The sequence below is a fragment of the Nonomuraea bangladeshensis genome, assembly GCF_039529455.1.
In the GTDB taxonomy this organism is placed as follows: Bacteria; Actinomycetota; Actinomycetes; order Streptosporangiales; family Streptosporangiaceae; genus Nonomuraea; species Nonomuraea bangladeshensis.
Genome location: NZ_BAAAMV010000023.1, coordinates 1 through 57,671 on the forward strand (window position 1 = coordinate 1; position 57,671 = coordinate 57,671).

45 protein-coding genes and 1 pseudogene (1 of these 46 running past the window's edge) are annotated in these 57,671 nt (G+C 67.1%); 19 read left to right on the forward strand and 27 right to left on the reverse strand.

Features of this window, described 5'->3' with window-relative positions:
• The first annotated feature begins 189 nt into the window (after nt 1–189).
• Nucleotides 190–579: a hypothetical protein gene (locus tag ABD292_RS46750; protein WP_344219539.1), complete on the forward strand. Its 390-nt coding sequence runs from the start codon at nt 190–192 to the stop codon at nt 577–579.
• A 116-nt stretch (nt 580–695) separates the two neighbouring features.
• Here the strand turns inward: ABD292_RS46750 and ABD292_RS46755 are convergent, their stop codons facing one another.
• Genes ABD292_RS46755 through ABD292_RS46765 form a run of 3 tightly spaced genes read right to left on the reverse strand, consistent with a single transcriptional unit; the run spans nt 696 to nt 6,926 of the window.
• Nucleotides 696–3,617 carry a DEAD/DEAH box helicase gene (locus tag ABD292_RS46755; RefSeq protein WP_344219541.1) on the reverse strand — a complete coding sequence of 974 codons (2,922 nt, stop codon included), beginning with the start codon at nt 3,615–3,617 and terminating at the stop codon, nt 696–698.
• Nucleotides 3,589–4,908 (reverse strand): ATP-binding protein, encoded by a 1,320-nt coding sequence (locus ABD292_RS46760; protein WP_344219543.1) that lies wholly within the window; start codon nt 4,906–4,908, stop codon nt 3,589–3,591. Before ABD292_RS46760 ends, ABD292_RS46755 begins: the two co-directional genes overlap by 29 nt.
• A complete protein-coding gene (locus tag ABD292_RS46765; protein ID WP_344219545.1) occupies nt 4,905–6,926 on the reverse strand; it encodes a TerB N-terminal domain-containing protein in 2,022 nt (673 codons plus the stop codon). Before ABD292_RS46765 ends, ABD292_RS46760 begins: the two co-directional genes overlap by 4 nt.
• 744 nt (nt 6,927–7,670) lie before the next feature.
• On the opposite strand from ABD292_RS46765, the gene ABD292_RS46770 reads away from it, so the two are divergent.
• The 6 genes from ABD292_RS46770 to ABD292_RS46795 all read left to right on the forward strand — a co-directional run bounded on the left by ABD292_RS46770 (nt 7,671) and on the right by ABD292_RS46795 (nt 16,651).
• Complete coding sequence (locus ABD292_RS46770) at nt 7,671–9,683, forward strand: KAP family P-loop NTPase fold protein (protein ID WP_344219547.1); 2,013 nt, start codon at nt 7,671–7,673, stop codon at nt 9,681–9,683.
• Nucleotides 9,684–9,988: 305 nt separating this feature from the next.
• Nucleotides 9,989–10,420, forward strand: a complete 432-nt coding sequence (locus ABD292_RS46775; RefSeq protein WP_344219549.1) for a hypothetical protein — start codon at nt 9,989–9,991, stop codon at nt 10,418–10,420.
• Nucleotides 10,417–11,787 carry a Qat anti-phage system QueC-like protein QatC gene (qatC, locus tag ABD292_RS46780; protein WP_344219551.1) on the forward strand — a complete coding sequence of 457 codons (1,371 nt, stop codon included), beginning with the start codon at nt 10,417–10,419 and terminating at the stop codon, nt 11,785–11,787. The genes ABD292_RS46775 and qatC overlap by 4 nt, the downstream gene beginning before the upstream one ends.
• Nucleotides 11,784–12,542 carry a TatD family hydrolase gene (locus ABD292_RS46785; RefSeq protein ID WP_228011238.1) on the forward strand — a complete coding sequence of 253 codons (759 nt, stop codon included), beginning with the start codon at nt 11,784–11,786 and terminating at the stop codon, nt 12,540–12,542. The genes qatC and ABD292_RS46785 overlap by 4 nt, the downstream gene beginning before the upstream one ends.
• Before the next feature lie 535 nt (nt 12,543–13,077).
• Nucleotides 13,078–15,957, forward strand: a complete 2,880-nt coding sequence (locus ABD292_RS46790) for a TrlF family AAA-like ATPase (protein WP_344219578.1) — start codon at nt 13,078–13,080, stop codon at nt 15,955–15,957.
• A gap of 160 nt (nt 15,958–16,117) precedes the next feature.
• Nucleotides 16,118–16,651 carry a hypothetical protein gene (locus tag ABD292_RS46795; RefSeq protein ID WP_344219580.1) on the forward strand — a complete coding sequence of 178 codons (534 nt, stop codon included), beginning with the start codon at nt 16,118–16,120 and terminating at the stop codon, nt 16,649–16,651.
• Nucleotides 16,652–16,878: 227 nt separating this feature from the next.
• Here ABD292_RS46795 and ABD292_RS46800 read toward each other — a convergent pair whose 3' ends face one another.
• Nucleotides 16,879–20,211 (reverse strand): type ISP restriction/modification enzyme, encoded by a 3,333-nt coding sequence (locus ABD292_RS46800; RefSeq protein ID WP_344219582.1) that lies wholly within the window; start codon nt 20,209–20,211, stop codon nt 16,879–16,881.
• Nucleotides 20,212–20,701: 490 nt separating this feature from the next.
• On the opposite strand from ABD292_RS46800, the gene ABD292_RS46805 reads away from it, so the two are divergent.
• A complete protein-coding gene (locus ABD292_RS46805; RefSeq protein WP_228011237.1) occupies nt 20,702–20,824 on the forward strand; it encodes an undecaprenyl diphosphate synthase family protein in 123 nt (40 codons plus the stop codon).
• A 1,267-nt stretch (nt 20,825–22,091) separates the two neighbouring features.
• On the opposite strand, the gene ABD292_RS46810 is transcribed toward ABD292_RS46805, so the two are convergent.
• The 4 genes from ABD292_RS46810 to ABD292_RS46825 all read right to left on the reverse strand — a co-directional run bounded on the left by ABD292_RS46810 (nt 22,092) and on the right by ABD292_RS46825 (nt 26,130).
• On the reverse strand, nt 22,092–22,742 hold the full coding sequence (locus ABD292_RS46810; protein ID WP_344219584.1) for a DivIVA domain-containing protein: 651 nt from the start codon (nt 22,740–22,742) through the stop codon (nt 22,092–22,094).
• The gene (locus ABD292_RS46815) at nt 22,739–23,860 is read right to left on the reverse strand and encodes a globin domain-containing protein (RefSeq protein ID WP_344219586.1); all 1,122 of its coding nucleotides are present in this window, start codon (nt 23,858–23,860) and stop codon (nt 22,739–22,741) included. Before ABD292_RS46815 ends, ABD292_RS46810 begins: the two co-directional genes overlap by 4 nt.
• Nucleotides 23,857–24,246 carry a group I truncated hemoglobin gene (locus ABD292_RS46820; protein WP_344219588.1) on the reverse strand — a complete coding sequence of 130 codons (390 nt, stop codon included), beginning with the start codon at nt 24,244–24,246 and terminating at the stop codon, nt 23,857–23,859. Before ABD292_RS46820 ends, ABD292_RS46815 begins: the two co-directional genes overlap by 4 nt.
• Nucleotides 24,247–25,095: 849 nt before the next feature.
• Nucleotides 25,096–26,130 (reverse strand): hypothetical protein, encoded by a 1,035-nt coding sequence (locus tag ABD292_RS46825; protein WP_344219590.1) that lies wholly within the window; start codon nt 26,128–26,130, stop codon nt 25,096–25,098.
• Between the two features lie 26 nt (nt 26,131–26,156).
• Between ABD292_RS46825 and ABD292_RS46830 the strand changes: the two genes are divergently transcribed.
• The gene (locus ABD292_RS46830) at nt 26,157–26,477 is read left to right on the forward strand and encodes a hypothetical protein (protein ID WP_344219592.1); all 321 of its coding nucleotides are present in this window, start codon (nt 26,157–26,159) and stop codon (nt 26,475–26,477) included.
• Nucleotides 26,478–26,694: 217 nt separating this feature from the next.
• Here ABD292_RS46830 and ABD292_RS46835 read toward each other — a convergent pair whose 3' ends face one another.
• From ABD292_RS46835 to ABD292_RS46860, 6 genes and pseudogenes are all read right to left on the reverse strand, one after another.
• On the reverse strand, nt 26,695–28,473 hold the full coding sequence (locus tag ABD292_RS46835; protein WP_344219594.1) for a pectinesterase family protein: 1,779 nt from the start codon (nt 28,471–28,473) through the stop codon (nt 26,695–26,697).
• Nucleotides 28,474–28,505: 32 nt separating this feature from the next.
• Nucleotides 28,506–28,727, reverse strand: a pseudogene (locus ABD292_RS46840) (pectate lyase family protein); the annotation flags it as partial.
• Between the two features lie 47 nt (nt 28,728–28,774).
• A complete protein-coding gene (locus ABD292_RS46845; protein WP_344219596.1) occupies nt 28,775–30,064 on the reverse strand; it encodes an ABC transporter substrate-binding protein in 1,290 nt (429 codons plus the stop codon).
• Nucleotides 30,065–30,071: 7 nt separating this feature from the next.
• Entirely contained in the window at nt 30,072–31,490 is a 1,419-nt protein-coding gene (locus tag ABD292_RS46850) for a glycoside hydrolase family 43 protein (protein WP_344219598.1), read from the reverse strand.
• Entirely contained in the window at nt 31,487–32,359 is an 873-nt protein-coding gene (locus ABD292_RS46855) for a carbohydrate ABC transporter permease (RefSeq protein WP_344219600.1), read from the reverse strand. The genes ABD292_RS46850 and ABD292_RS46855 overlap by 4 nt, the downstream gene beginning before the upstream one ends.
• On the reverse strand, nt 32,356–33,270 hold the full coding sequence (locus tag ABD292_RS46860) for a carbohydrate ABC transporter permease (protein ID WP_344219602.1): 915 nt from the start codon (nt 33,268–33,270) through the stop codon (nt 32,356–32,358). Before ABD292_RS46860 ends, ABD292_RS46855 begins: the two co-directional genes overlap by 4 nt.
• 184 nt (nt 33,271–33,454) lie before the next feature.
• Here ABD292_RS46860 and ABD292_RS46865 point away from each other — a divergent pair, with 184 nt between their 5' ends.
• From ABD292_RS46865 to ABD292_RS46885, 5 genes are all read left to right on the forward strand, one after another.
• Nucleotides 33,455–34,462, forward strand: a complete 1,008-nt coding sequence (locus tag ABD292_RS46865) for a LacI family DNA-binding transcriptional regulator (RefSeq protein ID WP_344219604.1) — start codon at nt 33,455–33,457, stop codon at nt 34,460–34,462.
• 104 nt (nt 34,463–34,566) lie between these two features.
• Nucleotides 34,567–35,982: a pectinesterase family protein gene (locus ABD292_RS46870; RefSeq protein WP_344219606.1), complete on the forward strand. Its 1,416-nt coding sequence runs from the start codon at nt 34,567–34,569 to the stop codon at nt 35,980–35,982.
• A gap of 20 nt (nt 35,983–36,002) precedes the next feature.
• Nucleotides 36,003–37,421 (forward strand): RICIN domain-containing protein, encoded by a 1,419-nt coding sequence (locus ABD292_RS46875; RefSeq protein ID WP_344219608.1) that lies wholly within the window; start codon nt 36,003–36,005, stop codon nt 37,419–37,421.
• A 249-nt stretch (nt 37,422–37,670) separates the two neighbouring features.
• Nucleotides 37,671–38,648 carry a DNA-processing protein DprA gene (locus ABD292_RS46880; RefSeq protein WP_344219610.1) on the forward strand — a complete coding sequence of 326 codons (978 nt, stop codon included), beginning with the start codon at nt 37,671–37,673 and terminating at the stop codon, nt 38,646–38,648.
• Between the two features lie 2 nt (nt 38,649–38,650).
• Nucleotides 38,651–39,463, forward strand: coding sequence for a phosphoribosyltransferase (locus ABD292_RS46885; protein ID WP_344219612.1), 813 nt, complete (start codon nt 38,651–38,653; stop codon nt 39,461–39,463).
• Nucleotides 39,464–39,500: 37 nt separating this feature from the next.
• On the opposite strand, the gene ABD292_RS46890 is transcribed toward ABD292_RS46885, so the two are convergent.
• From ABD292_RS46890 to ABD292_RS46920, 7 genes are all read right to left on the reverse strand, one after another.
• Complete coding sequence (locus ABD292_RS46890) at nt 39,501–40,736, reverse strand: iron-containing alcohol dehydrogenase (RefSeq protein WP_344219614.1); 1,236 nt, start codon at nt 40,734–40,736, stop codon at nt 39,501–39,503.
• 152 nt (nt 40,737–40,888) lie between these two features.
• The gene (locus ABD292_RS46895) at nt 40,889–42,349 is read right to left on the reverse strand and encodes an NAD-dependent succinate-semialdehyde dehydrogenase (RefSeq protein WP_344219616.1); all 1,461 of its coding nucleotides are present in this window, start codon (nt 42,347–42,349) and stop codon (nt 40,889–40,891) included.
• A gap of 41 nt (nt 42,350–42,390) precedes the next feature.
• Nucleotides 42,391–43,467 (reverse strand): ABC transporter ATP-binding protein, encoded by a 1,077-nt coding sequence (locus tag ABD292_RS46900; RefSeq protein ID WP_344219618.1) that lies wholly within the window; start codon nt 43,465–43,467, stop codon nt 42,391–42,393.
• Nucleotides 43,467–44,534 carry an ABC transporter ATP-binding protein gene (locus ABD292_RS46905; protein WP_344219620.1) on the reverse strand — a complete coding sequence of 356 codons (1,068 nt, stop codon included), beginning with the start codon at nt 44,532–44,534 and terminating at the stop codon, nt 43,467–43,469. The genes ABD292_RS46900 and ABD292_RS46905 overlap by 1 nt, the downstream gene beginning before the upstream one ends.
• A complete protein-coding gene (locus ABD292_RS46910) occupies nt 44,534–45,445 on the reverse strand; it encodes a carbohydrate ABC transporter permease (protein WP_344219622.1) in 912 nt (303 codons plus the stop codon). Before ABD292_RS46910 ends, ABD292_RS46905 begins: the two co-directional genes overlap by 1 nt.
• Nucleotides 45,445–46,395: a carbohydrate ABC transporter permease gene (locus ABD292_RS46915; RefSeq protein ID WP_344219624.1), complete on the reverse strand. Its 951-nt coding sequence runs from the start codon at nt 46,393–46,395 to the stop codon at nt 45,445–45,447. The genes ABD292_RS46910 and ABD292_RS46915 overlap by 1 nt, the downstream gene beginning before the upstream one ends.
• Nucleotides 46,392–47,738, reverse strand: coding sequence for an extracellular solute-binding protein (locus ABD292_RS46920; protein ID WP_344219626.1), 1,347 nt, complete (start codon nt 47,736–47,738; stop codon nt 46,392–46,394). The genes ABD292_RS46915 and ABD292_RS46920 overlap by 4 nt, the downstream gene beginning before the upstream one ends.
• A 459-nt stretch (nt 47,739–48,197) precedes the next feature.
• Between ABD292_RS46920 and ABD292_RS46925 the strand changes: the two genes are divergently transcribed.
• From ABD292_RS46925 to ABD292_RS46935, 3 genes are all read left to right on the forward strand, one after another.
• Nucleotides 48,198–48,941, forward strand: coding sequence for a GntR family transcriptional regulator (locus ABD292_RS46925; protein WP_344219628.1), 744 nt, complete (start codon nt 48,198–48,200; stop codon nt 48,939–48,941).
• An 87-nt stretch (nt 48,942–49,028) separates the two neighbouring features.
• A complete protein-coding gene (locus tag ABD292_RS46930) occupies nt 49,029–49,598 on the forward strand; it encodes a DJ-1/PfpI family protein (protein WP_344219630.1) in 570 nt (189 codons plus the stop codon).
• A gap of 19 nt (nt 49,599–49,617) precedes the next feature.
• Complete coding sequence (locus tag ABD292_RS46935) at nt 49,618–50,439, forward strand: alpha/beta fold hydrolase (RefSeq protein ID WP_344219632.1); 822 nt, start codon at nt 49,618–49,620, stop codon at nt 50,437–50,439.
• A 105-nt stretch (nt 50,440–50,544) separates the two neighbouring features.
• On the opposite strand, the gene ABD292_RS46940 is transcribed toward ABD292_RS46935, so the two are convergent.
• Entirely contained in the window at nt 50,545–52,137 is a 1,593-nt protein-coding gene (locus ABD292_RS46940) for a fibronectin type III domain-containing protein (RefSeq protein WP_344219634.1), read from the reverse strand.
• Nucleotides 52,138–52,688: 551 nt separating this feature from the next.
• Here ABD292_RS46940 and ABD292_RS46945 point away from each other — a divergent pair.
• On the forward strand, nt 52,689–52,877 hold the full coding sequence (locus ABD292_RS46945) for a hypothetical protein (RefSeq protein ID WP_344219636.1): 189 nt from the start codon (nt 52,689–52,691) through the stop codon (nt 52,875–52,877).
• A gap of 7 nt (nt 52,878–52,884) precedes the next feature.
• Here ABD292_RS46945 and ABD292_RS46950 read toward each other — a convergent pair whose 3' ends face one another.
• From ABD292_RS46950 to ABD292_RS46970, 5 genes are all read right to left on the reverse strand, one after another.
• Nucleotides 52,885–53,385 carry a cupin domain-containing protein gene (locus ABD292_RS46950; RefSeq protein ID WP_344219638.1) on the reverse strand — a complete coding sequence of 167 codons (501 nt, stop codon included), beginning with the start codon at nt 53,383–53,385 and terminating at the stop codon, nt 52,885–52,887.
• A 220-nt stretch (nt 53,386–53,605) separates the two neighbouring features.
• A complete protein-coding gene (locus ABD292_RS46955) occupies nt 53,606–54,556 on the reverse strand; it encodes an alpha/beta hydrolase (protein ID WP_344219640.1) in 951 nt (316 codons plus the stop codon).
• Between the two features lie 22 nt (nt 54,557–54,578).
• On the reverse strand, nt 54,579–55,523 hold the full coding sequence (locus ABD292_RS46960) for an NADP-dependent oxidoreductase (RefSeq protein ID WP_344219642.1): 945 nt from the start codon (nt 55,521–55,523) through the stop codon (nt 54,579–54,581).
• A 187-nt stretch (nt 55,524–55,710) separates the two neighbouring features.
• Nucleotides 55,711–56,565 carry a helix-turn-helix domain-containing protein gene (locus ABD292_RS46965; RefSeq protein WP_344219644.1) on the reverse strand — a complete coding sequence of 285 codons (855 nt, stop codon included), beginning with the start codon at nt 56,563–56,565 and terminating at the stop codon, nt 55,711–55,713.
• Between the two features lie 105 nt (nt 56,566–56,670).
• Nucleotides 56,671–57,126 carry a winged helix-turn-helix transcriptional regulator gene (locus ABD292_RS46970; protein WP_344219646.1) on the reverse strand — a complete coding sequence of 152 codons (456 nt, stop codon included), beginning with the start codon at nt 57,124–57,126 and terminating at the stop codon, nt 56,671–56,673.
• A 116-nt stretch (nt 57,127–57,242) separates the two neighbouring features.
• On the opposite strand from ABD292_RS46970, the gene ABD292_RS46975 reads away from it, so the two are divergent.
• Nucleotides 57,243–57,671, forward strand: the 5' portion of a protein-coding gene (locus tag ABD292_RS46975; RefSeq protein WP_344219648.1) for an LUD domain-containing protein. It continues 198 nt past the right edge of the window; the window shows 429 of its 627 coding nt (coding positions 1–429); the start codon lies at nt 57,243–57,245; the stop codon falls past the right edge of the window.

A 57,671-nucleotide genomic window follows, 5' to 3' on the forward strand; every position in this document is an offset into this window, starting at 1 on the left:
GCAAGAGATGGACCATGCGCTGGAAGGCACCGTTGAACGCCTTCCAGATCGCCTTCGAAGGCCGCCTCACCCCTGCCAACCTCTGAACACTTCAACAACCAAGATCAGCCGTTAAGTTGACACTCCCAGGAATGCACGCTGACAGAACCCTGGGAACACCTGGTCGGTTCTTGCCTGAGCGTGATGTGCATGGACAAGACGAGTACGTCATTCAGCCGAAGCGTTGCGGATATGGTCGAGAAATTCCTTGGGAGCGCGCAGCTACCTGGCTACGCGGTCTTCCGCGCCCGACTCGGGCTGACCGTGGCCACCCTCGCGAGCAGCACCGATGCCGAGGCGGCCTACCGTGTTCATTCCCAGGCGGTCGAGGAAGTGATCGAGTCCGGTGACGGGTATGCCTCGCGAGACATACTGACGGGCGTTCATCCCCTTTCCAGAATGCACCAACAGGCGTTGACCCGCCTGATGGCATCTTCTGGACTGGGAACCGGTGAATTGCCGCAACGGCTGCTGAACACGCTTGTCCAGTCGGCGAAGGTCGCAACCGAGACATTGACCGACGCGATGCGACTCCACTGATCTCCATACTGACCGCCGCAGACTTTCAGCTCGTGCGGTTTAGTACCAAGGCAGCCTTCTTTCCGCTAAGAGTGAGCCTCTTGTAGCGTCATGCCCATCCCGAATGGCGGACCCCATCACTCCGGTATCTCACGTCGTCGAGCGAGGTCAGAGATGGGCGCCGCACACCACCGCATCGCCGGGAGCTGTCCGGTCACTCCGAGTTCGCTGTACCACTGGAGTCCTTGTGCCATTGCCCGTTCGAGGTAGCGCTGAAGCAGTTTGGCGCATGTTCGGGCGTCGCATTCGGCTTGGTGTGCCGTGCCGTTGTCGATTCCTTCGGCGAGGGCGCAGTCGGTGAGGCGGTGGGAGGGCAGTGATGGTCCGAAGCGGCGTGCCAGGTTCAGGGTGCACAAGGTCATGAGGTTGTCGGGGGCGTATCCCGCGCGGGCGAATTCGGTGCTGAGGACTTCGCTGTCGTACCGGACGTTATGGGCGACGACGATCGCGCCGTCGAGCATGGCCGCCACGTCGCCGGCGATCTGCGGGAAATGGGGCGCGGTTGCCAAGGCGCCTTCGGTGAGGCCGTGGATGTGGGTGGGGCCTGGCCCGCTTCCGGGGTTGACCAGGGTGGAGTAGGTGCGGTCTTCGCTGCCGTCGGGGTGCAGGCGGATGATCGCGATCTCGGCGATGCGGGCCTTGCGGGTGTCGAGGCAGGTGGTTTCGAGGTCCACGACGGCGTACGGCAGCGAGCCGATGCGGTGCTGGCGCGGCGGTGGGGCAGCCTTGGGCGTATCCAGATTGACCGCGCGACTGTGGCGGGTGGTGGCCACGAGAGCGTCGATTGACTGCTGGGCTTCCGGGACGTCGAGCCGGCGGCCGTAGGAGCGGGTGAGGAGTTCCTCGCCGATGACGTCGTCGTACTTGTCCACCCGTTTGTCGGGGATGAGCGCGGCCAGGGCGAGGGCGTCGGGAACACCTTCTGTGGCCAGGTCGGACAGGAGGTCGGCGGCGGCTTGCGGGGTGATGTCGCTGATCAGGAGCGCGAGTCCGTAGCGGATGACGTCGACGCCGTGGGCGTGCAGGGCCAGGGCGAGGGTGGTCATGATGGCGTCGCCGCGGAAGGGGAACAGCAGGGTGTCGTTGCCGTAGCCGACGAGCGGGGTGTCATGCAGGTTGAGCCTGCGATAGGCGGCGCGGCCCTCGGCAAGCAGGCCCTGGGCGGTGGCGTCCAGGTAAGCCGGGACAGTGGCCTGTTCGTACAAGTGCCGCATGGTGGTGCGGATGCGGTCGTGGACGAGCGGGCCGGTGCCGGTGAAGCGGGGCGGGCGCCCTCCGGAGGCGCGGGCGACCTCGATGAGCTTGGCGTGGGTGTCAATGGCCTGGATACGCCAGCGGCGGCCAGCGAAGATCAGCAGGCTTCCTTCCGGAAGCGGTTGTTCCAGGGGCACGCTGCCCAGCGTGCGGCCCTCGGTGACGATGCGGTATTCGGCAGGGGCGGCAAAAGCAGCGTAGAAGGTGTAGTGGTTGACCAGCCGCTCCCCAGTTTCGGCATGGAGGAGAAGCCCGTCGTTCTCCTGGCGAATGAGGTCGGCGGCGGCGAGGTCGCGTAGAAGTGTGGCGAAGGTAGAGCTGTCGACAGCGCCGAAAGGGCCTTGCCCGCAGAGGACTCGGTATGCGTAGGCCGGCGTGATGCCGCCGTGCTGAGCTATGAGGGACAGAAACTGCTGGGTGAGCGTGGACAGGTGCAGGGCTTCGGCGGCTGGGGGCTCGTACCAGCGCTGCAGGAGCAGCTCGATGGTGGCGATGGCCTGGACGAGCTGGGCACGAAGTTCGTCGGCCGGGTGGATGGTCGGAGTGGCTTCGGGTTCGCTGACGTACAGGCGCAGGATGGCCGGGCCGCCGCGCCGTCCGGAGCGGCCGAGGCGTTGCCGCAGCGCGGCGACGCTGGGTGGGGCGCCGACCTGGGCGACGGAGGTGACGGAGCCGATGTCGATGCCCATCTCCAGGGTGGAGGTGCAAATGGCGGTGGCCGGGCGGGTGCGGTCCTTGAGTCGGGCCTCGGCGTGCTCGCGGATGTCCTTGGACAGGTTGCCGTGGTGGGGGACGAACTCGTCCGGTACTCGGGCGTCCTCGCAGCGGCGGTTGAGCAGGTCGGTGTAGTCCTCGACGGCCGCACGGGAGTTGGCGAAGACCAGGTTGTGGGAACCGCGCAGCGTGGCGAACAGATGATCAGCGATGGCGAGCCGGTCGCCGGTGGCGACGTCATCGGCGGTGACCTCCTCACCGAGGGCCTCGTGGGCGGCGCGGGCGCGCGGGTCGAGCGTGGGCGCGGTCTGGACGTAGCCGCGGATCTGCAGGCGGAGCTCTTGCGCGTCGCTGCCGGAGACGATGACGGTGACGTCGTCACCGGATCGCGGGCGCAGGTAGTCGGCGGCCTTGCCCATGTCGCCGAGGGTCGCCGACAGGCCGATGCGCGGAATACGGCGGCGTGCCGCCAGGTCGAGGCGGTGCATGAGGGACTGCAGCTGGGCGCCGCGTTCGCTGCCGATGAACGAGTGCAACTCGTCGATGACGACGTAGCGGGCGGACGCTACCAGGTCGCGAATCTTCCAGCCGCGCAGGACGAACATGGCCTCCAGCGACTCCGGTGTGATCAGCAGGATGCCCCGGGGACGGTCGAGCAGCCTGCTCTTGGCCGAGGCGGCAACGTCACCGTGCCAGCGGGAGACCGTGATGCCCAGATGGTCGCACAACTGGTCGAGCCGGCCGTACTGGTCGTTGATGAGGGCCTTGAGCGGGCTGATGTAGACGGCCGCGAACCCCGTTATGTCCGGCTGCTCGGTCAGGGCCGAGCAGATCGGCAGGAACGCGGCTTCGGTCTTGCCGGAGGCGGTGGCGGCGGCGATGAGCACGTCCCGGTCGCCGGCGAGGATCGGCGCGACGGCGGCTTCCTGCGCCTCGCGGAGTTCTCGCCAGTTCTGTTGCCAGATCCATTGCTGGACCTTGGGGTGCAGGCGTTCGAAGGCGTCAGAGCCGGAAGGAGGCGAGGTCGTCATCGCCGGGCCTTCCGTCGTTGTCCTCATCGAGTGGCGCCAGGTCGGGGTTGGCCTCCGGCGCCGGCTCCACCGAGGGCAGGATCTGCCGCCAGTCGACGCCCGGGTTCTGTTCCAGGACGGCCAGCAGGTCGCAGAACGCCTTGATAGTGGTGCGGGGCGTGCGAAAGTAGGCTTCGCCGATGCGGTTGGCGCAGTGGTACATGAAGGCGGCCAGCGCGTCGTCGGGCAGCAGGTAGCGGGAGGTGTCGCCGCCTGCTTGAACGTGGCGCAGCTTGGTGAGCAGGACGTACAGGTCCTCCTGGGTGAGCGCGGCCAGGCGCAGCACCGGGCCGGAGTAGTCGACCAGGCCGGCGGCGGCGAAGGAGTTCTCGGCGAGCCGTGACTGTAGGGCGGGGTAGCTGAACAGACCGCGCCTGCTGTCGGCCAGGAATTCCGGGGTGCCACCGAAGACGAAGCCGAGGTGGGCGGCGGTGCCCTGCAGGGTGTCGTTGAGGATGCGCAGGATCTGCTCGTAGTTGGAGTTGCGGGCCTGGGTGGAGGCCAGCTTGTAGAGGTTGACCATCTCGTCCAGGCACACCAGCAGCCCGTCGTAGCCGGCCAGCCGGACGAAGCGGCTCATCAGCTTCAGGTGGTCGTGGACGGTGGTGTCGTCGATGATCGTGCGCACGCCGAGCGCGGAGCGGGCCTCGGTCTTGGTGGCGTACTCGGCGCGCAGCCAGCGCACCGCCGCCGATTTGAGCTGCTCGTCGCCGCTGTCGTGGCCGCGCCAGTAGGCGCCGACGACCTCAGCGAAGTCGTAGCCGCCGGTCATCTCGCTCAGGTGGGCCAGTCTGGCCCGGATGACCTGGGAGGGGTCGGTGCCGGTCTGCTGGGCCTCGGCCAGGGCGGTGGAGACGAAACGTTCCACCACGCTGCTCAGCGCTCCCCCGTCCGGTTTGGCGCGGGTGGCCAGGTTGCGCATCAGTTCGGCGTACAGGCTGCGGGCCTGGCCGCCGCTGGAGTGCAGGCGCCGGTCTGGGTTGAGGTCGGCATGTGCCGTGACCAGTTTCTTCTCCATCGCGACCGAGCGCACCAGATGCAGGAAGAACGTCTTGCCGGCGCCGAACTCGCCGATCACGAACCGCACCGCCGAACCGCCGTCGGCGATCCGGTCGATGTCGGTCACCAGTGCCTTCACCTCGGGCTCGCGTCCCACCTGGATGTGGCGCTGCCCGATGCGCGGCACGACGCCGGCTCGCAGGGACTGCAGCAGGGCGTCACGCTCTCGGGGACGGATCGCGGTCGGTGTCACGTCAGCATCTCTCCCAGCAGGTTCCGGTCGACCCAGATCGGGTCGTCACCATCCAGTAGCGGCTCGCCCGCCAGCTCGTAGGCGGCCTCGTTGATGCGATCCAGCGCGCCGTCCGGCAGGAGTTTCCAGCGGGCCGCCAGGTGCTCGAACTGCGCCCGCGAAATCTGCTCTGCCGAGGTCAGTTGGCGTACCAGCCCGGAGTGCTGCCCGTCGAGCCCTGCCACGGGCGCGGCGGCGGGCAGCGGTGCGGCGGCCGGCGGGGGCTCGTCCTCGGTGAAGATCGAGCCCAGCAGCGCGCCGACGCGTGCCGTCTCAGCCAGCTTGGCCGCGATCGCCGCCTCGTCCAGCCGGACGAGCGGGGCGACGGTCTGCTCGTCTTGCTGCGGGATGGCGTAGCCGCGTTCTGGCTGCGCTGGGCGGACGATGACCGGTTCCGTCGCCGGGGCGGGCTTGGTGGTGGTCGGCAGGAGAGCGGGATCGAGCTCCAGCAGGCGGTAGATCTTGGTGAGGGTCTTGATCTCGTCCGGCGAGATCCGGCCGTCGGCCCCGGCCACCGCGGTGAGGAACTCCGCCACGTACTGGCGCTGGCCCGCATCGATGCCCACGATGCGCCGGGTCAGGCCGGTGAGCTTGACCGAGGTGACGGTCAGCCAGCGCAGGTGCGCGTGCAGGCGCCGCCGTTCGTCGGCGGTCAGGTGCAGCGCCCGTTCCAGATGGTCGCTCAGGTGGCGTTGCTCGGTCCCGTCGAAGTCGCCGTCGGCGGCACTGACCGCCGCCGCCAGGTGTAGCAGCAGCGTCGCCGCCTGGTACGCGTCGGAGGCCGCCACCGTCGGGCCGTCTGGCGCCGCGAACAACACCATGGATCCCGAGGTGAGCACCGCGCCGCCCAGACGCGGGTCAGGTTCGACGCCGACCCCCGCCCGCCCCAGCACCTGCGCCAGAGCAACGACGTCCTTCTTGGCCGGCTTCGCCACCTGAGGTGAGGAGATGAAGGCCGAGAACTCTCCCACCGGTACGACGGCGAGCTCCAGCGCGCCGAGCCGGTGGCGCGCCCACGCGATCGCCTGCCCGGCACCGCCGCCGGACAGGTTCGCCAGCTCGACCGGGAGCAGCGCCTGCGCCTGGACCGAACGCTGCCCATCGGGCACTCGGCCGAGGTAACGGCTGTACGCCTCCAGGTCCGCAGTGCACTCGTCAGCCAGCGCGACCAGCTTCCGCGTCGGCGCGGCATATCCGAGCACATCGGGGATGCCAGGCAGGGTCAGCTCAGCGACCCCGCGAAAGCCGGCACTGGCGGGCCGGTAGTCCAGCGTGACCTCCTTGCGGCCCGGTCGCACGATCAGCCCCTGACTGTAGCGAGCGGCGTAGCGCCGCACGAAGAGCGCGTCGAACTCGGCCGCGCAGCGGGTGGCAGGAGTACGCGGATAGTACTCCGGATGCGAGCGAATCCAGGTCAACGCCCAATCAGCAGGCACAGGTACGCCTTGAGCAGCGAACGCTCCCAGACCGGCGCGCAGCCGTAACGGGGGCGGGTAGTCACGTGTCGGCGCTGGCGCCTTCGCGGAGGGCTCAGCCGTGAACATGTCCAGCACCTGCTCGAACTGTCCCACGTAGCGCTTGAATGCCTTGTGACCACCGTAGATAGCCAGCAGGCGCCGAACTTCCTGATGGATGATCGGCAACTCGAACGCCCCAGTGGAACGGTCCCGCTGCAGGTCGCACAGCACCCGCCGTTCCAGCCCGTAGAAGTAGAGAAACACATAGCCAATCGGCGCCTGCGGAAAACGCCGCCCATCCGCAAGCCAGGCCAAATAGGCCGCCCTCGACTGCGGCGGAATGTCACTGTACGACGGCCAATAGTCCAAACCCCGCCCGCCCCAGTCCGGTTGACGCAGGTCGACGGGCAATGCCGGATTGATCAGCGCCGGGTCCACCGTGTAGCCCGAAGGCGCGGCCAGCTGAGTGCCGACGTAGAGGAGCCCGCCGACGATGTTGTAGCCCGCGATGGTTACTCCCATTCCCGGACGCAGCCATGGATCTACGGGAGTGTACGAACGAGCCTGCGGCGTCGGCGGGACAGAAGCGTGCATCGCATGGCGACCAGGGCGGGCAGAGGACGGATGTTGGGTGGATGCAGGTTGCGGAGTGGTCCTCGTCGCTGGAGTGGGTTCACGCCGGAACCGGTCCAAGAAGCTCACTGATCACTCCTGCTCAGCCCACCCGGCTCAAAGTTTCATAGACCCGCAGCACCCGGGCCGTCCCCCACATCGAAAACATCAGTCCCTTCTTCCTCATAGCACCAGCAGGAGGGCCTGTTACCGATCCGACGCACTGCGGCAGCACTTATTGATGGTTTCGGTCCGCCCGATATCGCAATGAGAGGCCGCCAAGCCCGTCCGTCGATTGCTGAATGGGGTAACCGCGCGCGTTCCGGGTGAGTGGTACAGCGCCGTCACTTACGAGATCGCGCATGCCGACGCCCACTGCCACTAGGTACATCTTGCTGATCCCACCGGCTCCGTTCTACGCACCGCAACAACTCGAGTAGAGCATTGCTGGTAGGACAACGGGCCACTTGCCGCCATGGGTCGCAACACGCCCATCACGCTAGAGTAATCGACCAGCGACAGAGCGCAGTCCACATCGATATGTCTGTCAAATGACCATCGACGCTAATAGCGATCTATCCTCGATGTCCGCCTTCAGTTGGCGGCTACCGAGAAGCGGATACGTCAAGCTGGCGCGTTGGACGGAGCGAGGCTATGTGGGCGGACAACGAAACCGAGGTAGATCTTCTCGGCTTCGACTTTCTGGTGGACACGCTGTTCGTGGCGCTCACCGAGCCACGGCTGCTCCCGCTGACGGTGGGCCTCCTTGGGGACTGGGGCTCGGGAAAGAGCAGCCTGATGCGAATCACGCGGCAGGAACTACTGAAGATCCGTGACGACGAAGAGTCGCCGTCACGGTACGTGTGCGTCCAGTTCAGCCCCTGGCAGTACGAGGACTACGACGACGTCAAGGTCGCGCTGATGACCGCCGTGCTCGACGCGGTCGGCGCGCGAGCCGACGGCGATCAGCAGGAACAGGTGTCTAGGCTCCGCAGGTTCGCCCAAGGGCTCGGCCGGTGGGGACGCAGGGGCGGCCGGGTCGCGGTGTCCGCCGCCCAGACCGCAGCTCCCTTCGCGATCCAAGCGATGGACCCAAGCATGGACCCGCAGGTCCTGGACGTGACGAAGGCTGCGGTGAACGCTACGGCGAGCGAAGTCAACAAGCTGCTGGAAGACCCCAAGGTCAAGGAGGTCGCCCTGGGCAACGGCACAGCTGAGGCGATTACGGACGCAGGGCGGTTCCGGACGGAGTTCGCAAAGGTCATCACGACGCTGGAAGATGTCGACGCGGTGGTGGTGTTCATCGACGACCTCGACCGATGCCTGTCCGAAACCGTGGTGGACACCTTCGAGGCGATCCGGCTGTTCCTCAACACACCCAAGACTGCCTACGTCCTGGCGGCCAACCAGGCGGTTGTTGAGTCCGCAATCGACTCGCGCTACCCACAACTGCGGCGGCCCGACGGCACCGGAATTGGAGCCGACTATCTGGAGAAGATGCTGCAGCTCAAGGTGGCCATCCCGCCGCTGTCCGCTCCGGAGGCCGACACCTACGTCAACCTGCTACTGGCCGAACTGCATCTCGACAACGAGCAGTTCGGCAAGGTTGTGGACGAAACCCGTCGTCGCCGCGAAGTCGGCAACCTACAGGTAGCGTTCAACATCGGCGTGGCCGGAGCGGTCCTCGGCGACGTGCCGCCCGACCTGGTGCGCGACCTGAACTGGGCGGCCAGCATCATTGAGGTGCTCGGAGGCGGACTACGCGGGAACCCGAGGCAGCTCAAACGGTTTCTCAACAACCTGCTGCTCAAGCACCGCAGCGCGCAGCGCCGGAAGATCACCCTCGACCTGCCCGTGCTGGCCAAGCTAATGGTCCTGGAGGAACAACACTTCAGCGACTTCCAGCGCCTGTTCGACTGGCAACTCACCTCGCCCGGCTCCATCCCGGAGCTTGGGGCGGCGGAATCCATCACGCGAGCCGTATCGACCACCACCGAATCGGAGACCGATGAGGACACGTCACCTCCGAAGGAAGGCAAGACCGCCGACGAGTCTTCGAGTGCCCGCCGATCACCCACCTCTAATCGGAGACGGAGAGCTGCCAAACAGCCGCAGGTCGCCGAAGAGGTGCGGGCGTGGGCGGACAAACCGCATGTACGTGCGTGGCTGCGGTTAGAGCCTCCGCTCAGCGAAGTAGACCTGAGGGCGTACTTCACCTACTCCCGCGACAAGCTCGCCTTCGGCGTCGCCGTCACGCGACTGCCTCCGCACCTGCAGGAGCTGCTTACCAGGGTGCAGACCGAGGTCGCCGGTCTGCGGCGCCACGCGTGTGACGAGATCGCAAAGCTCCCTGACGACGAACGTGTCCAGCTCGTGGAGGCGTTAGTGGAGATGTTGACGCGGCGACCCGGCGGTCCGGCGTTCATCGCCGCGCTCGAACTCGCCGAGCGGGCGCCCGACACCCTGTCGGCCATCTGCGACGCCTTGATGCGGATCCCACCCCAGGCCGTCCCGCGCGGACAAGCTGGGAACGCCGTCCTTCGCTTGCCTGCCGATAACCCGACGGTGTCCGCCCTGCTGGACCGCTGGGAGAGCAGCGACACCTCCGGACTGAAGGGCGTGATCAGCGCCGCGCGTGAAGCACAACGACGCAGCGGCCGGCGCTGATGGGCACCTCTACCGATCGGGCCGCAGGCAGCGGCGGAGCGTGGACCCCACTCAAACACGCGGCCGCGTCCTACGTACGTGGGCTTACTTCCGGATCTCCGAGCACCCGCATGTATGCCCAGCGGGTGCTCTCTCGCCACATTCCCGTGTTGGGTGGAGCTGCTGGTGCTGCAGCCGGTGCCCATGCCGGACGCAGTGGCGTCCAGCGCCTCGGTGCCTTGCTCGCTGGAGTCGGCGGAACTGGGCTTGAAAACACGCTGACCTCACTGGGACTGGCCGCTCTCGTTGGCCGAACCAGATTCGACGTGCTTGATGAACTGATCACCTTCATCGCGGGAGACGGCGACGACCTGGACTCCCAAGCCGCCCGCGACGCCGCGTGCGACGTGCTGGACGAGGTCTTCGGTGACGCCGATACGTGGACCGAGCTGACCGACACCGCCGAGATGACCGTCTCGCGGGAGAACCTGCTTACCCTGCTGGAAACGTTCCTCGCCCAGTACGTCTACAACCGGGTTCCTGTCATAGCCGAACGCCTCAGCCGCATCACCGATCCGCACGCCGTGCGCCAAGCCGACGAGGAAATGCGCCAGATCATTCAGGTCCTCGTCTCGCTGCGCATCCCCAACGACCCCTTCACGGTTGACTGGGCTGGCCCCGGGGGACACCGGATTGCTGAGGATACCGTCCGCATGACTTACGAGGCCCTGCAGGGACTGGACGGAGACATACAGTGACCACCTACCTGGTGCGAACCGATCTCACCACCTCGGTGACCGAACCCGACGGCCTCCGCCTACTCGACTGGGCCCCGGGGCGGACCTCAGCCACGATCCAAACCAGCAGCGCCGGAGCCGAGTTTTTCGCTGGCTGGCGACCACCCCGGCCGGCTGCTGACCTCCTCTTGCTGGGCGCGGCTGCGTACTGCGCAGACAAGACCACCCGACGGCGCGGCACACCGGACTCCTGGACAAGGGAAGTTACCCTCCGGCTTCCCGTCGAAGACATTGCCGCTTGGCAAAGCGCTGGCTTCGAGGCGGCCTTGCGGTTTCTGACCGGCGACCACTGGGAAATCAGTCCCTACAATTCCGATCGCCACCCACTCGCTGGTGTGGCCGGCGTTCCCACTGCCGACAGGCCGATTGGGCTCGACGTGGACGGTATATGCCTGTTCTCCGGCGGCCTCGACTCGCTGTGTGGCGTCATTGACCTTCTAGAAGAAGCTTCCGAGAGGCGACTGTGCCTGCTGTCCCACCACGAAGGCGGACAGGCGTCCTCCGCACAACAGCTCCTCCTCGACGAGCTCAACTCACACTACGGCGGCGAGCGCATCACCTCCCGCCGCCTCTATCTGCGACCCGCCCCCGCGAACAGCCACCAAGCACGCTCGCTGCCTAGACCACGCGAGAACACCACTCGATCTCGGTCACTGCTCTTCCTCTCCGCCGCGCTGGCCCTCGCCGCCGCTGAGGGATCAAAGACGCCGGTGTACGTACCGGAGAACGGCTTCATCGGCATCAACGTGCCCCTCACTCGTTCCCGCGTTGGCAGCGCGAGCACCCGCACCACCCACCCACACTTCATGCACCAACTCGGTACCGCCGCCACCGCGATCGGCGTGTCGAACCCGGTGTACAACCCGTACCGGTTGCGAACCAAGGGCGAAATGCTTGCCGAATCTCGTAACATCGAGCTGCTGCGCCGCCTGGCACCGCTGAGCATCTCCTGCTCGCATCCTGAGACCGCCCGGTACGTAGGCCGCAAGCAAGGCAACTGCGGATACTGCTTCCCCTGCCTGATTCGCCGCGCGTCGCTGGCGCACGTCGGATGGGACAATGACGAGTACGCCTACGACGTGTTCGCCGAGGAGGACTGCACGATCCTTCTTAACCGCCGCAGTCGCCGCGGAGCGGACCTGCGGGCTGTGATGGCCGATGCCTTCGCGGATCGACCGGATCGAGACGTTCTCCGCAACGGCCCGCTCCCACAAGGCGAACGCGCAGCCTTCACCGGAGTCTGGCGACGAGGGCTTGCGGAGCTTCGCGCCTGGCTAGCCAGCGGAGCCTGCGGGGCTTTGGCCGAGCTGTTGGAATCTCGATCGTGACGACTCCGGTGTTGACCGATACCCACTGCCATCTCGATGCCTACGACAACCCGGTCGCGGTCCTGGATAACGCGCACGCCGCCGGGGTGCACGTCATCGCCGTAACTGAAGACCCTGGCAAGTACCGCCTCCTGCGGACCCGCCTTGGTCGACGCGACGGTGTTGACGTCGCGTTGGGCTTCCACCCACTTCGCGCAGGAGGCGCATCCCCTCACGATCTCGCCCGATTTCTCCGGCTCTTGCCGCAGGCTACGTGGATCGGCGAGATCGGACTCGACTTCTCTCGTGCCGGGGCGGCAACCCGCAAGCAGCAGCTTCGCGTGTTCGAGGCGATCCTGGCTGACCTCCAGACACGGACCCAGCCCGTCACCGTCCACAGCCGCGGTGCCGAGCGTGAGACCATCACTCGACTGGTGCAAGCGCAGGTGCCGGCGATTCTGCATTGGTACACCGGGCCTCTGGCCGCTGTGGACGACGCACTTGCCGCAGGGCTGTGGTTCTCGATCAATCCGGCCATGACTCGGTCGAAGAAAGCTCTGCCGCTGCTGCAACGGCTTCCGCCAGACCGTGTACTGCTAGAAACCGACGGCCCCTTCGCGCGCTGTGGAACCCGCTCAGCCGTTCCATCTGATCTCCTCGGAACACTCGATCATCTCGCCCAGTTCTGGGGGACATCGGCCTATGAAGCGCACACGGCGGTCACGCAGAACCAACAGCGACTTCGCGGTGCAGACAGCGGACCACCACCGACCTGACGGGCAGCTTGCACTGCCGACACCGACGTCCAGAACGCACAGCATCGCCAGCCGCATCACCAGCGTCCCCGGCCGAGGAATCGTGAGCAGGGGCCGCGCCGGGGACTGGATCTGGAACGCTTCCGCGATTTCGGGGCGCATGCGCAGGTCGATGATGCGCTCTGGAGCCGCATCGGTCCGAGGCGGTGCTCAGCGCGTCGCTTGATCGAGGAATTGGTAGGCGCGGTGGTTGTTGTAAGGACTGTCGCACCCGGCGCAAGGCATACCACCACAGCAAGCTTCGGTCGAAAGGCGCCAGGAGCGGGCTAAACCCCGCATCAAGATTCGGTTGGCCACAGCATCCCTTTTGTATGGATATGCGCTTATACGAGGAGTTGTGTCATCGCGCTAAGAGACTGGGTATTGCCCTGATGTCACCGCAGACGCCCCTGTAGACGCTGTAACCTCTGTTGTTGCTCAGCTTCGCGTAATGCCTGCCGCGCCATTTCTCAAGTGGCACTTACGTGACCTCTCTGCAAATACCCCAGGGGGTTGGATGTCGCGATGGTTCAAGTGTGATCTCCAGGTAGCGACGCCTGCGTGGGACTTCAAACGACCCACCGACTGGGCGGGGGACCTCGATCATCCCGATTCGGCGATGAGAGCGCAGAACCGGGAGGCTTTTGCCGATCTATACATGGCGGCGCTCAAGCAACGCGGCATAGAGGTCATCGCACTGGCCGACCACCACACCGGCGCGTGGATCGAGGTGATGGCCGCCGCTGGCCGGCGTGCCGGAGTCTTCGTCTTCCCTGGCGTCGAGGTGACCACGGGCACTGGCTCTGATGGTGTCCACCTGCTGCTCATCGGAGACCTCAACAAGACCGAGCGCGACATCGAGATCCTGCTGGCGCGCACCTGCGGCTTCGACGAGGACTCCCCTCCGCTGAATCCGTCCACCGGCCGACCTGCCCCGTCCCCGCGCACTATCAAGGAGATCCTCGACGACCTTCCCCCTGGTTGGCTGGCCGTGGCCCCGCACGCCTTCAACGACAACGGCATCGCCTCGAAGAAGACTGTCCAGGGCACCGCCCGGTGGCAGGCACTTCATCATGACAACCTTTCCGCGATCGACGTCGGGGACATTTCCTCGAACCGGGCCGACCGGGCGTGGAATCAGCGTTTCCGTACGCGTGACCTCGACGATTTCCCCTGTCTCGAACGTCTCGCGTTCGTCAGCACCTCAGACGCCTACTCGGTCGATAGGCTGGGAATGCGGTTCACCTGGATCCGCATGGCCGAGCCCTCCATGGAGGGCCTGCGCCAGGCGTTCCTCGACTACGACGCGCGTATCATCTGTGACTGGGACGAACGCCTCGGCAGATATCCTGAACGTAACCCTAACCTGGTGACCCATCCCTGGCTCGAATCCGTCGCACTGGGCGGTACGCTCGGCAATTCCCGGCGAGGGCTGAACCTCGAGTTCTCCCCCGGGCTCAACGTGCTGATCGGCGGGCGCGGCGCCGGTAAATCCACCGTGGTCTCGGCGATTCGGCGTATCTACGGCGACACCACCAGCCTGCCCGACAAGGTGAAGGCCGATCTCGACGAATTCAACCGAAGAATCTTCGCCGAAGCCGAGCTCGCCGCTATCCACCATCTTCCCGTTTCCGGCGAGACGCAGACCGCGCAATGGAGTGCGTCACTAGGGCGGACAACACATAGGGGCTCGACGACCACGCTGACCAGTTTCCCAGTTCGGGTCTTCAGCCAGAAGGAATTGTACGAACGCGTAACCCCCGACTCGGACGATCCCTACACCGCTTCGCGCCACCTGCTCTCCCTAATAGACGAGGCCCTGGACGCCTCCGGCGACGGCAGGCGAACCGACTTCATGACGGAGCTCACCAAGGCCGAGAACGCCTGCCACCTTCTCGTCACTCAGCACCTGCAAACGGAGCAGGAACTACAGCAGCGCACTGAACTTCATGCCCGCGTCAACGAACTCGCCAGGCAGGTGGCCCACCTCGACAATCCGGCCACCCAGGAACGGCGCCGCGCCAACGAGGCCGTTCTCAATGAACATGAGCGATTGGAAGCGACTGCTGGCGAGTTGGAGCGCTCCATCGACGAGATACGCAACGCTGTTGAGCGGGCTTTGCCTGCTGCGGAGTCCGCCGGGCAGGACAACCCCCACCGGGAACTCCTCGTCACGATCCGGTCCAACCTGCGGAACGCCCTTCTCACCGCCCTTTACGAGTCGGCGAGCCGCACCGCGGACGCCCGCCTGTCCAGGCGGGAAGGGGACTGGGCGGCCCGCGTCCAGCAGGCACGCGATGACGACACGGAATACCAGGCCGAGTTGAGCGAACTCGGTGTGGATCCGGAGCAGTACTTTGCCCTGCGGGAGGAACTCACTACCGTTCGCCAGCGGCTGGACGCATTGGAGGCGCTGGCTGAACAATCGCGTGGGCACACGACCTTGATCGCGAACAGTTGGCAAGCCTTGGCACTCGTCCATGGCCGCCGTACACAGCGGCGCCTACGGTTCATCGATGACGTCGGCACGCGCAGCAAAACGCTGCGCTTTCACCTCATCCCGCTGTCCGACTGGCTCGGATGGGCCCGAACGATACGCGAGATCCTCAACCTGCGAAGCGACGGCTACATCGAGGAGGTCCGGGCACTCGCCCGCTGGCTGTGGACCGGTCCCGCCGCATCCCGCGAAGAGAGGCTGGAGCTCTGGCGAACCGCGTTGATCTCGAATCACTACACCGCCCTTCTCGGTCGCATCAACGAGGACACGGCGGAGCGGATCCGGCCGGCCTGGTGGAGCAAGCTGGGCAAGCTCGACCGGATCGTACGCATCCGCGTGGCCACTACCGTGGCTGACGACGTCCTCACCATGCGCTTCCTGAAGAACAATGGAGATCCAGAACGAGACGGCGACTGGCATGACGTCCTGCACGGCTCACCGGGCCAGCGCAGCGCGGCCATGCTGAGCTTCGTCCTCCACCAAGGCACCGAGCCATTGATCTTGGATCAGCCAGAAGACGATCTGGACACCACCCTGATCTCCGAACTCATTGTCACCCAGTTGCGGGAAAGCCGGTGGAAGCGTCAGCTCATCGTCATCACCCACAACCCCAACATCCCCGTACTGGGCAATGCCGACCGGATCATCGTCTTGGAGAGCGCGGAGGACTGCATCCGCGTCAAGGCGACAGGTCGCCCGCACGTCGGTCCGATTGATCTTCCTGAGGTTCGGGTGGACGTACAGAACGTCATGGAAGGTGGCGTCCACGCCTTTATACGCCGAGGCCAACAATATTCGAACGAAGTCAGCTCCTACCGCCAAGCTGTAGCGCAGCTGATGAGCCGGTCCTCGCAGTCCGCCGGCCATACTCCACCAGGTAGCGGGCCACAACAGGTGTGAGCTAAGCATCGACGGCCTTAGTCGTTGTCATCGACCTAGCGCATCCTGCAGCAGTGAAGATCACTTAATGTCGCTACCGATTACGCCAGAGCCAGTGACCGTACAGACCCATCGCGAACGCACCTTGACCTGGAGATTCGCGGAAGGCAAGCTAGCCCTTATGGCCAAGGACGACAATATTAGTGAAGTAGAGCGCGTCCCCCCGCCCGAGCAAAAGACATGCTGGATGTGCGGCTTGCCTGCTATATGCGGAGAGCATGTGCCGGGACGTGATGAGATACGCGGATTGTGTGCCGCACATGCCGAGGCAGTCTTTGGACCAGAAAACCCCTCATGGAAGCAATTAGATAGCATTGCGACACGTGAGCTATTTGAAGAATGGCTTCGCGGAATGACCATAGTTGCGCACGCCAAAGGGCGCTCCTCAGAGGAAATCATGGCTGAGATTGCCGCCGTCAACCGACATAGCGAGATAAGTCTCAAGTTGACAACCCCTCTTCCGCCTGGCGAAATGCGTCAAATTGGAGAGACTATCCGCGCTCTCAACCTGCTGCGCAGCAGAGAGGCTAGCGTACATATGGATATTACTATGACTCTCGTACGCTGGCTTGCCGAGGCAACCGAGCAAACGCCGAGCGAGGTCATCCAGCAATTGGCTCTCACAATCGAGGCCGCTCCAATTGAAGACCTTTAAGTGCTTTTAAACGTCTAGCTCGATGACTCGCTAATAGCTTAGGCAGGATGCCGCCATCACTAGACGCGTTTCTCGGACGAGCAGGTCCGCACTGGATACACATAGTGTTTAGGAGCGCCACGAAGCGTTGCATTGCGTACCGCTCCCGTTGGATAATAGATAGGTAGGATCACCCTTATGCGCATGTCTCTATTAGCGAGCCAGAAGCTGGCGTCGTGTGCTAGCGTTCAGCTGGCTTCGGGGATTGTTTCTAGCCCGGGCAGTGGGGCCTGACCTGGGCGAGGAACCGAGGGCGGCTTCCTCGACTCATCGCTTACCGGAAATACTTGTGCGAGCTCAAGGTCTTGGACTGTGATAAGTGGTCCGGAACAGATACGCTCTAGAAGCCTGTTTTGTGTGGACTCAAGGTCTACTAGCCGGCCAAGTACGTTGAGCAGGTCAAGTAGGTCATCGATAAATTGTCTGGTCCACTCTGAGGTTCGTATCTCGTCCAGAGGTGAGCTCGCTTTTCCGTTCTGCCGTGGTTTGCGGCAGCGGTATTCGCCCCAGGTGGGTACCACACGATGTTCACCGATGCGGTAGTTCCATACCTCGCTACGCACTGGCGATATTTCATATTCATCGAGTCGGATAGCCTGGGCCTGAGGGTCGTAGGATAGGCGGTCTGACATCCCGCCTGATACTTCGGACGCCGTCCGAAGAACAGGGCGCTGATGCAGCTCCAGACAAGGTCGTGCGCGAGGCCGATCCCAGTCGTTCGCGCAGCGTTCCCCGTACGTATGGAGCCAGATAACCTCGCTTCCAATACGAGTGGCTTCAGTCCACATACTCGTGTCGGCGGTGAATGGAACACGTATGCCAGGCAATCTCAAGTCTCGTTTATAGCGCGTGACATATCCTGAGTGAGAGGTGACACTAGCAAGATAGCCGAGAAAGTCCTGCGGTGCGACATGGACCCCCAGCCGATCCTCCAAATAGCGAAGTAACCCAGATGCGATGTTTACGTTGTTGCCGTGCCCGTCACGGTAGAGTGGACGAACACACCCTCCTCGCCCTCCAAAGTGGTGTACATAGGGGACGTTGGCGGTAAAACTCAGACCGGGGCCTTCCATCACCTGTCGATCGTGTTGTTCAGTGAGGAAGATCTGGTTAGCGCTGGCGACATTCCAAAGTTCAGACCGCTCGCGATCGACCACACGGCGATCGAGAATGATAAATTGGCGGTCGAAGCTATGGTATGCGATAGGTTCCACGCGCGGGTGAACCGTATCCTCTTCCCGAATGGAAGTCTGGGCGCCCGCGACAGCGGCATCTCCTGAAGGTCTGGCATCAATTGTGAGGAGTGAGCTTGGTTTGTGAGGTAGGTAGGCCTTTTTAAGTTCTGCAGGGGCAGTGATCAATCGCTCCCAACGACGTGCGAGTGTATCCCTATCGGGAGCTATTGGCCAGGTGCGGTTGGGATTAACGCCCGCATGTCCCCATGGCATGAGATCGTCGAGCGCGGGAGTGGCCAACCAGGCATCGCTGACCGGCACGAAGGCGTCGGTCCAGTCAGAGCGGCACTTTTCCCATCCAGATGCTTCTACTCCGCAATGCTCCAAGGTAAGTGCGTTGAGTTTATCCGTCCGGTCACCCGTTAGCGCTCGATAGTACACAGTGGCGGCCTTATCCTTCACCGACGTACTGCGCCGTATAAAGATGCCGATGCAAAGCGGCTGCTTAACTGTCGGAAAGAGGCGAGTAGAGACTGGAGACTCGTATCCCTCGGGTGAAATATCGATGATCCATCCTTCGTCCGCCGTTTCCCGCAGGTAGCGCCGCATGCCGGCAAACGCCTTGCTCGTCAAGTATGCCGAAGGAGTGATGAAGGCGACGACGCCGTTGGGATGCTCAGCGTGAGCGTCGAAAACCTTCCAAGTGGCCCATCTCCAGAAATACACCCAAGTGCTGTGCAGCTTATAGTCGAGCCGTCGGCTATTGGAGACGCGGAACCTGCCCAAAGAATGCGGAGCGCCAGGCTCAACGATCCATGGCGCTGGATCGCGTTGATGAGCCCGTTCCAGATAGGGCGGATTGGCGATCACTGCCATGACTGGCGTGGAAGCTTTGATTCTACGCGCGTTCTCCTGGGACTCTCGAAGTGCACTCTGAAACTGATAACTAGGTTCAAGTTGGCCATGTGGATCGTCCAGCGTATTGTTAAGGCACCGTGCACCCTTCTCGGGAATCTCGACGTTATATGCCTGAAGGGCCTGCTGGAGACGCATTTCCCCGACTGCATATGGCGCCGCCTGCCGCTCAAAGCCGATCAGTCGCTTCTCATACAATTCGCGCAGGTATGGCGAAAGGTCCGCGTCGGGAGCAAGTTGGGTGCGAACCGTATCAGCAACCGATCGCACTACCTCGACGAGGAACGTTCCAGTTCCCATAGCTGGATCGATAATTGTAACGTCGCTCGAAGCCAACCCGCTGGGAACTTTAACTACGTTCTTCAGAACGGAGTCAGTGAAATTTACCATAAATCTGGCGAGGACATCGGGGGTGTAGTATGAACCACTCTCGCGCTTCAGCGTGGGGTCATACGATTCAAGGAAATCTTCATAGATCACCCAATAGGGGTTGTTCGCACCCGCTAGGTTCTCCCACTCGATAGGGGTCAGCACGTTGACAATGGTATCGATGGCCCGTAGTTGACGAGGACGTTTGAGGTCGGTGAGAATGAGAAGAGCACGGCCCATAAGGCGATGATGTTTTTCGAGCTTGATCGCAATATTGGAAAGCGATGAATTTTCCAGCGGCACATGGGATGCGCAGGCCAGCAGAAGCGCGAAGGTCACGGTTTGCGCATAAGCATCAGCGAAGTCCTTCGTTCCAAGTCTTGGGAAGAGTAGCATCCGCCACTCATCTGCCAGCTTTGTGAAGTGCCTTTCCCGCACAGGTTTATGCTGCTCGGCCTCGAGTAGCTCCTGAATCTCTGCACGCATAAGACGACACAGGTGCGCCAGGGTACGGATGAGGACCCTTAGCGATGGCGGTTGGGATGCAGGCCAGCGCAAGAAGGTGCCGATAAGCGCAAGAAGGTCTGCTTCTGATTCAGCATACAGGTCGGGTCCTGCATGCCGGAGATCTCCGACCAATGTGGCCTTATAGTCTAGTGCTCCGTATGTGTAATGCGCCCAAGTCGTTCCGTCGGTGTACACCACATTTGGAAGGTCCATGAGAGCTTTGTACTGCCGTTCCTCAGCCTTTGTGAGGCGACATTCAGGAGGTACGCCTCGTCCGGGCGCCTTAAGCTCGAGGAATCCTACGAGCTGATCACCAACATCAACGCCGAAGTCTGGGATGACGCCGGATTTGAGCAGGTGCGCTTCCCCAAACGTCAACACGTCCAATCCCATGTGGTTTGCAATCTGCTTCAGCAGTTGGCTGACCGGGTCCCGGATCTGCTCTTCGGGCTTTGGCCGCACGTGGGCATCGCGATTGAGGCGACGGAGCTTCCGTGTGGCAGTCGCACCGAATTCAGAGATTGCTTGAGCGATGGTGAACGGAGGCTGTGACACGCCTGAGACCTTTGCCATGCTTGCCTCACGGGACGACAACGACTTCCACCTGGTTGTATGACAGGTTGGCATCAACGCCAAGAGTTGACATCTACTAGCGAACATGCATGTCAGCCGTTCCCCGGACCGAAATGAACGACTTTCGAAAGGCAGTTGCGACCGGTGGTGCTGCACGTTTTCGTGGGACTCCTGGCGGGTTCCGGCTGAGAAGCTCTAGTTCGTCCTAGCGGGACTGTGTCGATCGCATGTTCCATTTCCGCCCCGACACCGCTTCGGACTTTTCCAGCCACAGCGGAACCTGCTGCTCGCGAGCACCGACGCTATTCCGTTCCACGATGGGCCATCGCGTTGCCTTCGGCAAGGTGTACTGCACGTGCAGCGGGGTTCCCTGCTCTACATCACGGGGTTTGGCGCCAATACCGATCGCCAGCTTCGCCGAGCACCTGCTCTACCCCGACACACCGGACGTCGACCTGGTCATCCGCCCGAGGTGCTCTGGCCCGACTTCCGCGCCACCCACTTCTCCGAATGCCTCGACACCTACCTGCGGCGCCAGCACCAGTTCGGCGACGTACGCCCGTCCATGACCACGACAGGAGAGGGCCTCCGATGAGCCACACCACCCCGCAGGTCGACGTCTTCGGACCTGACTCCCTCCTGCACCGCCTGGTCAACGAGGCGTGCTGGGCCTCGCGGTGACCTGGGCCACTCTGCTGGAAGCCGCCTAGCCCGCAGATCGGCGCGGCGCTGATGGAGAGCTCCGCGTTTCTCACCCACCCGTGGCGGCGCCTGCGCAACACCACGATGAGCTCGCGGCGACTCCTCGACCCCGACCCGCGCGTACGCGACCGCGAAGCAGCCCGGACACTCGGCTCAACCGCCTGCACGCCCGCGTGTCCGGCACGATGCCCAGGGCCGCCCCTACGACGCGACCCACCCCGAGGCGCGCGCCTGGGGTGGTGGCGCCCCTGTTCGAGCCGACGGTGACGATGTGCGGACGGAGGCCGGGCTCATGACGCATCTGCACGGAACCGTAGATGCAGCATCGGTGGGGCGGCGACCGCTTCATGCTCGACCTGGATGCTCGAAGGTTGCTCGTACATGTTCGATCTGCTGGAAAGCTCGGAACTCACTGACGCCAGTTTGGGACCCTGACCGTTCTAACGCACTACACGGGATGGGAGATATGGGACATTACATCGATGGTCTAGGATGCATGGTTGCTCGGTGGTTGCTCGCGTGTAGGTAATACGGCGCGACATTCGCCGGCACTCTCCAGCACGATCGCGGGGAGAAATCCGGCTACAGCCACACAAAACAGCACTCCGCGACAAGGAATGACACTAAGGGAACCGACTCATAATCCGTGGGTCGTGGGTTCAAGTCCCACCCGCCCTACTCTTCTCACCACCGCGTCCCTGGCTTGAGCAGGGGTTATCTTGGGGTGTTTTCCCAGGTCACACATAGCAAAAGACCCCGGTTGGAGTCCGGGGTCCGTTGAGTTCCGCGTGCTCACTGCGACAGGGCCTCCAAGATCCGGCCGTTGGCGGCCTCCCGCTGTCCGTCGATGCACTTGGCGTACACCTTGAGCAGCACATCCACCCCGCGCCCGGCGCGCTCGGCGGCTTCCGGGGCATGGACGCCGCGCCGTGCTGTTCGATGTGCTCCCTGAGGATGGACACCAGTTCGGGAGGGACCGGCACGATCCGGGTCGTCTTCACATCGCGGTGCTTCAGGCCCCGCTCGTCGTGCCTCTCCCCCGAGTCCGTGTAGCGCTTCATGCTCTCCGAACGTGTCCGCTGGCCGGCGCCGCGGTGATGTCGTCGGGAAGGTGGTCGGCCAACCGCGCCAGGGCACGTCCGGAGTCTGTCGTAAGCCGGTCAGCGGTGGGCGTGTGAGAAGCTCTGAAGGACCTGGTTGTCCTGGTCAGGGATATGGCCGAGCTTGTCGACCTCTTCAGCCAGCCCTGCCAGCACCGCGCGGAGCTGCACCCGGGTGACGTCGGCGAAGGTTCGCAGGTAAGCGATCTGCCGCTCCAGTTCCTCGGCCTCGGCACCGTGCTCGCCGCCGCGCGAGCGGTAGGCGCCGACCGCCTGGTCGGCGGCCTCCTCCGCCTGCCGCTGCGCTTCCGTCAGGATCATCTCGTACTGCTGGCGGGCCTCCCCGAGGATCCGCCGGGCGTAGTCCTCAGCCTCCGCGATCTGGACGTCGGCGGTCTGCTGAGCGCGGGAGAGGATGTTGATCGCATCGACGCTCAGGGCCTGCTGCTGGGGAGCGGCGGGCTCGGCGCTGATGCCGTGCTCCTTGTACCACTGCTTCAACCGGTCGATGTACGCCCGCAGGTCCGCCTTCTCCTTGTCGCCGGCCGCCACGTCTTCCGCGACCCGGTACAGGAACGAGCGCACCTCGTCCTCGCTGTAGCCGCGGCGCCCGAGTGGTGAGCGCGAGAACTCCTGCTTGCGTATCCGATCCGGGGTGAGGGGCTGGCGTTCGCGGTCCGGGTGATCTCCCCAAGACATCTCTGCCGTCATGACTCCCCGCCTTTGTCGCTCGTGAACTCGTCGAAGTGGATCTGCTCGGAGGGCACGCCCGCGTCCAGCAGTCGTCCGACGGTGCTTTGAGCCATCTCCGTGGAGCCGCAGACGAACACCTGCTGGCCACGCCATGCCTGCAGCGCGACGTCCACGGCGTTGCCGCGGGCGCCACGGTAGTAGGGGTCGTTGGAGACGGCTGGGACGACGGTCAGCCAGGGGTGCTCCGCGGCCATCTTGGACAGCGCCTCGAGGTCGTACAGCTCCCGGGACGTCCGGGCGCCGACGACGACGTCGACCTTCCGCGACGGGCCCTCGTACATCACCTGTTCCACCAGTGCCTTCAGCGGCGCGAGACCCGTGCCGCCCGCGATGAGGAGCAAATCGCCGGGCATGTCGGGGGAGAGCTTCAGCTTGTCGCCGACCGGCGCTCCCACGCGCAGTACGTCGCCGCGCCGCGCGCCCATGACCAGGGCGGCGCTCAGCACACCGCCGTCGACCATGCGTACGTGCAGGTCGATCGTGTTGTCCTGGCGCGGCGCGTTGGCGAAGGAGTAGAAACGCCAGACGCGCGGCCGCCTGGAGTGCGAGATCGACGCCGACTGGCCGGGACGGAAGACGTACTGGTAGTTCAGCCGGGCCCGGATCACCGCGATGCCGAGGGCGGGGGTCTCGTGGCTGATGATCTCGCCTTCCCACCAGGGCGGGGTGGTCTTGGACGCGTCCGCGGCCGCTTCCGACATCACCTGGGCCACCAGGCTGTACGCCTTCGTCCAGTCCTCGGCGAGGGCAGGCGTCCAGCGGTCGCCCAGGAAGTGCTCCAGGGTGGCGAGCAGCGCCCTGCCGACGGCCGGGTAGTGCTCCGTCACGACGGCGAACTTGCGGTGGTCCCGGCCGAGCTGCTGCAGGTACGGGACCAGCTCCTCCACCCGGTCGACGTTGCTGACGATGCGCCCGAGCGCGCCGACGAGCCGGTCGCGCTGGCTCGCCATCGCCACCGGGAACAGGTCCCTCGTCTCCGGGTTCATCAAGAACAGGGCTGAGTAGAAGAACAGCGGCACCTGGTCGCCCGACCGGGCGACGAGGCGCCAGCTGTCCTTGAGAGCTTGCGCGTTCACTCAGTCGGCCGTCTCTCTACTGGCCCGGCCACAATGGACGACTCCACCTTGTTCAAGGTCAGCTCGACGTGCCGCAGGATCTCGTCTCCCACACCGGCCCCCTGCAACACGGAGAGCAGGATCTCGCCGACCTTCGCGTAGTGGTCGGCGGTGATGCCCATGCCGCGGTGCGCCTCTGCCAGGTCGCGGCCCTCGTACGGCTCGGGGCCGCCGAGGACGGAGCAGAGCAGCATCACCATGTGCCGCTTCAGCCTCGGCATGTCGATGCCGGCGAAGTAGGGCTTGAGGGCGGCGTCGTCGAGGACTCGCACGTAGAAAAGGTCGACGACGTCGCGAACAGCCGGCGCGCCGCCGACCTGGTCATAGTAGGACGGCGAGATTGTCACAAATCCTCCAAGTGGGCCATGCGTCGCAGGACCGGCTGACGGTGTTCGGGGTTCGCCGCGGTCACGACGCGAGGAATGGCGAATAGACGCACCCTGGCGCTCCGGACGCCGAAAGCCCGGGCGCCCGCGAGAGATGCGGTGAGTGATGGTCGTGGGTTTCCTGCCGTCACCCTTCCTTCATGCCAGAGCAAAGGCACCGAGCCGGATTTCGTTACACAGGGTAACGGTCGGTCACGCCTCAGGTGCCTCGCCTATCTAACCATGCCCCCTATGCCCCATGAACCCCCTCCCACGCTTTTTTGACCCATGTGTCTCACGAACAGGCAACCTCTCCTGTCCGACCATGGAAGTGCCGACGGGCATCTCGACTCTGGCGGACCCCGCTCCCGCGACACACCGCGACAGAACCCCCATCCCGCACCCACTCACCGCTTGACCTGCAGAAACACCCGGCGGGCGAGCGATGGGAGGGTCTGACATGTCGAACCACTTCACCGGCCTCAGCCTTACGCCACAACTCGGCGACCAGCGGCTCGATCTGTGCGACCGGTACGCCTTCCAGGCGCCCGACGCCGTGTACCGCATGAACATCGACAACGACGGCGCGGATCTGGGCCGGTGCAGCGTCCTGCGCGACGGCGAGCTCGTCCACGCGGACCGGGGCGGGCATCCGTCGATGAGCGGCTTCTTCAACACCGACGACACGGAGGTGGAGTACAACGCCGGCGAGCCGGTCAACGACCGGGAGAGGTGGACGGACCAGTTCGTCCACCTGCTGGGTCACACGGGCGAAGGTGTGTACCAGGACGCTTCACGTGGCATCGCCCTGGTACCCGGGGACAAGGCCGGTCAGCGGAAGTCGGAGATGCGCAGGACCGCCAGCATGTCCGTCGCTCGGGAGCCGGTCGAGAAGGATGCCTCAGCACCGACCCAGCCGCGGAAGGCTCCGGTGTCGTCGATGATCTGCATGAGCGGTTTGACATGGGAGTTGCCGGTGTAGCAGAACTCGTCCCGCTCCATCGCCAGGCAGGTGCACCAGTGCCACAGCGTGTCGCGGCGATCGGACTTGGAGATCATCGTCAGGTAGTACTGGATGGAGGTGATGTCGGCGCTCGTTCCGCCACCGTACTTGGGGCAGCCGCCCTCCTTCTTGCAGGCGCTGTTCGAGGACGGCTGCAGGTAGGTCAGGCACGAGGTGGTGGCGGAGCAGGCGCGGAAGGAGGACAGGCCGAACGGCTGGTTGTCGGAGGTGACGAGCTTACCGCTCGCCCAGCTCCTCAGGTCCTGCCTGAGCGAGCCGGGGAACGCCTTCACCGAGCTCATCGCGCGGCGCGTGCTGATCGCGGCGTTGCTGCCGTAGCCGTACCCGTTCGTGGCCAAGGTGCTCTGCTTGAGGTCCAGGCGGGCCAGCTTGCCGTCAGGCGAGGTCCGCACGTACCACTGCTCCGTCCACTTCTGGGCGATCTTCCACCGGATGGTGAGCACGTCCCCTGACATGGTGTACGTCCCGGTGCGGCTCTCGTCGGGGGCCCCGGTGAAGCCCCCGGCGGTCAGCACCTGGCAGGTGCGAGGCCGCGACTGCTTGCCACCCGCCTTGGTGCTGCAGCTCGAGTCGGGGACGGTGCCGGTGCGCTGCCTTGCCTGGGGATGACGCTGCCACCACAGGTACATGGAGGCGCTCACCGTGCCGTTCGCGGCGAAGCGGTAGTTGCCCAGGCGTAGCCAGTTCTGCTGGGAGGCGGCCTTCAGGTGACCCTGTGAGATGACGAAGGTGGTCTTGCCACCCGGCAACGACGCGGCGGAAACCGCGGCCGCCGTGGCGGATTGTGCGGGCAGGATGGTGGTGGCGAGTATGAAGGACAGAATTGCGGCTGCGGTACGCATGGAGAAGCTCCGGAAGGCTTACGGACTTGGCCGATCGTCAACGCGCCACCATATCGGCCAGGGCCGGAAACGTCTTCAAAACCGAACATAGAGTTACCGTGCGTGTGGTCACCGGCGCGTTCACCCTGTGCGGAGCGGTCATGGGCCACGCGCTGGCGCAGGTGCGGGTGCTTATGGGCGCACGCTGGTGCTGGTCGATCGCGGTCGCGCTGGCGTCGCGCTCGCCGCAGGTGGAGGTGCCCGGCAGTCGCCGGCTGCCGGGCATTTCTCTTTCTCGACCGTACATATTCGCTGCCGAGAAAGGCGCCAAGAAGCCGTCATTCTTACTTGCTGCGGCATTCTTATGACAGTCCCGCCGCCCCGCTGCGTTTCGCCGACGTGCTCGCCCTGGCCCATCCGACGCCGCGCGACGAGATGCGGGCGGCGGTCTTCCGCCACGCGGTCTCTGATCGCGGACGGCGGGATACCGGCCGAGGCCGCCATGGGCCAACGATCATACGACTACAAGGCTGGATCGCCGCGGGTAAAGACCGGCGCGGGCTCCCGCGGCCCGGGCCGTCCATCTCAGGGGCGCCAGCCCGCCAGATACCGCTCGACGGTGTGCCTGGCCGCCTGCCGGTCGGTGAGCTGCGGCCGGTCGGCCGTCACGGCCGCGCCCGGGCCGGTGTTGCGGTACTCGGCGAAACGGCCCTCGCCCGCCCAGGGGTCGTCCAGGACGTGCGCGTCCAGGTAGGCGTCGCGGACCACGGCCGCGCCCGAGCTGCCGAGCGAGACGGATCGGGCGATCTCGCCGGTCAGCCGCCCGCCGTTGACGAGCACGGTGCCGCCGGCCAGCACGTTGCCGGGGCCGGCCGACCTGATCGTGCAGCCGTCCAGGACGGTCGTGCCCTGGCCGCGTACGATGTCCGCGTCGCCCTCGGCGTAGCAGTCGCGCAGGTAGGCGCGGCGACCGTCGGCCTGGAGCACGCCGGCGTGGCCGATCAGCCTGGCACCGTCGAAGGCGGTCCTGTCCCCCGCCGAGCGCGCGGCGGGCGCGGGCCCCGGGTTGACCGTCTCGTCGGTGGCGTTCTGGAGCGTGACGTCCCGGATGGTGACGCCGTCGGCGAGCACGGCGAGGGTGGCGCTCCGGGCGGTGCCCCAGGTGCCGCCGTAGAACTTCGCCGCCCCGGCGGACAGGTCGTAGGTGATGACCACGTCCTCGGCGTTGCCGGTCGCGCCCCTGATCGTCACGTCGCGGCGCCCCGCCCAGACGCGCGGCATCTCGCGGTAGACGCCGGGCCCGACGATGATCTCCGCGCCGGGCGGCGCTGCGCCCACCGCCGCCTGGATGCTGGCGAAGTCGCCGGTGCCGTCGAGCGCCACCGTGATGCGGCGCGGCGCCCGCCGCTCCCCGTCGGCCGGCCCGGCGCCCCGGCTGACGATGCCGGGCACCTTCTCGGCGGGGTCGAGCGTGTAGGCGTAGTACGCCGACGGGTCGAACGCGGTGCCGGCGCTGTCGGAGCGGCCCGGCGAGTCGCGCAGCACGTTGCCCCGCTGCACGACCTGCGAGGCCGGGTCCTTGGCCACGACGGGGTCGGGGACGCCCTGGTAGTAGCTGTTCTCCACGACCAGCCGGCCGGCGCCGCGGATCATCGTCCCGTACATGGCGGTGTCCTGGACGTAGTTGTTGTACCAGTGCGCGGCCTCGGTGTTGTCGATGCTGGCGTTGCGCTGGTGGGTGCCGCGGATCCAGTTGTGGTGGAAGGTCACCTTGGTCACGACGTTGGGGGTCCAGCCGACGCCGACGGCCTTGTTGTGGTCGCTGAAGACGTTCCAGGAGACGGTGACGTAGTCGCTGTCCTTGCGGATGTCGAGCAGGCCGTCGCCGGTGCGGGTGAAGTGGTTGTGGTCGATCCAGACGTGGTGGGCGCCGTCCAGCTGGATGCCGTCGTAGTCCTTGGTCTTGCCGTCCCAGTCGCCCGGCACGTAGCTGTCGCGGATCGTCAGATCGCGGATGATCACGTTGTGCACGCCGTTGAGGAAGAACCCGCCGTGCACCAGCTCGGCGCCCGCGCCCTCGCCGACGATGCTCTTGTCGGAGGCGACCGCGATCTCCCTGCCGTACGGCTCCATCGTGATCGAGCCCCTGACCTTGATCACGTACGGCTCGGCGGCCGTGGCGTACCGCTCCAGGTCGGCCAGGTCGTCCACGGTCACGGTCTCGCCTGCCGCGCCGCCGGTGGTGCCGTCCACCCCCAGGGCGCTCAGCCCGGCGAACCCGTCGGCCCGCTGCTGCTCGGCCTGCGCGGGCGCCGGGGCCAGCAGGAGCCCCGCCATCAGGGCCAGGACCGCCGCCGCCCTCACGAGATCCTCCCCGCGCCGGCGCGCGCCTCCACGTACGCGTTGTTGTAGACGTGCACCTTCCCGTGCCGTACGCGCGGCGCCCGCTGGTTGAGCCCCGACAGCAGGTTGTGGTGCAGGGTGACGCGCAGCTTGCCCGCGTCGTGCTCGGGGTTGTCGGTGTTGCCCCACAGCAGCGACTTGTCGTGCCCGGAGAACACGCTCCACGAGACGGTCACCAGGTCGCTGCCCCTGATGACGTCGAGCAGCCCGTCGTGGTGCGAGGCCGTCACCGCGGCGACGGCGAGTGCGACGACAGCGTGCATCAGCCGTTCCTCTTCTTGTACGCGGCCTGCGCCTCGGTCAGCTTGCCGGCGAACTCGTCCAGGAACGCCTTGGCGCCGGTCTGGCCCAGCAGCACCTTCTGGAACTGCGGCTCCGCCCACGTCTTGGTGATCTGGTTGAACTCCGGCAGGTGGTAGGGCATCTGCACGACTTTGGTGGCCGGGTCGTTCAGCACCCGCTGTGCCTCGGTGATGTGGGCGGCCTTCGAGGGCGGCACGTCGGTGTTGGCCGGGATGACGCCGGTTTGCTCGGCGAGGTAGCCGCCCATCTCCTTGGCCGCGAAGAACTCGGCCAGCTTGGCCGCGGCGTCCTTGTTCTCACTGGCGGAGAAGACGGCGACGCCGCCGACCGGGTTCGACAGCACGGTCTGGGGGCCGGTGTCGGACTTGGGCACGGAGAAGGAGCCCACCTTCTCGTCGCCGAGTGCCTTCTTGTGGTCCTGGTAGGAGCCCAGGTTGTGCTGCATGATCGCGATGCTGCCCGCGGTGTCGAATTGGGCGACCATCTTGACGTAGTCGTTCTGCAGGTCGCCCTCGGGCGTGTTCTTCTTGTACAGGCCCGCGTACTTCTCCAGCGCTGTCACGTTGCGCGGGTCGTTCAGCGTGGCCTTGCCCGCGGCGTCGAAGAACTCGGTGACGCCCGACTGGCCGTAGACGACCTCCAGCATCTGGGCGACGGAGCCGGCGCCGCCGCGGATGGTGAAGCCGAAGCGGTTCTTGCCGGGCTCGGTGAACGTGTCGACGACCGTGAAGAACTCCGACCAGGTTCGCGGGGGCTCCACCCCCGCCTCCTTGAACCAGTCCTTGCGGTACCAGAACGCGCCGGAGTTGGTGGAGATCGGGTAGATGTACATCTTCCCGTCGGGCACGACGTTCTTGACCGTCGTCAGCAGTGCCTCGTTGAACTTGCCGTTCAGCGCGGGGTTCTTGGCGATGCGCTCGTCCACGGGTTCGAGCGCCTTCTGGGCCACCAGGCTGCCGAGCCCGGAGGTCGAGATGTCGGCCACGTCGGGGGTGCCGCCGCCGGCGATGGCCGTGTCGAGCTTCTGCGGCGCCTGCGCGATCGGCACGCCCACGTAGTTGACCTTGATGGTCGGGTTGGCCTTCTCGAACTGGGCGATGGCGTGCTGCCAGACCGGCGTGCGGGCGGGCCCGGCGTTGGTGTCCCAGAAGGTGATCTCGGTGGTGCCGTCCTCGGAGCCGCCGCCCGAGCCGCAACCGGCCAGGACGGCCGCCAGCACGATGGCGGCCAGCGGCGCGTGTCGTCTCATGTGCCCTCTACCTTTCGATGTCCACGGTGAACGCCTCGAAGATCGCTTCGCCGGTGCCGTCCCCCGCGGCGAACAGGCCGAGCACCGCCCCCACCCAGCGGCCCTGGGTGGCCTGGAAGGGCGCGCCCACTTCCCTGCCGTCGGCCAGGAACGTGACCAGGGCGCCCGCGCCGATCCGCGCGCCGATCGTGACGGCGCCGTCCTGCTCTACCGGGACCGGCTGCGTGTCGCCGCGGACCAGGGTCAGCTTGCCCTCCGCGCCCCGCTCCAGGCCGACGAAGGCCGCGGTGTCGCCGACCACGGCCAGCCCCGCCCTGCCCTCGCCCGCCAGCGTGAGCGTGACGGTGACCGTGCAGGGCACGCCGGGCAGCCGCTGCCCCAGCACGGACGGCCGCGCGCGCAGGTCGTCGGGCCCCGGCACGCAGGCCAGCCGCAGCGTGCCGTCCCGCAGCGCCCACCAGGAGGGGTCCGGGTTGGCCTGCCAGCTCCACTGCAGGCCCAGGCCGGGGCCGGCGAAGTCGTCGGACGTCGCGGGCGTGGCCGGCTCACCGACGGGCACCGGAACCCGGTACTCGGCCACGGGCTCGCCGTCGTTGCCCATGACCGGCCAGTCGTCCTCGCCCCAGACCATGGGCTGCAGGTGCACGACCCGGCCATAGGGGCCGCGGTCCTGAAAGTGCATGAACCAGTGCTCGCCGGACGGGGTGTCCACCCAGCCGCCCTGGTGCGGGCCATTGACGTCGGTGCCGCCCTGCTCCAGCACGATGCGGTCCTCGTACGGACCGAAGATCGACTCGGCCCTGAACACCGACTGCCAGCCCTGCTCCACACCCCCGGCGGGCGCGAAGATCCAGTACATGCCGTCGCGCTTGTAGAGCTTGGGCCCCTCCAGCGTCCGGTAGCCCGGCAGCAGGTCGGCGTCGATGACCAGCGTGCCCTCGTCCAGCACCGTGCTGCCGTCGGGCGCCATGCGGTGCAGGGTGAGCCGGTTGTTGACGCCGGCGCGGCTCTTGGCCCAGCCGTGCACCAGGTACGCCTGCCCGTCCTCGTCCCACAGCGGGCACGGGTCGATGAGCCCGAGGCCCGGTTTGACGATGTGGGGCTCGGTCCACGGGCCGCGCGGGTCCTCGGCGCTCACCCAGCAGACGCCCACGTCGGGGTCGCCCCAGAAGATCCAGAAGCGGCCGTCGTGGTGGCGCAGCGAGGGCGCCCACACCCCGCAGCCGGGCCGCACGTCGTCGTGGCCCCGGGTGTAGGCGTGGCCGATGATCGTCCAGTTGACCAGGTCGCGCGAGTGCAGGATCGGCAGCCCGGGCACCTTGGTGAAGGTGGAGGCCGTCAGGTAGAAGTCGTCGCCGACGCGGATCACGTCGGGGTCGGACCAGTCGGCGTTGAGCACCGGGTTGCGGTAGGTCCGGCCGGTCATCCCTTCACCGCCCCGGCGGACATCCCCTGGACGAGGTAACGCTGGATGAAGGCGAAGACGATGACGACGGGCAGTGCGGCGACGACGCCGCCGGCGGCGAGGGCGCCGAAGTCGACGCTGTTCTCGCCGAGGTTGTAGGCCAGGCCCACGGGCACGGTGAACTTCTCCTGGTCGTTGATGAACATGAGGGCGAAAAGGAAGTTGTTCCAGCTGTGGATGAAGGCGAACGAGCCGACCGCGACCAGCGCGGGCCGCAGCAGGGGCAGCACGATGGCCAGGAAGCCGCGCAGCCGGGAGCAGCCGTCCACCCAGGCGGCCTGCTCCAGCTCGTACGGGATGTTGCGGATGAAGCCGCTGATCAGGATGAGCGAGAGCGGGAGCTGGAAGACCGTCTCGGCGATGACGAGGCTCCACAGCGAGTTCGTCAGGTCCAGCGTGCGGAAGATCTCGAACAGCGGGACGATCATCAGGGCGCCGGGGATGAACTGCGTGCAGAGCATCCCGACCATGAACGCGCCCTTGCCGCGGAAGGTGTAGCGCGCCAGCGCGTAGCCGCCGGCCAGCGCCACCACCGTGGTGGCGATCAGTGAGGCGACGCCGACCATCAGGCTGTTCTGGAAGAAGACGGCGAACCCCATGCCGTTCCAGACCGTGTCGAAGTGCTGGAGCGTGATCGGCCACGGGAAGATCGCCGTCGAACCGGCCGGGCGGAAGGCGAAGACCAGCATCCAGTAGAACGGCACCAGCGTGAACAGCAGGTACAGGGCGAGCGGCAGGTAGATCTGCCAGCGCGGCACCCGGTTGCCCGGCGCCGTCCGCGGGCTCTGGCGCCGCGGGGCCGCCACCGGCCGTTCGGCGACCGCGGTCATGACTTCGCTCCGAACTTGCTCAGGCGCAGGTACGCGATCGAGAAGAAGGCCAGGATGAGGAACGCCACGGTGGTCAGCGCGGTGGCGTAGCCGAAGTCGTGCGACTGGGCGGCCAGCGAGGCCACGTACAGCGGCAGCGTGGTGGTCTGGTGGGCGGGGCCGCCGCCGGTCAGCGTGTAGAGCAGATCCACGTTGTTGAACTCCCACACGCAGCGCAGCAGCGTGGACAGGATGATCGCGTCGCGCAGGTGCGGCAGCGTGATGTGGACGAAGCGGCGCGTCCGGCTGGCGCCGTCCACGGAGGCGGCCTCGTACAACTCCTTCGACACCGACTGCAGGTCGGCCAGCAGCAAGATCGCGAAGAACGGCACCCCGCGCCACAACTCGGCCACCACCGCGGCCCAGAACACGGTGTCCGGGTTGGCCAGCGGCGCCGCCCCGTACTCCATCAGGCCGAGGTCGGCGAGGTAGCGGGACATGCCGGTGAACGGGTTGTAGAGCAGCACCCAGATCGCGGTGGTCAGCACGCCGGAGACCGCCCACGGCGAGAAGACCAGCGCCCGCGAGATCGCGCGGCCGATGAAGCTCTCGTTGACGATCAGCGCCAGCGCCAGGCCGAGCAGGAACTGCAGCACCACCTCGACGGCCACCCACTTGAGGCTGAACCCGAGGCTCTGCCAGAAGATCGGGTCCTCGAACAGCAGCCTGCGGAAGTTGTCCAGCCCGGCGAAGCCGTTGTCCCAGGGCTGGGTCACGTTGTAGTGCTGCAGGCTGTAGTACAGGACGCTGAGCATCGGGTAGACGAGGAACCCCAGCATCGCCACGACCGACGGGGCGATGAGCCAGTACGGGGTCGACGCGCCTGCTCGGCGGGGTCTGGTGCGGGGCGGGGGCGCCGGGACGACGGCCACGTAGCTGACTCCTTCGCGTGGTGCCGGCCTGCAAGCGGTTGCAGGAAACGTTGCGTCAGCACGCTGGCAACGTCAATGGCATGCGAACCCGCCAAGGGCCACTACCAGGGCAAACGCCGAAATCTCGAAATTTTCGCTGGCTCGGCCTGGCCTTGTCCCCGCCCTCCGGAGCAGAGTGGGGGGCATGACGGCCCCCGACACCCCCGCCCCGCTACCGAAACTGGCGGTGATCGCCCGTGAGGCAGGGGTTTCGGTTGCAACCGTTTCCAAGGCGCTGAACGGCCGATCCGACGTCTCGCAGCAGACCAGGCGCCTGATCGCCGAGGTGCTGGAGCGGCGCGGCTACCCCCGCCAGCGGCTGCGGCCCACGCGGGGCAGCATGGTGGACGTCATGCTGCAGGGGCTCGACTCGCCGTACGCGCTGGCCATCCTCGGCGGCGTGGAGGACGCCGCCTGGCGGCTCGGCGTGGACCTGATCGTCTCCGCCGTGGTCGGCCGTACCAAGAACGGCCAGCCCCCGCCCGCCTGGCTCGACCGGATCGGCGCGCGGGACAGCGCCGGCGTGCTGCTCGTGCGTACGTCACCGACCGCCACGCAGCGCGCCTGGCTGACCGACCACGGCATCCCCGCGGTGATCGTCGACCCGCGCCGCAAGCCGCCCGCCGGGCTCTCGGTCGTGGCCGCCGCCAACCGCGACGGCGCACGCGACGCCACCGAGCACCTGATCGCCCTCGGCCACGAGCGCATCGCGATCGTGGCCGGCCGCCCCGGCGTGCCGTGCGCGATCGAGCGGCTGGCCGGCTACCGGGAGGCGATGGCCGCGGCCGGGCTGGCGATCGACCCGCGCTGGGAGGTGTGCGGCTACTTCCAGCGGGAGAGCGCCCTGGAGGCCACCCGCGAACTGCTCACCGCCGGACCGCCCACGGCGATCTTCACCTGCTCGGACGCGATGGCGGTCGGGGTCTACCAGGCGCTGAGCGAGCGCGGCCTGCGGGTGCCCGACGACGTGAGCGTGGTGGGCTTCGACGACTCGTGGGCCGCCGCGCACGTCGCGCCGGCGCTCACGACGGTCCGCCAACCCTGGCCTGACCTGGGCTCCGTCGCGCTGGGCTCGCTGCTGTCGGGCGAGGCGCCGCAGCGGGTCGAGCTGCCGACCACGCTCGTGCTGCGCTCCAGCACCGCGCCGCGCTGAAAGTTTCATGCGTCACCACGGCTTTTCGGCCGCTGTGAATTTGTTTGCTTGACAGACGTAAAGAGGCTGGTGCTTCCTCTGGCCCGAGAGGAAGGAGAGCGCGGATGCCCAAGCTCAGATCAGCAGGCGTCGCCCTGCTCGCGGCCGCCGCGGCAGTGGTTTTCTCGCCATCGCCGCAGGCCAGAGCCGCTACGCCGGTGGCGGGCGGTGTGTACCAACTCAAGGTGACCAAGAGCGGCAAGTGCCTGGACGTGGTGGGCGGCTCCAAGGACAACGGCGCGCTGATGCAGCAGTGGAGCTGTTCCGGGGACGCCTGGCAACAGTTCACCGTGGTTTCGGCCGGCTCGTCGGGGGTTTTCACCCTGCGCAATGTCAACAGCGGCCGTTGTCTCGACGTGCCGAACGGCGCGGCCACCTCCGGGCTGCGGCTGCAGCAGTGGGGCTGCGGCGACGGGCTGAAGAGCAACCAGCTCTGGCGGTTCGTGGCCTCGGGCAGCGGGACGTACCAGGTGGTCAGCGACGCCACCGGCCTGTGCATGAGCGACGAGGGCGCCTCCACCGCCTCCGGCGCCGCGATCATCCAGGAGACCTGCACCGCCAACAGCAACAAGCAGTGGGCGTTCGAGCCTCTGGGCAAGCCCACGGTGGCGGCCGACGGGAGCGGCACGTACCGCACCGTGCAGGCCGCGATCGACGCCGTGCCGGCGGGGAACGCGAGCCGCGTGACGATCACGATCGCGCCGGGGACGTACCGGGAGATCGTCCGGGTGCCCGCCAACAAGCCGTACGTCACGCTCCAGGGACTCGGTTCTTCGGCGAGCCAGACTGTTATCGTTAACAACCACCATGCTGGCGCATACGGGACATCGGGCAGCGCCACCGCGTTCGTGGACGGCCACGACTTCGCCGCCACGAACCTGACGATCTCCAACGACTTCGACGAGACCTCGACCCCCGACGGCCACCAGGCGGTCGCGCTCAACCTGAACGCCGACCGCGCCCGCTTCACCAACGTGCGCCTGCTGGGCGACCAGGACACCTTCCTGGTCAACGACGCGACCAGGGCCTACATGTCCGGCTCGTACGTCGAGGGCACGGTGGACTTCATCTTCGGCGGCGGCACCATCGTCTTCGACAACTGCGACATCTACGAGAAGCGCACCACGGGCGGGCCGATCACGGCCGCCAGCACGGCGGCCACCAAGACCTACGGCTTCCTGTTCTACCGCTCCCGCATCTCCGGCGCCGCCGCGAACACCACCCAGCTCGGCCGCCCCTGGCGCCCCGACGCCCAGGTCCTCTACCGCGAGTCCACGCTCGGCTCGACGATCAGGACCGCCCAGCCGTGGACCGACATGTCCTCGAACTCCTGGCGGAACGCCCGGTTCCTGGAGTACCGCAACACCGGGGCGGGAGCGGGCACGAACGCCAACCGGCCGCAGCTCAGCGACGCCCAGGCGGCCGGCTACACCCCGCAGAAGTACCTGGCCGGGACGGACGGCTGGAACCCCATCGGCTGAGCCGACAGAAAGGGAGAATCATGAAATTTCGTGCAATGCTCACCATGCTCGCCATCCTGTCCGCGATCGCCGTCTCGGCCGCTCCCGCGCAGGCCGCCGTCCCCGCGGCGGGCGGTGTGTACCAGCTCAAGGTGACCAAGAGCGGCAAGTGCCTGGACGTGGCCGGCGGCTCGATGGACAACGGGGCGCAGCTGCAGCAGTGGGCCTGCTCCGGCGCCACCTGGCAGCGGTTCACCGTGGTCTCGGCCGGGTCCGGGCTCTACACGCTGCGCAACGTCAACAGCGGCCGATGTCTCGACGTGCCCGACGGCGCCGCCACCTCCGGGCTGCGGTTACAGCAGTGGGGCTGCGGCGACGGGCTGAAGGCCAACCAGTTGTGGCGGTTCGCGGCCTCGGGCAGCGGAACGTACCAAGTGATCAGCAACGCCACCGGCCTGTGCATGAGCGACCAGGGCGCCTCCACCGTCGACGGGGCCGCGATCATCCAGGAGACCTGCACCGCCAACAGCAACAAGCAGTGGGCCTTCGAGAGCGCCGGCGGCCGGGCCTGGCCGAGCACCGCCGACGGCTTCGCGGGCACCGGCGGCGGCACCACCGGCGGCGCGGCCGGCGCCACGGTCACCGTCTCCACCTATGCCGACCTGGTCAGGTACGCCACCGCGAGCGCCCCGTACGTGATCAGGGTGAACGGCGCGATCACCGTCAGCCCGTACGGCACCGAGATCAAGGTCGCCTCGAACAAGACCATCGTCGGCGTCGGCACCAGCGGCCACATCGTCAACGGCGGCTTCTTCCTCGGCTCCGGCGTCAGCAACGTGATCATCCGCAACCTGACGATCCGCGACACCCGCATGGCCGACGACGACCCGGGCGACGACGGCTACGACTACGACGGCATCCAGATGGACACCGCCCACCACATCTGGATCGACCACAACCACATCGCCCGGATGAACGACGGCCTGATCGACAGCCGCAAGGACACCAGCTACCTCACCGTGTCGTGGAACATCCTGACCGAGAACAACAAGACGTTCGGCATCGGATGGACCGAGAACGTCACCTCACGGATGACGATCCATCACAACTGGACCCGCAACACCAACAGCCGCAACCCCAGCACCGACAACGTCGCCTACGCCCACCTCTACAACAACTATCTGCAGAACGTCAGCGGCTACGGCAACTACGCCCGCGGCGCCACGAAGATGGTGATCGAGAACTCCTATTACGAGAACGTCAAGGACCCTTACTACCGTGACGACGCCGCCCAGCTCCGGCAGAACGGCAGCATCTGCGTGAGCTGCAGCGGCCGGCAGGAGACCGGCGGCTCGGCCTTCACTCCGAGCTCGTTCTACTCCTACACGCTCGACCCGGCGGCCGACGTGCCGTCGCTGCTGCGTACGTACGCGGGCCCGCAGGCGAACATCGGGCTCTGAGCGATCCCCGGGTGTCCGGGCGCGCATCCCGGACACCCCACGGAAGCGATCTTCAGACGTACGCTCGCATCCGATCCAGAAGGCGCGAACCGATGACCGCTCGCCCGCTCGTCCGACCTGTGGCTCGGCGGCCACGACCACTACGAGATCGACCGCGTCGTGAGCTCCTACCCTCTCAGCTGTCAAAGCCCCAACCGGCATCGTTCTCCTTCGGCGATCGCGGTGTGCCGCCTGGCGAAGCTCGGCATCATGAGCGCTCACACCACGCATCCTGTCGCCGCGAATGTCGGTGTCAGCGCGTACGGTCGCAGCGAACCCACGTTCGAGACGGTGATGAACATGACCTCGATCGACGAGCAGGCCGCAGTCTTGGCCCTCACCATGGCCACCCATGACAAGCCCTGGCACCACACCGCCCGAGCCATCGCCGCCGCCGGCAGTGCCAGGAAACTTTTCGACGGCGAGCTCGACGGCCTCCAGGACAACGACAAAGCACACGCCGCCGCCATCAGCGGCACGGTCCGGCACGACGACCTGGATCGGGCGCGCGAGCTCATCTCATCCATGGGCTCGCGCGGCGTCGGCCTCGTCACCGTGCTGGACGAGGACTACCCCGGCAACATGTTCTGGACGAACAGCTACCAGCCGTTCCTGTGGGTCCGCGGCCACCTCGCCCCCGAAGACCATCGGTCCGTCGCCGTCGTCGGCGAACACGATCGTGAACACGCCGCCGCTGCCGCTCGTATCCTCTCCGCAGCCGGATTGACCGTGGTCGCCCCGCTGCACACCGAATTCGGCATCACCGTCCATGAGAACGCTGGACGGACGTGGGGAGTCCTCGACAGGGGCATGGATCAGCTTCAGCGGTCAGGCCGCTATGCAACTGTCGCCGACCAGGTAGCCGAACGCGGAGCCCTGGTCTCGCCGTTCTGGCCCGCGACCATCGCCACCGACCGTACGGCGGCACTCACCCCTATCGTGACCTGCGGGTCAGCAGCGATCGTCTACGTCGTCGACGGCCGCGCCAACGGCTTCAGCCAGCGACATGTCACCGATGCCCTGAAGACCGGCAAGCCTGTCTTCGTGCCCCAGCAGCTTCACCAAGAACAACCATGGGTAGCCCAGGCCGGCTTCCGGGGAGGCATCACTGCCGTCCAGGACATTGACGACTTCTGCCAGCAGGCGGTCAATCTCGTAGATATGGCCTCCCAACCGACCATGTTCTGACCATGGGCCGCGCCGAGACGGTCACCGACCCCGTCCTCCCGCTGTTCAGGAACGTTCCATCGGTGCGTCCCGGAGTCTGCCGGATCTGCCGCACCGGGCCCAACAACAAGCCCAACGGCGAGCCGTACGAAATCTGCTCGAGTTGCGCCCGCACGGTGAACGGGTTCCGCAGATATGCGGAGCCGGTGGTGTCGATCTCCCTGGCCGTCGAAGAAGGGGATGACAACGGGCTGTTCCGGCTCGTGGCGCGCAGAGAAGCTGTCCCCGCCGGCACGGACCTGCTGCGCCCGGTGACCTTGATGGCGGCCACTCTGTCCCGCTTCTACGACGCTCACCAAGCCTGTCTGACCCAGGTGGCCGGCGGGCCCTTCACCATGGTCACCCACATTCCGAGCACCCGGCTTGATCGCCCTGCGGAGGCGTTCCACATCATGCCGCGGGTCATCGACAGGATCGCCGCGCTACGGGCGCTCTACAAGCCGGTGCTCCTGACGAACTTCGAGCACGCGGCGGTGCTCCGGCGACGCGACTCGCACCCGGACGCCTTCCGGCTGATGGGAATGCCGAACGGCGCTCAAGCGCTGCGCGGCGAACGGGTGCTGCTGGTGGACGACCTGTTCGTGTCCGGCGCTCATATGCAGAGCGCCGCGTATGCGCTGTTCAAGGCGGGAGCGGAGGAGGTGGTCGCTCTCGCCATCCTCAGGTTGATCGTTCCCAGTGCCTGGCACGAGAACAGGAGGAGCATCTGGCAGGAGGCCAGTGATCAACCGTTCTCCTTCGACCGCTGCTGCCTATGCTCTTCAACAAAGAGGTGAACTGCATCGTTTCCCCAAGCGGGGAGTGTCAACTGCACTATCTCTGCTTCGGAGTCAGGAAAAGTCGGGTCCGGTCCCCGAGCCAGGCCGCCTCGAGGATCGCGGTCAGGCTGGCGGTGTCGGTCGGGCCTGGATGGTTCTGGATCAAGCGGGTGACGCCGCCGGCCATCTCCGCGAAGCGTGGGAGGTCGGCGCGTGCCACGCCGATGTCCGCCAAGGTGGCAGGGATGCCGATGTCGGCGAGGAGCCCGTCGAGCCAGGTGAGGAACGTGTCCGCGGCCTCGGCGTCCGAGGCGTCGGTCACGTCGAGCCCGCACACCCGGGCGAGGATGGCCAACCGGTCGCCGATGGCGTCCCTGGCCGCGTCCAGCGCGTAGGGCAGCAGCAGCCCGACGCCCAGGCCGTGCGGTGTGTGGGTGGCCGCGCCGATGGGGTACTGGAGCGCGTGCGGAGCCGCGTTGCCCGCGTGGGAGAACGCGAGCCCGGCCAGCATGGACCCGTAGGACATGTCCGCGCGCGCGTCCTTGTCTCCTCCGTCCCTGACGACCTGGGGCAGGCTGCGGGCGATCCGCTCCGCGGCCAGGAGCGCGTAGTGGTCGGTGATCGGGTTGCGGCCGAGGAAGACCTGTTCCACCGGGTCGCGCGGTCCGTGGGCCCGGGGTCGCGCGGTGTAGCTCTCCACCGCGTGGCAGAACGCGTCGATGCCGGAGTGGGCGGTGACGGTCACAGGGCAGGTGTAGGTGAGCTCGGGGTCGACGATGGCGAAGTCGGGCACGATGTGGACGCTGGAGACCCCCACCTTCAGCTCGCGGTCCGGGTCGGTCAGCACCGAGACGGGCGTGAGCTCGGAGCCGGTGCCTGATGTCGTCGGGACCGCGACGAGAGGCGTCGTCGGCCCCGGCACCTTCGACTCCCCGTAGAAGTCGCGAGGCGTCCCGCCGTGGCACCGGATGACGCCGACGATTTTGGCGAGGTCGATCACCGTGCCGCCTCCGATGGCGAGGAGGACGTCGGCGTCCACCTCCGCGGCGGCCGAGACGGCCAGGGCGACATCGGTGAGTGGCACGTCCGGAGTCGCGTCGGCGAACACCCCGACGACTTCGACCTTCTCCCGTACGGCGGCCACGATCTCGGCCACACCCGGCTGCCCCAGCAGGGCCCGGTCGGTCACAATGAGGACTCGCGAGCCGCACTCGGCCACCACTCGTGGGATGTTCTGCGCGACCCCTTCGCCCACGATCAGCTGGCGTGGTCCGCGGACGGTCTCAAGCATGTCAGTGCCTCTCTGGAACGTCGGCGGTGATCTGCCGGGCGGACGTCCGGGTCACCTGCGCGACCGGGACGGCGTCGGCGAGGCGGGCTGCCGGGTGGCGCGGGCGCGCGGGGCGCGGTGCTCCACGGCGGGCGCCCGGAGCAGCAGGCCGGTCACGGTAGGTCGATCGCCACGTAGGTGACGTCGAGATACTCGAGGATGCCCTCGTGCGACCCCTCCTTGCCGATCCCGGACTGCTTCACCCCTCCGAACGGAGCTGACGGGTCCGAGACCAGGCCACGGTTGATGCCGAGCATCCCCGTCTCCAGCCCCTCGGCGAACCGGAGCGCCCGCTGGAGATCACGGGTGAAGACGTATCCGGCCAGGCCGTGCTCGGTGTCGTTGGCCTTCGCGATCACCTCGTCGTCGGACGTGAACGAGATGATCGGGGCCACCGGGCCGAAGATCTCCGCCTCCAGCATCCGCGCGTCGTCGGGCACGTCGACGAGGACCGTGGGCGGGTAGAAGTGGCCCGGCCCATCCGGGCGCTCGCCGCCCACCAGGACACGGGCTCCGCGATCGACCGCGTCGGCGACGAGTTCGTCGAGCTTGGTGACCGAGGCCTCGTCGATCAGCGCCCCGACGTCCACGCCGTCGTCCAGACCATGGCCCACCGAGAGCGCGCCCATCCGCTCGGCGAAGCGTGCCGTGAACTCCTCGCGCACCGGCTCCTCGACGTAGATCCGGTTGGCCGCGATGCAGGACTCCCCCAGGTTGCGCATCTTGGCCACCATGGCACCGTCGAGCGCGACGTCCAGGTCCGCGTCGGCACACACGATCAAGGCCGCGTTGCCGCCCAGTTCCATGGAGGTGCGCAGCACGTTGTCCGCCGCCTGCCGGAGCAGCACGCGTCCGACCTCGGTCGACCCGGTGAACGAAAGCTTGCGGGTCCGGCGGTCGGCCAGCAGTGCCGAGACCACCTCGCCGGCCCGCCTGGTCGTCACGACGTTGACGACGCCCGGAGGGACGCCGGCCTCCTCCATGACGCGGGCCAGGAACAGCATGGTGAGTGGCGTCTGGGGCGCCGGCTTGGTGATCGTCGTGCAGCCCGCCGCCAGCGCAGGAGCGATCTTGCGGGCGCCCATGGCCAGCGGAAAGTTCCATGGTGTCACGAAGACGCAGGGTCCGACCGGCTTCGGCACGGTGAGGATGCGATATCCACCAGCGGGAGCGGTGTTGTAGCGCCCCTCGACGCGCACCGCCTCCTCGGCGAACCAGCGGAAGAACTCGGCGCCGTAGGCCACCTCTCCGCGAGCCTCCGCGAGCGGCTTGCCCATCTCGAGCGTGATCAGCCGGGCGACCTCCTCTGACCGCTCGGTCAGCACCCGGTACGTCGCGGTCAGCAGCTCCGACCGTTTTCGCGGTGGGGTCGCCGCCCACTCCGCCATCGCCTTGCTCGCCGCGTCCAGAGCGGCGAGCCCGTCAACGGCGCCGGCGTCCGCCACCTCGGCGATGGTCTTGCCGGTGGCCGGGTCCTCGACGGCGAAGGTGGCTCCGCCGGCAGCGTCGCGCCAGGCGTCGCCGATCCGGAGCCGCCGGTGCTCGGGCGCCAGGACGTTCATCGGGTCACTCATTGCGTCGCCTCCTGCGATGTTCCTGGTGATTTTCGGCGTGACTACCTCCCGGCCGCGGACAGCGCCAGCCCGGTGCCCGCGTCGAACAGGTGCGCGCGGTCCAGGTCGACCGTGACAAGCAGCCGCTCGCCCGGCGTTCCGGTGACGGTGGTTCGTGCCTTGACCTTGAGGATCTCCGTCCCCACCCGGACGTCGACCACCGTCCGGTCACCGAGCGGCTCAAGGCCGTAGAGCTCACCCGGCAACGAAGCGTCCCCGCGCTGCTCGACGGACAGGTCCTCCGCGCGCAGGCCCAGCAGCAGCGGACGACCGTCCTCAGCCGTGGTCCAGCGGGGCCGCGGCAGCGTCCAGCCTTCCGCCCCGACCAGACGATCTCCCTCGGCGTGGCAGGCGAGCAGGCTGATCGGCGGGCTCCCGACGAATCCCGCGACCCACTGGTTGGCCGGCCGCTCGTACACCTCGGCCGGCGTCCCGACCTGTTGCACCTTTCCCTCCTTGAGTACCGCGACCTGGTCGGCCATGGACAGCGCCTCGACCTGGTCGTTGGTCACGTAGACGAAGGTCGCTCCGAGGCTCCGGTGGATGCGGGTGAGCTCGGTGCGCATCTCGACGCGGAGCTTGAGGTCGAGGTTCGTCAGCGGCTCGTCCATGAGGAACGCGCGCGGGTGACGGACCAGCGCCCGGGCCAGGGCGACCCGCTGCATCTCACCACCCGACAACTGCGCGGGACGACGCTGCAGCAGCCGTTCGATGTGCAGCAGGCTCGACATCCGTTCGACGGCGGCGGCGATCTCGCTCGGGGAACAGCGGCGGGCCCGCAGCGGCGAGGCGATGTTCTCGTACGCCGTGTGTCGCGGGTAGAGGGCGTAGTTCTGGAAGACCATGGCCAGGTCGCGTGCGGCCGGGCTGTCACCGGTCGCGTCCCTCCCGTCCAGGTGCACCGACCCGGCGTCAAGCTTCTCGAGGCCGGCGATCGCTCGCAGGGTCGTCGTCTTGCCCGCCCCGGAGGGTCCGAGCACGACGAAGAACGAGCCGTCCGGTATGTCCAGCGTCACCCCGTCCAGGGCCTGGACTTTGCCGAAGGACTTGCACAGCCCGCGCACTGCCACGGTTCCCATCAGGCCACCAGCTCTTCCGTGCTCACGTCGTAGACCGGCGGTGGCCCGCCGGTGTGCCGCAGCCCGACCGGTGCGTCAGCGGTGAAACGGACAGTCGGTGGCATCCGAACCCGTACGTCGCGCTGTCCGTCGTGGTCGACCACGTAGATGATCTCGTCGCCCAGCCACTCCGCCGAGACCACGCGGGCCGGGACCGAACGTTCCGCCCCTGGTTCCGTGACTTCCAGCGCCTCCGGCCGGACGCCCGCGATCAGTCGACGGTCGCGCGGCAGGCCCGGCGGCGGCGTGAGAGCCAGCCCGCCCTGACCGCGCAGCTTCCCGTCGGCCACCTCCACCTCGATCAGGTTCATCGGCGGGGAGCCGATGAACGCGGCGCAGAAGAGACTCGCCGGACGGTCGTAGACTTCGAGCGGCGTGCCGATCTGCTCGACGCGGCCCTTGTTGAGTATGGCGATCCTGTGACCGAGCGACATCGCCTCGACCTGGTCGTGCGTGACGTAGACCATCGTCGTCCCCAGCTCCCCCTGCAGGTGCTTGATCTCCGTGCGCATGTCCGCCCTCAGCTCCGCGTCCAGATTGGTGAGGGGTTCGTCCATGAGGAACGCGCGCGGTCGTCGCACCAGGGCGCGGGCGAGCGCGACGCGCTGCTGCTCCCCGCCGGACAGCCGGTGCGGTCGCCTGTCCAGGAGCGGGCCGAGCCGCATCAGCCCGGCGGCCTCCTCGACCCGCTTGCGCACCTCCGCCTTGGGCAGTCCCTCGGCCCGCAGCGGGAACGCCAGGTTGTCGCGGGTTCTCAGATGCGGGTAGAGAGCGTAGAACTGGAACACCATGGCGATGTCGCGGTCGGCGGGCGGCAGGTCGTTGACCAGCGTGTCGCCGATGCGGATGTCGCCCGTCGTCTGCCTTTCCAGGCCGGCTACGGCCCGCAGCGTGGTCGTCTTGCCGCACCCCGAAGGGCCGAGCATCACGAACAGCTCGCCGTCGCGGATGGACAGGTCCACGTGATCGACCGCGACCGTCCCGTCCGGGTAGCGCTTGTGCAGGGCGCTCACCTCGATGCCCGCCATCAGCGTCGCACCGCCCCGAGCGTCACACCGGCGACGAGGTGCTTGCGCACCAGGTAGGCGAAGACGAGCACCGGCAGGGCGAACACCACGGAGGCGGCGGCCACGAGACCCCAGTCCACCGTGGTCCCGCCGATGAGGCCGGCGATGGCGGGCGGGGCCGTCCGCACGTCGTCGCTGGAGGTGAGGAAGATGGCGAACACGAACTCGTTCCACGAGAAGATGAGGGCGAAGACCGCCGTCGCGGCGATGCCGGGCAGGAGCAGGGGAAGGGTGAACCGCCAGAACGCCTGCAGGCGGGTGTAGCCGTCGAGCATGGCGGCGTCCTCGTACTCCGCGGGCACCTCGTCGACGAACCCCTTCATCATCCAGATCGTGAACGGGACGTTGAAGGCGGTGTAGATGAGGATCAGGCCGAGCTTGGTGTCGATGAGCCCGACCTGGCGGTACATGAGGAAGATCGGAATCACGACCACCACGGGCGGCATGAAGCGGGTGGACAGGATGAAGAACAGCTGGTCCTTCTTGGCCTTCACGGCGAAGCGAGAGTAGGCCCAGGCCGCCGGGACCCCCAGCACGGTGGCCAGCGCCGTGGAGACCCCGGCGACCAGGACGGAGTTGAGGAACGAGGCGGACAAGGTCGAACGGCCGCCGCCGGAGGCGACGAACACGTCCTTGAAATGCTCCATGGTGACCTTGAAGTCGAAGAACTTGGCCGGGATGGCGTAGACGTCCCGGTTCTCCTTGATGGACGTCTCGATCATCCACAGCACCGGGAAGAGCATCACGACGGCCAGCACGGCCAGCAGCGCGACCTCCAGCACGGCGCGGCCCCGGCCGCCGAAGCGGCGCGAGGGGGGCGTGTGATCCCCGGCAGGGCCTGTGGACACGGCCTCGTCGACGGAGAGGGCCATCAGTCCTCCTTGAGCTTGTTCAAGTAGCGCAGGTAGAGCTGCGTGAGGACGATGACGACGATGACCATGAGGATCCCGTACGCCGAGGCGGTTCCGGTGTTGAAGCCCAGGAACGCGACCTTGTAGACGTGGAACGACAACGTCTCGGTGGAGACCCCCGGGCCTCCGCTGGTGAGGATGTAGACGAGGTCGAACAGCCGGAATGCCTCGATGGCCCTGAACAACACGGCGATGAGAAGCAGCGGCCACACCAGCGGAAGAGTGATGGTGCGGAACTGGAACCACTCGGACGCCCGATCGATCGAGGCGGCCTCGTACAGGTACCTGGGAACCGCGGTGAGGCCCGCGAGTGCGATGAGCATGATGAACGGCGTCCATTGCCAGGTGTCGACCAGGACAAGGGAGAGCAGTGCCGTACGCTGCCGGGTGAGCCACTCCACCTGCCCCAGGCCGAGCGAGCCGAGCATGCTGTTGATCACGCCGAACTGCGCGTCGAGCATGAATCGCCAGAACAGCCCGACCACGACCGGCGACAGCATCATCGGAACCAGGAACAGGGTGGTCAGCAGTCCTCGTCCGTGCGTGCGCCGCGAGATCAGGTAGGCGATGGTGAAACCGAGCACGGTCTGCAGGGCGACCGCGCCGACCACGTAGATCAACGTCGTCAGGGCCCTCTGGTGGACCTGCGGCGAAGTCAGGATGGCGGTGTAGTTCTCGAACCAGAGGAACTGGGCGGGGCCCCCGCGAGTGGCCGAGTAGTCGGTGAAGGACAGGTACAACGCCCACAGCAACGGGAACACCGACATGGCGAGCAACAGCAGCAGCGCGGGAGAGGTGAAGGCCACGGCGAGCCAGCGGTCGCTCAAGCGGCGGGACCGGCCCGGTGCGGGCGGCGTCGCGGACGCCACCCGCCCGGGGTGGTCGGTCGTCAGAGGGGCGGAGTCGCTCACAGTCCGCCGCCGCCCTTGCCGCCGCTGGCGTTGAGCACGGCCTGCTGCTGCTTGGCGATGTCGTCGAGCGCGTCCTTCGGCGCCTTCGCGCCGTTGAGAGCCGCGTTCACGTTGGTGTTCTCGATGTCGACGAGGCGCGCGTACTCGGGGACGTTCCACATGTCCCGCATCCGCGGGACCGAGTCGGTGTACACCTGGTTGAACGGCTGGGCGTTGAGGAACTCGGGCGACTCCAGGGCGTCCGTACGCGAGGGCACGCCACCGGCCGCGGCCCACTTCTTCTGGATGTCACCCTGCTCGAACCACTTCATGAAGTTCAGGGCCTCCGCCTGGTTCGCCTCGGGCGAGTAGGCCGACACGTGCATCCCCATGCCGCCGAGAGGCACCAGGTTCGTCTTCTGGCTCGGCAGGGTGGCGAAGCCCAGCTTGTCGAGAATCTGCTCCCGCGTGGTGCCGAGCGTCGACTGCTTCGGGTCGAGCAGGCCGCCGCTCGCGGCGATCCAGTTGAACGCGATGCAGGCCTTGCCCTGGGCGACCGCCGCGTTCACCTCGTCGATGAACCAGTTGCCGGAGCCCTTGGCGGTCAGCGGCTTCATCTTGTTGACCAGGACGTCCATCGCCTCCTGGCCCGCGGCGTCGTTGAGGACGCCGTCGATCTTGCGCGTCTTGGGGTCCCAAAGGTTGCCGCCGTAGACGCCGTTGACCGTGTTGTAGGTTACGGCCGCGGCGTCGGAGCCGTTGGCCTGGTGGAAGGCCAGCCCGCTGACGCCGGGGTTGTCCGCCTGGCACTTCTCGGCGACCGAGATCATCTCGTCCCAGGTCTGCGGTGGCTTGTCGCCGATCAGGTCCTTGCGGTAGATCATCGTCCAGGTGTCGCCGAGCAGCGGCAGTCCGTACAGGCTGGCGTTCTCGTCACGCTTGCCGGTCTCCGCCTGGGGGAACTGGCCGTAGGCCGCCAGAAGGTACGGGTTGTAGGCCTTGACGTCGATGTTCTTCTTGACGAAGTCGGTGATGTCGAGGATGTTGCCGTTCGTCACGGCCTCGCCGATGTGCTGCGAGTCCAGGATCGGGATGTCGAAGTCGGTCTTGTGCGCGGCGAACTGGGTGAACATCGCGTCGTGCCAGTTCGCGTTCGGCACGGTCTTGACCTTGATGGTCACGTTCGGCCGCCCCTTGGTGTACTCCGCGTTCGCGAAGGCTTCCAGCGCGTGGGCGGGGGGCCAGTCGAACCAGATGAAGCTGAGGGTCAGCGGATCCTTGGTGAGCTCCGGGATGGTCGCCGGCGCCTTGGGGGCGCTGCCGTCCTGACCGCCGCAAGCCACCACGGTCGTGGCCACTAACATGGCCGCCGTAGCCAGCCGCGCCTTTCGACCGGGAACCGACAATCGTCCTGTTCGCTTCGGATACCGCATCTTCTTGCCTGCTTTCTGGGGGGATTTGTGGAGCCTTGCCGCGTGCTTCGCCGAGCAGTTGCCGGGTTGGTCAGGCGAGTTGCCGGCTGTCGCGGGGGCTGATCAGCAGACCGGCGTCACGAGTACGCCGCGACTTCATGGGGCTTCGAGCAGTCGGGAAGTCCTTCGGTCCTGGTGCGGCCCGATGGCGAACCGAAGAGGACGTCGAGCATGCTCATAAGAGCTCCAACTGATCGAAGCGGAGCGATGGCGGGCGATTCCCCGATGGGTGAAGGATGGCTGGCGTCCGCCACCTTTCCTATACGATCCGAGTGGGAGCGTCAACATCCCGCAATGCTGCGAGCGATGCCAGCAGGTTCCCGAAGACGCAAGAAAGGACCTCACGTCACGATGGACGACGAAGCGATGATCGCGCGGCGCCGTGGGGCCATGACAGGCGGAATCCCGCCGGGGAGATCTCGCGGCCGGCTTGCCGACGAGGTGTACGACACGCTGCTCGGACAGATGATGTCGCTGCGGATCGAGCCGGGCTCCCGCGTCACGATCGACGCCCTGGCGCGAGAGCTGGGGGTCTCACAGACGCCGATCCGGGACGCTCTGAACCGTATGGAGGCCGAGGGCCTGGTCGTGCGCGTGCCGCACGCCGGCTATCGCATTCCCCCCCAGATCACCCGTCACCGATTCGAGGACATGCTCGAGGTCCGCCTGCTCCTGGAGCCGGCAGCGGCGCGCAGATCCGCAGAACGCGCGTCCTTGCAGCAGGTGGCCGGTCTGCGGCGGCTGCTGGATGAGATGGCGGAGCTGGAGGGGGGCGGCGGGCTCATGGCCTATGGCGCCTTCGGGCTGCGCGACGCCGCTTTTCACGATCTCGTCGCCCAGAGCGCGGAGAACCAGGTCATCCGCGAAGCGCTCGCCCGCCTGCACACGCACGTGCACCTGTTCCGGCTTCTCCACGACACCCAGGTCACCCACCTGGCCATGGCCGAGCACGAAGAAGTCCTGGCCGCGATCGCCGCGCGCGACCCCGACGCCGCCGCCTACGCCATGCGCCGGCACATCCTGCGGTCCGGCGAGCGGTTCCGGCGGTTGTTCAACGAGGCCAAGGGCGCGGACGGAATGGTGGCAGAGGCTTGACGGGCGGGCCGGGCCGGGGAATGCTAAGTCAACCCGATCGGATCGGATTGGATCCGCCTCACCCGCCTCAGATGCGAGGAGAAGCAGGTGCCCAGAGCGCTGCTGCTGACCGGCGACGCCGCCGAGGAGCTCGACACCATGTATCCCTACTATCGCGTACAGGAGGGCGGCTGGGAGGTTGACGTCTCGTCACGGACGATGCGTGACGTTCAGCTGGTCATCCACGAGTTCGACCCCGACTCCGACGCCTATGTGGAGAAGAACGGCCGGAAGCTGCCGGTTGACGTGCCCTGGGCCGAGGTCGACGTCGAGCGTTATGACGCCCTCATCATCCCCGGGGGACGCGCCCCCGAGTGGATCCGGGTCGACGCCGACGTCAGGCGCATCACCGAGCACTTCTTCGCGCGCAACCTCCCGATCGCGCTGGTGTGCCACGGCGCGCAGGTGCCGGCTGTGTACGGGCTGCTGAAGGGTCGCAAGACGGCGTGCTTCCCGCCCATCACCGGTGACATGGAGAACGCGGGCGCGACGGTCATCGACGCTCCCGACGTCGTGGACGGCAACCTCGTCTCCTGCAGGGGGTGGCCGGACATGCCGAAATTCGGCAGGGCGATGATGGAGGTCTTCTCGAAGTCCGTCAACGCCGCATCGGCATGAGCGCACCCGGCCCGTCCCGGTGACGGCATCTCGGACCGTCACCGTCGACGGCTCCCCCGTCCACGTCCTGGAGAGCGGCACCGGGCCCGCGGTGCTGATGCTGCACGGCTCCGGACCCGGTACGACCGGATCCGGCGCCTGGGCGGCGACGGCACAGGCGCTGGGCACGTCCTGGCACCTGGTGGCTCCTGACCAGGCCGGGTTCGGCCGTACCCCGATCCCGGCCGGCTCCAGGGGCGGGCTCCGGCTGTGGACGGAGCAGGCCGCGGGCCTGATGGACGCTCTCGGTGCCGAGCGCTACGCCGTGGTGGGCCACTCCATGGGCGGCGCCGTGGCGCTGGCGTTGGCGGCCGCGCGTCCCAGGCAGGTCACCCGTGTCGTGGCGGTCTCGACGATGGGCGCCCCCGGGGCGCCGCTGTCCGCCGAGCTCGACGCGATCTGGGCCGCCCCTGCCGACCCGCTCGGGGCACGAGACATGTTGAGCCGCCTCGTCCTCGACCAGGCGCTCGTGACCGAGTCGGCCGTCGCCGCCCGTGCGGCCGCGATGCGGGCGGGGGCGGCCGCCTTCGCGTCGCTGTTCCCTCCTCCCAGGGCACGCTGGGCCGCCGACCTCACCCTCTCGGCGCGAACGCTGGCAGGGGTGCGCGCGCCCGTGCTGCTCGTCCACGGTGCCGAGGACCGGGTCACCCCGCTCGGGACGGCGGCCCTGCCCCTGCTCGAGCACCTGGCCGACGTCCGTCTGCACGTGCTCGGCCGATGCGGGCACGTGCCGGCGCTCGAACACCCGCACGACTTCAGGCGACTCCTGTCGTGCTTCCTCGGCCGGGAACGAGGTCCCTGACTCACGCCTCCTTCGTACGGCGTCGAGCAGCGGCGAGGAAGAACGGGAGCGGCCCAGCCCCAGCGAGAGGTTCGCCGAGAGCTGGGCCGATATCCGGTCGCGAGGTCACGCGCTGGTGCAGGTGTAGCCGGATGGCAGGGCCGTGTTGCCGTCGGGGCGGCTGGCCTGGAAGCCGAAGCTGGTGGTGCCGGCTCCGGGGGCCAGCGTGCCGTTATGGCTCACGCTCTTGGCCGTGACGGTCTGCCCGCTGGTGGTGACGGTGGCGTTCCACGAGCCGGTCAGCGTGTGCCCGGCCGGGAGCGTGAACGTGACCGTCCAATTGGTGATCGTCGAGGTGCTGGTGTTGGTGATGGTCAGCGGCTGGATCACATAGCCGGTGCCCCACTGGCTCTGCACGGTCGGCGTCGCCGAGCAGGCTCCGGTGGTGGTGCCGCTGGTGGTGACCTGGACGGTGTTGGACACCGGCGAGAGGTTGCCGGCGGCGTCCCGGGCGCGGACCTGGTAACGGTAGGTGGTGCTCGGGGTCAGGCCCGTGTCGCTGTACGAGGTCGTGGCCGAGGTGCCGACCTGGGCGAAGGTGCCGCCGGTGGCCCCGGGTGCGCGCAGGATGTCATAGCCGGCGACCTCCACGTCGTCAGTGGAAGCGGTCCAGGACAGATCGGTGCCGCCGGCGGTGGTGCCAGAGGCGGTCAGCCCGCCCGGGGCGGTGGGCGGCGTGATGTCGCCGCCGGTGGAGGTCGTGGTGAACGTGACCAACGCGGAGTTGGCCGACAGGTTGCCCGCGCCGTCGCGTGCCCGTACGTAGACCTGGTATTCGGTGTCGGCGCTCAGCCCGGTCAGGGTGATCGAGTTGGTGGTGGACTGGCCGAGCAGCTGGTCGGTGGCACCCTGCTCCCGGTAGACGTTGTAACCCGCCAGGCCGGAGCCGCCCTGGTCGGTGGATGCCGTCCAGGTCAGGGTGGCGCTGGTGGCGGTCACGTCGGAGACGGCGGGAGTGCCCGGAGAGGTCGGCGGAGTGGTGTCGTTCGTGCTCTGGAACTGACTGAAGAAGTTCCACACCACTGCCTTGGTCCAGGTACGTGCCCCGTCGTCAGCGGTGGACCCGTCCACTGGACCAGGGGTGTGACCCCCGTCGAACGCCGCCCACACGACCGGGTATCCGGATCGGCATCCCGAGTAGGCGGTGACGACGTGCGTCAGGCTGCCCTGTGCCGGTTCGGGCGGATTTTGGGCAGTGCACCCGTTGTTCCTGACGAACGTGTCGCGCAGCGACCGGCCCAGCGAGATGTTGAGCACGTTGTCCCTGAGGCCGTGGAGCCCGATGTAGGCGATGGGCTGGGTGCCGCCGCTGCATCCGCTGAGCTGTGCGCCGGAGTAGACCGCGACCGCGCGGAAGACCGTCGCGCGGGCGCAGGCCAGGGCGTAACTCATGCCGCCGCCGTAGCTGAAGCCTCCGGCGAACAGCTGCGTGGTGTCGACGCACAGGTCTGCTTCGATGAGCCTGATCATGTCGTCGACGAAGGTCAGGTCCTGCCCGCCGGAATTGGCCCAGCCGTTGTTCAGCCCCTGGGGGGCGACGAAGATCGCCGTGTTGTTCGCCAGCTGCCTGAGCCCGTAGTAAGACCAGGTGAATCCGCTGGTGCCGCCTGAGTCGACGTCGTTGGCGGTGCCGCCGTTCCAGTGGAACCCGAAGATCAACCGGTAGGGGTTGGTGTTGTGGTAATTGTCGGGAATTCTCAGGATGAAGGAGCGAGTCCGGCCGCCGCTCTGGATCGATTGCGTGCCACTTCTGAGTGTTGGAGTCTTGCCGCATCCTGGCGTGGCGGCGGCGGCGCTCGGCGCGCGTGACGTGGTTTCGCTGCTGCTCAGCGCCGTACCACCGCTGGCCACCGCGAGAAGCACCGCCGCGATGACAGCGGCGAGGACGGATTTAGGCCGCATCGTCACTCACCCGCCTGTGGCACCGCCGGAGGGACGGTGCCAGGGCGTCGGTTAGCGTTAACATGAGCTGGATCAATCCTCTCATCCGTGCGGAACTGGCGCCCGTTCCTGCTGCCGATGGGTGGTGGTGCGACGGAGCAAATATGAGGCGTGCAGATCCGTCAAGGCGCGGCCCGCTCCTCTGACGTGACGGGCGGCGCTCCCAATGCCGTTTTGCTGGCACGTATCGCGTCGTTCAGCCTGGAAACTATTGAAAGTTTCACGGTAAGGCTCCCAGAAAGCGGGCTCGGCTCGTCGGCCTCTGCGACGTGTGGAGGATTCAGGCCCGCGTCGAGGACGTGACGCCCGGGGAGGCGGAGTGGTGTCCTGATCCAGTGGCTTTGCACGGTGGTGAATCAGGAATTGTCAGCGCCCGTGGTGATGAACTGTTTCGTGAAGTCGGCGTCGAGGCGGTCGCCGAGCGTGACCTGGATGATCGCGGACAGAGCGAACCGTGAGCAGGGGTCACAGAAATTCACTGCGGTAGGTCGGGGCCAGCTCTGCCGCGCGGCGGCGGCGTTCCGCGAGGTCGTCCGGCGACAGCCGCGGCGGAGGCGCGTCCACGCCCGCCACGGCGTCACCGATGCGCATGAAGTACTCGTCCTGCCCGGCCGGCGTGCACATGCAGAGCATCCGGGCCGGTGCGCCCGAGACGTTGCGGAAGTTGTGCGGCGCGTTGGCCGGGATGTTGATGGTGGACCCGGCCCGCACGAGGTGCTTCTCGCCGCGGAAGGTGAATTCGATCTCGCCCTCGAGGATCGTGAACATCTCCTCGAAGTCGTGCCGGTGCGGCGGCGGGCCGCCGCCGTCGGGCACGCGCATGTCGATCAGGCAGTACGCGCCGTTGGTCTGCTCACCGGTGATCAGCATGCCGTAGGTGTTGCCTACCAGGGAGATGTAGGTCGTGGCGGGGTCGTCGGGGTTCGCCACGGTCAGCGAACGAGCGGGGTCGTCGTCGGGAATCATCGTGATCGTCTCCTGGGGTGTGCGGTGGGTTGGTTCCATCGGCCGGGCGACGAGGCGTCCCCCGGAGTTGATTCGACGGGACTGCGGGCGGGTGCCGGCCGTGCGGCATGCTGCCGAGGTGGGAGATGCGTCGGCGTGCATGAGCTGGGTGACCACGCGACCACCGGAGGCGTGCACCGCGTTGATCAATTCCTGTCAGCCCGCGATGCACGGCTGGGCTCTACAGCGACTTGAGGACGCGGATGCGGTCGGCGGTAGCGCGTTGAGCGACGTCGGCCTTGAAGGCGATCGAATCGAACTCGTGCGGGGCTCCGGGGTGCAGGTGAAACTCCACCGGGACGCCCGCGGAGCTCAGTCTGGCCGCGTACGCGAGGTCCTCATCGCGGAAGACGTCGAGCTGGCCCACCTCGATGTAGGCAGGCGGAAGGCCGGTGGCGTCCTGGAGCCGGGCCGGAGCGGCGACGGGCGGGACACCGGGTCCGCCGGCGGCCCCGCCGAGCAGCGCCGGCCACGCGGTGCGGCTGTCGTCGTAGGACCACAACGCGTACCGCTCGATGTAGGGGTCGGGGGTGGCGGGACGGTCATCGAGCATCGGCATGATCAGTATCTGGTGGGCGATCTTCGGGCCGCCGCGCTCGCGGGTCAGGATCGCCAGCGCCGCCGCCAGGCCGCCGCCGGCGCTGTCTCCCATCACTGCGATCCGGTCCTGGTCGACGCCCAGTTCGGGAGAGTGGTCGTGCAGCCAGCGCAGCGCGGCATAGGCGTCCTCGAGCGGCGTCGGGAACGGGAACTCGGGCGCGCGGCGATACTCCACCGACAACATCGGCACGCCTGAGGCCGCCACGTAACGGGCGACCGGACCGTTGAACAGGTCGATGTGACCGAAGATGTATCCGCCGCCGTGGAAGAAGACCACGGCCGAGCCCGGCGTCGCGCCGTCCTTGACGTACCAGCGCGCCGTGATCCGCGCGCCATCGGCGGCGGTCACGGTGTGGTCGGTCATCGTGACGTCGGCCGGCATGGGCTGGGCGTTGCTCGCGGCACCGATGATCGGTTCCCAGAAGGCGCGACGCCCTTCGATGTCGCCCACTTCCGGTCGTGTGGCCTCGGCCATCGCCTCAGCCATCGGGGCCAGCGCCTCGGCGATCTCGGGATCCAAAGACAAAGACATGACTGCTTCTCCTGTGAGCGGGTCAGGCGGTGGGCGCGAGGACGACGGTCTTGCCCGGTAGCTCACCCGCGCCGACTTGGGCGTGGAGTGCGGGCAGGTCGGCCAGCGCCACCCGCTGGGCGACGTCGACGCGCAGCTCACCGGTGCCGATACGAGCGACCAGGTCGGCGAGCTGGTCGGCGTCGCTTCGGACGAACAGGTCGATGCCGCGCACACTGCGCTCCTCGTCGGACGGGGCGGGCATCCAGACGGTGGTGTTGACGAGGGCGCCGCCGTCACGGACCAGCGTGACCAGCGCGGCCAGCCGTTCCGGGGCGACCGGCGCGAGGTTGAGCACGAGGTCGACCGGCTCGGTCACCGCCTCCGTCACGTCGGTGGTGGTGTGGTCGATCACCTCGTCGGCGCCTGCGGCCTTGACCCGCTCGGCGCTACGTCGGCTCGCCGTGGCGATGACGTGGGCACGGACCTCCTTGGCCAGCTGCACCGCGTATCCGCCGACCGCTCCACCGGCGCCGTTGATCAGCACCCGCTGACCGGCGGTCAGCTTGCCGTGGTCGAACAGCGCCTGCCACGCGGTCAGGCCCACCAGCGGCAACGCCGCCGCGTCGGCCAACGGGATGTTCTTGGGCGCCCCCGTCAAGATCCCCGCCGGCGCGATCACGTACTCCGCGGCCGCCCCGGGCTCCGTCATCGGCAGGAGGCCGACGACCCGGTCACCGACCGCGACGTCGTCCACGTCGTCGCCAAGCGCATCGACCGTGCCGGCGACGTCGATGCCGGGAGTGTGGGGAAGCTCGACCGGGATCGGGCCCTGCATGTATCCCGCGCGGATGTTGCCGTCGACGCCGTTGAACGACGTCGCGGCGACGCGAATCCGGACCTGACCGGCTCCGGGGGCGGGCTGGGCCACGTCCTCGTGACGCAGGACCTCAGGACCGCCGAACTCGTGGAAACGTACTGCCTTCATTGCAGAACCTGCCTCTGTGAGCGCCGTCGAGTGCTTCGAACGCGAAGCGATCCCGGCGCAGAGGTGACCCTGCGCCCTGCTTCGGGTTGCGAAGGCGTCCAGCCCCGCGTGCCCGAAGCCGCCTGGAGGCAGCCACTGGATTCGCGGTCGCTGGAGACGTCACCTAATTTCGCAGGATCCGGCGCGACTAGCCTGGGCCGGACTGGCCCACCTTGATGATGGACGGTTCTCCCCCGGCGCCGACGATCTCAGCCACACGCGCCGCATCGGCCGAGCCCGGCGCCGCGGTGAGCATCAGAGCCGCCAGATCGTCGCCCGGGATGGCGAGCAGGTTGCCGACGAGCGTGACGGAGCCGCCGTCCGGATGAATGAACGTGGCGCTGCTTTCGTAGGCCGCCACCGGTCGCGGCGCGCGCCACAAGGTGTCGAACAGGCGGCTTCGGCTCCGCATCTCGTCCACCAGCGCGGCAAGCGACGCGTCAGCGGGGTAGCGCAACAGCGCGCTCGTCAGGCGGGCGACCAGGACCGCCTGATGATCGGTCGCGTCTTCCGCAGACTGCTTGAAGCCACTGAACGGGTCGCAGAACGTACGCCAGGCGATGTTCCACTCCCACGGGTCCCCGGTGAGCTCCCAATGCCCCAGGGCCATGAACGCACTGTTCACGGCGACGAGATTCATCGCCGCGTCGGAGACGAACATCGGAGTGTCGGTGAACCGCTCCAGCAGCCGCATCGCACCCGGACCGACCTCGTTCGGCACCTGCCCGTCCGCGGCGGCGTAACCGGCCAGCGCGCAGAGCCGCTCGTACTCCGCCCGTCCGACCCGCAACGCTCGGGCGATGGCGTTCACCACCCCGGCCGACGGATGGCTGCGCCCCTGCTCCAGCCGGCGTACGTAGTCCGCGGACATCCCCGCGAGTTCGCCGAGTTCCTCCCGCCGCAACCCGCGCACCCGCCGACGGCCGATCGGCAGCCCGACAGCGGCAGGCGCCGTACTCTCCCGCAACTGGCGCACCGCGGCACCAAACTCGTGACGTTCCACAGCCCCATTGTGCCCGGACAGTCCAGGCAGCAGGTGGTGGGTGCGGTCGCACCGGCATCGCTCCGCAGCGGCAGCACGTCCCTCTGGCCGCCCGTGCCGCGAAGATCACCTCGTCGAGGGCGGGGCGAGGGGCAGCGAGCCCTGGGCCAGGCCGAGCCGCACTTCGGGCGGACGCCGGGCATCGTAGCGGCCGCGGGCGCCCTCGATGTCGTCGTGGTGCTCCACGGCCCAGTCGACCAGTCCCCAGACCCGCTCGAGCAACGTGCGGCCCAGCGGCGTCAGCTCGTAGTCGACGCGCGGCGGCACCTCGGCGTGGACGCTGCGCGTGACCAGCCCATCGCGTTCGAGCAGGCGCAGGGTGGAGGTCAGCATGCGCTGGCTGATACCGGGGACGGCGCGCCTGAGCTCGTTGAAGCGGCGCGGGCCGGCTCCGAGCTCGTTGACGACCGACAGGGTCCACTTGTCCCCCACGCGGTTCAGGATGTCGCGGACCTGGCAGGTCATCTCGTCGCGCGCCTTGAGCACGGAGCTCGCGCCGCTGGCGGGTCTGTCGGCGTGCAAGGGTTCCCTCCACTTCACCGAGGCAGGAAAAAGTGCCTACTTCCGGTAGGGATTAAGCGTTCTCAGAATGGTGCCGGTTACCAGTCGGAACCATCTCTCATCTCAGGGGATACATCATGTCCGTGCAAACTGTCGTGCCCGACGAGACGTTCGCCGCCCCCGCGCCCGCCGCGCGACTGGACCGCGCGACCGCCGCGCTGCGTGACAACGGCTTCATCGTGCACGTCGTGGACAGCGCCGCCGAGGCCCGCACTCTCGTCACCGGGCTGATCCCCGGCGACGAGAGCGTCTTCACCACCTCCAGCGAGACTCTCCGGCTGTCCGGCATCGCCGCCGATCTCGACGAGTCGGGCCGGTTCGCCTCCGTCCGGGCCGCGGCCGAGGACCCCAAGGGAGACGTGCAGGCTGTCGTCCGCCTCGGCGCCACGGCCGAGTACGTCGTGGGCAGCGTGCACGCGGTGACGGAGGAGGGCCACGTGGTCATCGCCTCGGCCAGCGGCAGCCAGCTCGCGCCGTACGCGTCGGGGGCGCGCAAGGTCGTCTGG

What these genes read in the sequence shown, in the direction of transcription:
- ABD292_RS46750 (WP_344219539.1), top strand. Translation starts at nt 190, where the DNA reads ATGGACAAGACGAGTACGTCATTCAGCCGAAGCGTTGCGGATATGGTC.
- ABD292_RS46755 (WP_344219541.1), bottom strand. Translation starts at nt 3,617, where the DNA reads ATGACGACCTCGCCTCCTTCCGGCTCTGACGCCTTCGAACGCCTGCAC.
- ABD292_RS46765 (WP_344219545.1), bottom strand. Translation starts at nt 6,926, where the DNA reads ATGGGAGTAACCATCGCGGGCTACAACATCGTCGGCGGGCTCCTCTAC.
- ABD292_RS46770 (WP_344219547.1), top strand. Translation starts at nt 7,671, where the DNA reads ATGTGGGCGGACAACGAAACCGAGGTAGATCTTCTCGGCTTCGACTTT.
- ABD292_RS46790 (WP_344219578.1), top strand. Translation starts at nt 13,078, where the DNA reads ATGTCGCGATGGTTCAAGTGTGATCTCCAGGTAGCGACGCCTGCGTGG.
- ABD292_RS46795 (WP_344219580.1), top strand. Translation starts at nt 16,118, where the DNA reads ATGGCCAAGGACGACAATATTAGTGAAGTAGAGCGCGTCCCCCCGCCC.
- ABD292_RS46810 (WP_344219584.1), bottom strand. Translation starts at nt 22,742, where the DNA reads ATGACGGCAGAGATGTCTTGGGGAGATCACCCGGACCGCGAACGCCAG.
- ABD292_RS46825 (WP_344219590.1), bottom strand. Translation starts at nt 26,130, where the DNA reads ATGCGTACCGCAGCCGCAATTCTGTCCTTCATACTCGCCACCACCATC.
- ABD292_RS46845 (WP_344219596.1), bottom strand. Translation starts at nt 30,064, where the DNA reads ATGAGACGACACGCGCCGCTGGCCGCCATCGTGCTGGCGGCCGTCCTG.
- ABD292_RS46850 (WP_344219598.1), bottom strand. Translation starts at nt 31,490, where the DNA reads ATGACCGGCCGGACCTACCGCAACCCGGTGCTCAACGCCGACTGGTCC.
- ABD292_RS46855 (WP_344219600.1), bottom strand. Translation starts at nt 32,359, where the DNA reads ATGACCGCGGTCGCCGAACGGCCGGTGGCGGCCCCGCGGCGCCAGAGC.
- ABD292_RS46865 (WP_344219604.1), top strand. Translation starts at nt 33,455, where the DNA reads ATGACGGCCCCCGACACCCCCGCCCCGCTACCGAAACTGGCGGTGATC.
- ABD292_RS46870 (WP_344219606.1), top strand. Translation starts at nt 34,567, where the DNA reads ATGCCCAAGCTCAGATCAGCAGGCGTCGCCCTGCTCGCGGCCGCCGCG.
- ABD292_RS46875 (WP_344219608.1), top strand. Translation starts at nt 36,003, where the DNA reads ATGAAATTTCGTGCAATGCTCACCATGCTCGCCATCCTGTCCGCGATC.
- ABD292_RS46880 (WP_344219610.1), top strand. Translation starts at nt 37,671, where the DNA reads ATGAGCGCTCACACCACGCATCCTGTCGCCGCGAATGTCGGTGTCAGC.
- ABD292_RS46885 (WP_344219612.1), top strand. Translation starts at nt 38,651, where the DNA reads ATGGGCCGCGCCGAGACGGTCACCGACCCCGTCCTCCCGCTGTTCAGG.
- ABD292_RS46890 (WP_344219614.1), bottom strand. Translation starts at nt 40,736, where the DNA reads ATGCTTGAGACCGTCCGCGGACCACGCCAGCTGATCGTGGGCGAAGGG.
- ABD292_RS46895 (WP_344219616.1), bottom strand. Translation starts at nt 42,349, where the DNA reads ATGAGTGACCCGATGAACGTCCTGGCGCCCGAGCACCGGCGGCTCCGG.
- ABD292_RS46900 (WP_344219618.1), bottom strand. Translation starts at nt 43,467, where the DNA reads ATGGGAACCGTGGCAGTGCGCGGGCTGTGCAAGTCCTTCGGCAAAGTC.
- ABD292_RS46905 (WP_344219620.1), bottom strand. Translation starts at nt 44,534, where the DNA reads ATGGCGGGCATCGAGGTGAGCGCCCTGCACAAGCGCTACCCGGACGGG.
- ABD292_RS46910 (WP_344219622.1), bottom strand. Translation starts at nt 45,445, where the DNA reads ATGGCCCTCTCCGTCGACGAGGCCGTGTCCACAGGCCCTGCCGGGGAT.
- ABD292_RS46920 (WP_344219626.1), bottom strand. Translation starts at nt 47,738, where the DNA reads ATGTTAGTGGCCACGACCGTGGTGGCTTGCGGCGGTCAGGACGGCAGC.
- ABD292_RS46925 (WP_344219628.1), top strand. Translation starts at nt 48,198, where the DNA reads ATGGACGACGAAGCGATGATCGCGCGGCGCCGTGGGGCCATGACAGGC.
- ABD292_RS46950 (WP_344219638.1), bottom strand. Translation starts at nt 53,385, where the DNA reads ATGATTCCCGACGACGACCCCGCTCGTTCGCTGACCGTGGCGAACCCC.
- ABD292_RS46955 (WP_344219640.1), bottom strand. Translation starts at nt 54,556, where the DNA reads ATGTCTTTGTCTTTGGATCCCGAGATCGCCGAGGCGCTGGCCCCGATG.
- ABD292_RS46960 (WP_344219642.1), bottom strand. Translation starts at nt 55,523, where the DNA reads ATGAAGGCAGTACGTTTCCACGAGTTCGGCGGTCCTGAGGTCCTGCGT.